Origin of the sequence: Marichromatium gracile, from assembly GCF_004343155.1 — a bacterium.
Taxonomy (GTDB): Bacteria; Pseudomonadota; Gammaproteobacteria; order Chromatiales; family Chromatiaceae; genus Marichromatium; species Marichromatium gracile.
The window spans coordinates 164485-222034 of sequence record NZ_SMDC01000003.1; the positions used below are offsets into that span (position 1 = coordinate 164485).

At 67.0% G+C, this 57550-nt stretch carries 45 protein-coding genes, 2 tRNA genes and 1 pseudogene (1 of these 48 cut by a window edge); 27 read left to right on the forward strand and 21 right to left on the reverse strand.

Features of this window, described 5'->3' with window-relative positions:
- Window positions 1-858 precede the first annotated feature (858 nt).
- The 4 genes from EDC29_RS06380 to EDC29_RS06395 form a co-directional block, all read right to left on the reverse strand.
- Entirely contained in the window at window positions 859-2355 is a 1497-nt protein-coding gene (locus EDC29_RS06380) for an avidin/streptavidin family protein (protein WP_123142256.1), read from the reverse strand.
- Window positions 2352-3809: a sensor domain-containing diguanylate cyclase gene (locus EDC29_RS06385; protein ID WP_242466001.1), complete on the reverse strand. Its 1458-nt coding sequence runs from the start codon at window positions 3807-3809 to the stop codon at window positions 2352-2354. Before EDC29_RS06385 ends, EDC29_RS06380 begins: the two co-directional genes overlap by 4 nt.
- A gap of 306 nt (window positions 3810-4115) precedes the next feature.
- Window positions 4116-4191 (reverse strand) — tRNA-Ala (locus EDC29_RS06390).
- A 118-nt stretch (window positions 4192-4309) separates the two neighbouring features.
- Window positions 4310-5122 carry a cytochrome C assembly family protein gene (locus EDC29_RS06395; RefSeq protein WP_062275559.1) on the reverse strand — a complete coding sequence of 271 codons (813 nt, stop codon included), beginning with the start codon at window positions 5120-5122 and terminating at the stop codon, window positions 4310-4312.
- 466 nt (window positions 5123-5588) lie between these two features.
- Between EDC29_RS06395 and ffh the strand changes: the two genes are divergently transcribed.
- Window positions 5589-7001: a signal recognition particle protein gene (ffh, locus tag EDC29_RS06400; protein WP_123139455.1), complete on the forward strand. Its 1413-nt coding sequence runs from the start codon at window positions 5589-5591 to the stop codon at window positions 6999-7001.
- Window positions 7002-7100: 99 nt separating this feature from the next.
- Here ffh and EDC29_RS06405 read toward each other — a convergent pair.
- Window positions 7101-7175, reverse strand: a tRNA-Glu gene (locus EDC29_RS06405).
- 156 nt (window positions 7176-7331) lie between these two features.
- Here EDC29_RS06405 and pcnB point away from each other — a divergent pair.
- The 4 genes from pcnB to panD all read left to right on the forward strand — a co-directional run bounded on the left by pcnB (window position 7332) and on the right by panD (window position 11276).
- Window positions 7332-8708 (forward strand): polynucleotide adenylyltransferase PcnB, encoded by a 1377-nt coding sequence (gene pcnB, locus EDC29_RS06410; RefSeq protein ID WP_123139454.1) that lies wholly within the window; start codon window positions 7332-7334, stop codon window positions 8706-8708.
- A 54-nt stretch (window positions 8709-8762) separates the two neighbouring features.
- Window positions 8763-9566, forward strand: coding sequence for a 3-methyl-2-oxobutanoate hydroxymethyltransferase (gene panB, locus EDC29_RS06415; RefSeq protein ID WP_132229053.1), 804 nt, complete (start codon window positions 8763-8765; stop codon window positions 9564-9566).
- A gap of 317 nt (window positions 9567-9883) precedes the next feature.
- The gene (gene panC / locus EDC29_RS06420) at window positions 9884-10729 is read left to right on the forward strand and encodes a pantoate--beta-alanine ligase (RefSeq protein WP_123139452.1); all 846 of its coding nucleotides are present in this window, start codon (window positions 9884-9886) and stop codon (window positions 10727-10729) included.
- Between the two features lie 166 nt (window positions 10730-10895).
- Complete coding sequence (gene panD / locus EDC29_RS06425; RefSeq protein ID WP_062275550.1) at window positions 10896-11276, forward strand: aspartate 1-decarboxylase; 381 nt, start codon at window positions 10896-10898, stop codon at window positions 11274-11276.
- A 15-nt stretch (window positions 11277-11291) separates the two neighbouring features.
- Here the strand turns inward: panD and glgA are convergent, their stop codons facing one another.
- Entirely contained in the window at window positions 11292-12827 is a 1536-nt protein-coding gene (gene glgA, locus EDC29_RS06430; RefSeq protein WP_123139451.1) for a glycogen synthase GlgA, read from the reverse strand.
- 110 nt (window positions 12828-12937) lie between these two features.
- Between glgA and zwf the strand changes: the two genes are divergently transcribed.
- The 7 genes from zwf to EDC29_RS06470 all read left to right on the forward strand — a co-directional run bounded on the left by zwf (window position 12938) and on the right by EDC29_RS06470 (window position 24295).
- Window positions 12938-14407 (forward strand): glucose-6-phosphate dehydrogenase, encoded by a 1470-nt coding sequence (zwf, locus tag EDC29_RS06435; RefSeq protein WP_132229055.1) that lies wholly within the window; start codon window positions 12938-12940, stop codon window positions 14405-14407.
- 653 nt (window positions 14408-15060) lie between these two features.
- Complete coding sequence (gene pgi, locus EDC29_RS06445) at window positions 15061-16722, forward strand: glucose-6-phosphate isomerase (protein WP_123142252.1); 1662 nt, start codon at window positions 15061-15063, stop codon at window positions 16720-16722.
- Between the two features lie 469 nt (window positions 16723-17191).
- Window positions 17192-19114 carry a PrkA family serine protein kinase gene (locus EDC29_RS06450; RefSeq protein ID WP_123139448.1) on the forward strand — a complete coding sequence of 641 codons (1923 nt, stop codon included), beginning with the start codon at window positions 17192-17194 and terminating at the stop codon, window positions 19112-19114.
- A 103-nt stretch (window positions 19115-19217) separates the two neighbouring features.
- The gene (locus EDC29_RS06455) at window positions 19218-20489 is read left to right on the forward strand and encodes a YeaH/YhbH family protein (RefSeq protein WP_123139447.1); all 1272 of its coding nucleotides are present in this window, start codon (window positions 19218-19220) and stop codon (window positions 20487-20489) included.
- Window positions 20486-21979, forward strand: a complete 1494-nt coding sequence (locus tag EDC29_RS06460; RefSeq protein ID WP_123139446.1) for a SpoVR family protein — start codon at window positions 20486-20488, stop codon at window positions 21977-21979. Before EDC29_RS06455 ends, EDC29_RS06460 begins: the two co-directional genes overlap by 4 nt.
- 75 nt (window positions 21980-22054) lie before the next feature.
- A complete protein-coding gene (locus EDC29_RS06465) occupies window positions 22055-23680 on the forward strand; it encodes a L,D-transpeptidase family protein (protein ID WP_132229057.1) in 1626 nt (541 codons plus the stop codon).
- Window positions 23681-23893: 213 nt separating this feature from the next.
- Entirely contained in the window at window positions 23894-24295 is a 402-nt protein-coding gene (locus EDC29_RS06470; protein ID WP_223806946.1) for a septal ring lytic transglycosylase RlpA family protein, read from the forward strand.
- 46 nt (window positions 24296-24341) lie between these two features.
- Here the strand turns inward: EDC29_RS06470 and EDC29_RS06475 are convergent, their stop codons facing one another.
- From EDC29_RS06475 to EDC29_RS06485, 3 genes are all read right to left on the reverse strand, one after another.
- A complete protein-coding gene (locus EDC29_RS06475) occupies window positions 24342-25064 on the reverse strand; it encodes an anaerobic ribonucleoside-triphosphate reductase activating protein (RefSeq protein WP_123142248.1) in 723 nt (240 codons plus the stop codon).
- Between the two features lie 7 nt (window positions 25065-25071).
- Window positions 25072-25257 carry an anaerobic ribonucleoside-triphosphate reductase gene (gene nrdD / locus EDC29_RS06480; RefSeq protein WP_062273874.1) on the reverse strand — a complete coding sequence of 62 codons (186 nt, stop codon included), beginning with the start codon at window positions 25255-25257 and terminating at the stop codon, window positions 25072-25074.
- Window positions 25258-25375: 118 nt separating this feature from the next.
- The gene (locus tag EDC29_RS06485) at window positions 25376-27412 is read right to left on the reverse strand and encodes a ribonucleoside triphosphate reductase (RefSeq protein WP_123139441.1); all 2037 of its coding nucleotides are present in this window, start codon (window positions 27410-27412) and stop codon (window positions 25376-25378) included.
- Window positions 27413-27714: 302 nt separating this feature from the next.
- On the opposite strand from EDC29_RS06485, the gene miaB reads away from it, so the two are divergent.
- The 6 genes from miaB to EDC29_RS06515 all read left to right on the forward strand — a co-directional run bounded on the left by miaB (window position 27715) and on the right by EDC29_RS06515 (window position 33323).
- A complete protein-coding gene (gene miaB / locus EDC29_RS06490; RefSeq protein WP_123139440.1) occupies window positions 27715-29046 on the forward strand; it encodes a tRNA (N6-isopentenyl adenosine(37)-C2)-methylthiotransferase MiaB in 1332 nt (443 codons plus the stop codon).
- A 6-nt stretch (window positions 29047-29052) separates the two neighbouring features.
- Window positions 29053-30039 carry a PhoH family protein gene (locus EDC29_RS06495; protein ID WP_123143003.1) on the forward strand — a complete coding sequence of 329 codons (987 nt, stop codon included), beginning with the start codon at window positions 29053-29055 and terminating at the stop codon, window positions 30037-30039.
- 15 nt (window positions 30040-30054) lie between these two features.
- The gene (ybeY, locus tag EDC29_RS06500) at window positions 30055-30549 is read left to right on the forward strand and encodes an rRNA maturation RNase YbeY (RefSeq protein ID WP_123139438.1); all 495 of its coding nucleotides are present in this window, start codon (window positions 30055-30057) and stop codon (window positions 30547-30549) included.
- 6 nt (window positions 30550-30555) lie between these two features.
- Window positions 30556-31455, forward strand: coding sequence for an HlyC/CorC family transporter (locus EDC29_RS06505; protein WP_123139437.1), 900 nt, complete (start codon window positions 30556-30558; stop codon window positions 31453-31455).
- Between the two features lie 419 nt (window positions 31456-31874).
- Window positions 31875-32765 (forward strand): phosphoribulokinase, encoded by an 891-nt coding sequence (locus EDC29_RS06510; RefSeq protein WP_123139436.1) that lies wholly within the window; start codon window positions 31875-31877, stop codon window positions 32763-32765.
- Between the two features lie 117 nt (window positions 32766-32882).
- On the forward strand, window positions 32883-33323 hold the full coding sequence (locus EDC29_RS06515) for a DUF2721 domain-containing protein (RefSeq protein WP_132229059.1): 441 nt from the start codon (window positions 32883-32885) through the stop codon (window positions 33321-33323).
- 7 nt (window positions 33324-33330) lie between these two features.
- Here EDC29_RS06515 and cydC read toward each other — a convergent pair whose 3' ends face one another.
- Both cydC and cydD read right to left on the reverse strand, forming a co-directional pair.
- Entirely contained in the window at window positions 33331-35067 is a 1737-nt protein-coding gene (gene cydC / locus EDC29_RS06520) for a thiol reductant ABC exporter subunit CydC (protein ID WP_132229061.1), read from the reverse strand.
- A 7-nt stretch (window positions 35068-35074) separates the two neighbouring features.
- Complete coding sequence (gene cydD, locus EDC29_RS06525; protein ID WP_132229063.1) at window positions 35075-36859, reverse strand: thiol reductant ABC exporter subunit CydD; 1785 nt, start codon at window positions 36857-36859, stop codon at window positions 35075-35077.
- 172 nt (window positions 36860-37031) lie between these two features.
- On the opposite strand from cydD, the gene EDC29_RS06530 reads away from it, so the two are divergent.
- Entirely contained in the window at window positions 37032-38513 is a 1482-nt protein-coding gene (locus EDC29_RS06530) for a BCCT family transporter (RefSeq protein WP_123143000.1), read from the forward strand.
- 97 nt (window positions 38514-38610) lie between these two features.
- Here EDC29_RS06530 and EDC29_RS06535 read toward each other — a convergent pair whose 3' ends face one another.
- The 3 genes from EDC29_RS06535 to EDC29_RS06545 are packed head-to-tail and all read right to left on the reverse strand — an operon-like array spanning window position 38611 to window position 40579.
- On the reverse strand, window positions 38611-39156 hold the full coding sequence (locus tag EDC29_RS06535; RefSeq protein ID WP_123139431.1) for a lipocalin family protein: 546 nt from the start codon (window positions 39154-39156) through the stop codon (window positions 38611-38613).
- Window positions 39157-39201: 45 nt separating this feature from the next.
- Window positions 39202-40002, reverse strand: a complete 801-nt coding sequence (locus EDC29_RS06540; RefSeq protein ID WP_132229065.1) for a DUF1295 domain-containing protein — start codon at window positions 40000-40002, stop codon at window positions 39202-39204.
- Window positions 39995-40579 (reverse strand): DUF2878 domain-containing protein, encoded by a 585-nt coding sequence (locus EDC29_RS06545; protein ID WP_123139429.1) that lies wholly within the window; start codon window positions 40577-40579, stop codon window positions 39995-39997. The genes EDC29_RS06540 and EDC29_RS06545 overlap by 8 nt, the downstream gene beginning before the upstream one ends.
- A gap of 165 nt (window positions 40580-40744) precedes the next feature.
- On the opposite strand from EDC29_RS06545, the gene EDC29_RS06550 reads away from it, so the two are divergent.
- A complete protein-coding gene (locus tag EDC29_RS06550; protein WP_132229067.1) occupies window positions 40745-41428 on the forward strand; it encodes a YiaD family glycine zipper/OmpA-like lipoprotein in 684 nt (227 codons plus the stop codon).
- Window positions 41429-41452: 24 nt separating this feature from the next.
- On the opposite strand, the gene cydX is transcribed toward EDC29_RS06550, so the two are convergent.
- The 5 genes and pseudogenes from cydX to EDC29_RS06580 form a co-directional block, all read right to left on the reverse strand.
- Window positions 41453-41563: a cytochrome bd-I oxidase subunit CydX gene (gene cydX, locus EDC29_RS06555; protein ID WP_082806015.1), complete on the reverse strand. Its 111-nt coding sequence runs from the start codon at window positions 41561-41563 to the stop codon at window positions 41453-41455.
- Between the two features lie 87 nt (window positions 41564-41650).
- Window positions 41651-42793 carry a cytochrome d ubiquinol oxidase subunit II gene (gene cydB, locus EDC29_RS06560; RefSeq protein WP_123139427.1) on the reverse strand — a complete coding sequence of 381 codons (1143 nt, stop codon included), beginning with the start codon at window positions 42791-42793 and terminating at the stop codon, window positions 41651-41653.
- 14 nt (window positions 42794-42807) lie between these two features.
- Window positions 42808-44412: a cytochrome ubiquinol oxidase subunit I gene (locus EDC29_RS06565; protein WP_123139426.1), complete on the reverse strand. Its 1605-nt coding sequence runs from the start codon at window positions 44410-44412 to the stop codon at window positions 42808-42810.
- A 799-nt stretch (window positions 44413-45211) separates the two neighbouring features.
- Window positions 45212-45595 (reverse strand): annotated as a pseudogene (locus EDC29_RS06575) (DUF6858 family protein); the annotation flags it as partial.
- 213 nt (window positions 45596-45808) lie between these two features.
- Window positions 45809-46516, reverse strand: coding sequence for a Crp/Fnr family transcriptional regulator (locus EDC29_RS06580; protein ID WP_123139425.1), 708 nt, complete (start codon window positions 46514-46516; stop codon window positions 45809-45811).
- 207 nt (window positions 46517-46723) lie between these two features.
- On the opposite strand from EDC29_RS06580, the gene EDC29_RS06585 reads away from it, so the two are divergent.
- The 7 genes from EDC29_RS06585 (at window position 46724) to soeC (ending at window position 56576) form a co-directional block, all read left to right on the forward strand.
- Window positions 46724-48628, forward strand: a complete 1905-nt coding sequence (locus EDC29_RS06585; RefSeq protein ID WP_132229069.1) for an ATP-binding cassette domain-containing protein — start codon at window positions 46724-46726, stop codon at window positions 48626-48628.
- A 129-nt stretch (window positions 48629-48757) separates the two neighbouring features.
- The gene (locus EDC29_RS06590) at window positions 48758-49612 is read left to right on the forward strand and encodes a hypothetical protein (protein ID WP_062273910.1); all 855 of its coding nucleotides are present in this window, start codon (window positions 48758-48760) and stop codon (window positions 49610-49612) included.
- 23 nt (window positions 49613-49635) lie between these two features.
- Entirely contained in the window at window positions 49636-50730 is a 1095-nt protein-coding gene (gene metA, locus EDC29_RS06595; RefSeq protein ID WP_123139422.1) for a homoserine O-succinyltransferase MetA, read from the forward strand.
- 569 nt (window positions 50731-51299) lie between these two features.
- Complete coding sequence (locus EDC29_RS06600) at window positions 51300-51569, forward strand: hypothetical protein (RefSeq protein WP_005224002.1); 270 nt, start codon at window positions 51300-51302, stop codon at window positions 51567-51569.
- A gap of 288 nt (window positions 51570-51857) precedes the next feature.
- Window positions 51858-54755 (forward strand): sulfite dehydrogenase subunit SoeA, encoded by a 2898-nt coding sequence (gene soeA, locus EDC29_RS06605; RefSeq protein WP_132229071.1) that lies wholly within the window; start codon window positions 51858-51860, stop codon window positions 54753-54755.
- Window positions 54756-54842: 87 nt separating this feature from the next.
- Window positions 54843-55565 carry a sulfite dehydrogenase subunit SoeB gene (gene soeB / locus EDC29_RS06610; protein WP_132229073.1) on the forward strand — a complete coding sequence of 241 codons (723 nt, stop codon included), beginning with the start codon at window positions 54843-54845 and terminating at the stop codon, window positions 55563-55565.
- Between the two features lie 36 nt (window positions 55566-55601).
- The gene (soeC, locus tag EDC29_RS06615) at window positions 55602-56576 is read left to right on the forward strand and encodes a sulfite dehydrogenase subunit SoeC (RefSeq protein ID WP_132229075.1); all 975 of its coding nucleotides are present in this window, start codon (window positions 55602-55604) and stop codon (window positions 56574-56576) included.
- Window positions 56577-56749: 173 nt separating this feature from the next.
- Here soeC and EDC29_RS06620 read toward each other — a convergent pair whose 3' ends face one another.
- On the reverse strand, window positions 56750-57499 hold the full coding sequence (locus EDC29_RS06620) for an ABC transporter ATP-binding protein (protein WP_123142997.1): 750 nt from the start codon (window positions 57497-57499) through the stop codon (window positions 56750-56752).
- Between the two features lie 2 nt (window positions 57500-57501).
- Window positions 57502-57550, reverse strand: the final stretch of a protein-coding gene (locus EDC29_RS06625) for a FecCD family ABC transporter permease (RefSeq protein WP_123142996.1). The gene runs 1031 nt beyond the window's last position; 49 of the gene's 1080 nt are visible here — the last part of the coding sequence; its start codon lies beyond the right edge, outside the window — the gene reads right to left on this strand; the stop codon is at window positions 57502-57504.

The following is a 57550-nucleotide window of genomic DNA, read 5'->3' on the forward strand; positions in this document are numbered from 1 at the left end:
GTTGGTGCGCGACGGCCGGACCCGGTGCGGAGCTGAGGCCGCCGGTCCAGCCGTCATGGCGGTGACTGTGATGCATCGAGACGGCTTGCCCCGGTCGCCAGCGACGGCCGAGGTCTGGGGGACGGCGAGTGCCCGGTGCCGGAATCAGTAAGCCCGGCTCGACCTCGGCCGCCGGTGCGGGCATCGGGCCGATCAGGTCTCGTCTGGTGGCATTATGAATGGACAGTCCGCGGACAGGGTGGCCGCGTGGATGACCTCGGCGCGGACGCGGGAGGCCGGGTCGTCTCGAAGGGCGGGCATTATACGGAGCCTGTTGCGATGCAACAAGCGGGCGAGGCCCAAGCTACCAGCTACCAGCTACCAGCTACCAGCTACCAGCTACCAAGAGGATTGAACCGCAAAGCAGCGAAGAACGCGAAGAATGCGAAGAGAAGGACGGCTTTGCGTGCGGAGAGCTGGCTTGTTTCGTACCGCCGCTGTTTTGCTGGCCTGACTTGAGCCCGTTTGCTGAAGGCTGGGCTGGCGCCCATGACCTGAAGGCCGCGAGTTGTACCTTGTCGTAACGGCGGGAGAAGCCGGCCTACTGGTGGCTGACGGCTGACGGCTGACGGCTGACGGCTGACGGCTGACGGCTGATCGCCCTTTTCCGCGAATCAGCCGCCAGTGGGGAGTGGTGCCGCTGCCGGGACCTCGTCTCCATCACGTCTTCTTTGCGGCCTTCGCGGCTTTGCGGTTCGAATCAGCTTCCAGCGATCAGCCTCCAGCCTCCAGCAGGGGAGGCTGGTGTGCATGATCGACGGTTGACGGGCAAGACGGTATCTCGCGGCTTTGCGGTTCAAACTTCCTGGCGGCTGGCGGCTAGTCGCTGACGCGCTTGAAGGTCGAGGGATAGACGGCGGTGGCCATCCACTCCGGCATCTCCGGGGTGATGTCGCGCTGCAGCAGATAGCTGGTGGCGAGGGTCTCGACACCGTCGCGCAGCTGGACCGTGCCGACGAAGCCCGAGACCCAGTGCCAGGACGGATCGGGTTCGCCCTCGAGGCTGCGCCAGCTCACCGAGAAGGCGCAGCTGATCGAGTCGCCGGTGGGCTCCGGGTCGGCCACCCCGACTACCGGATAGACGCCGCTGGCGCCGGTGTCGGAGCGGTACTGGCCGCGAAAGGTGCCGTCGGCGGCGATGGTGCCGATCTCCAGGGTGGAGCCGAATTCGTTGCGCCAGATCCCGCTCGCGCTGAGCGAGGCGCGGCGTGGCTGGGCGAGTGCGACCATGCGCTGACCGGCGGGGTTGGGATCGAACACGAAGACGCTGTAGAGGCGGTCGAGGAACAGCGATCCGGCCACCAGCAGCTCGTCGGGGAGTCCTTCGAGGTACTGCACCCCGACCTCCCAGCCGCCGTTGAGCGGCATGAAGTAGTCCGCGGGCGCGAGCCGGTAGTTGGTGTCGCCGAGCTGCAGTCGTAGCTCCGGATAGTCGGCGAGCGCTGCCGGATCGCTGACCCGCAAGGGGCGGCGACCGCGATCGGTGATCGCCGAGAGCATCCGCGCGATGATGGCCCGTCCACCCTTGATGCAGGACGAGCCGGTGTCGAGTGCCAGCGGCAGTGCGCCGCCCAGGGTCTCGCCGCCGACCTGCAGCTGGTCCAGACGTACCGTCCAGAGATAGTGCAGCTCGCCACTGATCGGGATCACCGGCAGGAGTTCGAGCGTGTCGGGATCGAAACGATCGGGTTCGACCGCGCCCATCAGGCAGCGTCCCTCGCCGCGCTCCGGGTCGAACCGGAAGGCAGCGATGGCGTGGTCGATCAATCCCTGTTTGCGCAACTGCTCGAGCAGCGCGCTCGGGGTGTCGCAGGGTACCGCAGGGATGCCGAGCCCGCCGTCGCAGGCCAGTCCGGCGAACTGTGCGCCGTCGTAGCTGACGCTGAGATAGATCCGCATCGCCTCGTCGAGTGCGCACAGCCGGGTCTCACCCGAGCAGGTGCGCTCGAGGTGGCAGATGTCCTCGCCGAGTACCACGCCCATCGATCCCCAGGGGCCGAAGGGCACGGAGGCCGGTGGCTCGGCGCAGGCGCGGTAGCTGGTCGAGTGCTCGGGATCGAAGGACCGATGGGCCTGGCAGGCGTCGCTGGCGCAGCAGCTGGCGGTGATCCAGGTGTTGAGGGTGCCGGTGTCGAGCATGAAGCGCAGTGGTTGCGGCGGGGTGCCGAGGCCGAGGGTGGCGTACCACGGGGTCGCGCCATTGTCGGTCAGGGTGCCGCGCCGCAGTGCGAAGTCGATATGTGGCATCTGTCGGGCGGCGTGCGCGTCCATCCAGTCCGGCGCCGTGGCCGGGGTGAGTTCGAGGTGCTCGGTCATGCGGGAGACTCCGGGGGATGACAATCATTGGTCGGCGCGGGGGTGGCCAGGAGGACCCGATTGCGCCCCTGCTGCTTGGCGGCGTACATCGCCTGGTCGACCGCCTGGAACAGCGCCTTGGTCGTGGCTGCATGAGTGGGGTAGGTGGCCACGCCGACGCTGATGGTGATATTGATCGGGGTATGCTCGGGAATCTGCATCGGGGTTCGGGCCACCGTGTCGCAGAGTCGCTCGGCCATCTGCAGTGCCTCCTGGGTATCGCTCTCGGGTAGCACGATCGCCAGCTCTTCGCCGCCGTACCGGGCGATATAGTCGGCCGTCCGCACCTGCTCCTGGAGCAGGCTGGAGAGCTGGCGCAGCACCGCGTCGCCGGCAAGGTGTCCGAAACGGTCGTTGACCGACTTGAAGTGATCGACATCGATCCAGAGCAGGCCGACGGTGTGTTGGTAGCGGCGGGCGGTAACCAGTTCGGCGTCGAGCTGCTGCTCGAGTTCGCGTCTGTTGTAGAGCCCGGTGAGCGGGTCGCGGATAGCCATCTGCTCGAGCGTCTGCTCCATGCGCTTGCGCTCGCTGATGTCGATGAGGATACCTTCGAGGAAGTGGGTGCCGTCGATCTCGGCCGCCTGCCCTTGCTCCCAGACCCAGACATCGTGCCCGTCCTGGTGACGGATGCGGTACTCGATCGCGAAGGGGCGGCCTTCGGCCTGCGCGAGTGCGACCTCGCTGGCAACCTGCTCGCGATCATCGTCGTGGATGATGGCGGCGAAGGAGAGACATCGGTTGTTGATGAATTCCTCGGGGTCATAGCCGGTGAGTCGACGACACCCTTGGGAGACGAACGCCATCGTCCAGAGTGGCTCGTCATGACAGCGATAGGCCATGCCGGGGAGGTTCGCCATCAGGGTGGCCAGCTGGCGCTCGCGTTCGACCAGTGCCTTCTCGGCGCGCTTGTGTTCGGTGATGTCTCGACCGATGGCGATCAGGCCATTGATCTTGCCCTGCTCGTCGTACAGGCGCCCAGAGTTCCAGGTAATGATCTTGAAGGTACCATCCTTGGCGCGAATACGACTCTCGAAGCCGCTGACCACCTGGTCACGGGCCAGCATGTCGTCGACCTTCGAGTAGACCTGGGCGCGATAGCCCGGGTCGGGATAGAGCCACTCCCAGATCTTGTGGTGGTTCAGCACCTCATCGCGACCGTAGCCGGTGATGCGTTCGGCGGCCTGGTTCCAGACGGTCACACGACCGTGTTCGTCAAGCACGTTGATCCAGACGTGTGCGGTGTCGATGATGCTTTCGCGGAACTGGCTGAGCATGCGCAGCTCGGTGCGCTGGGCGGTGTCCTGGAGGAGGTACTCGGTGTGGCGCTGGTGATTGTGGCGCAGCAGCATGAAGAGCGCGAGCGCGGTGGCAAGGACGAAGATCAAGTCCTTGCCGAGCTGAGCGTGACGCAACAGTTCGGAGTCCTGAAGCCAGGCTCCCAATGCCATGTCCGAGCAAAGGATCCAAGTCGCGCCGGCGATCGCATAGAGCAGCGCGGCTGTGGATGCCTTGCAGTATCCGGCCTCCGGCCCTTGCGGTTGTGCCATCCCGTTTCCCTGCACAATAAAGGCGATCCGTTAACGATAACGGGATCCTGGGCGCCGGCGCTACCGCGTTTGTAGAGTCAAAGTGTGGACGACAGCACAGCTGAGGGGAATGAATGAGTGCTGTGCGATTGGCCTGTCCCCAGGAAAGGGGTCGCGCCGTCGAGAGGAGGATGGTGGAGCCGAGGGGGATCGAACCCCTGACCTTCGCATTGCGAACGCGACGCTCTCCCAGCTGAGCTACGGCCCCGGAACGGTCGTCGATCGCACCATCGCGGGACGACCGACTAACGTACTCATTGTGCGCTCGATCCTGGGGCAAGGCAAGCCCCAGCGGGTGGGGCCTGCCTGTCACAGTGGAGACCGGCTCAGGACTGGAGGACCATCAGCTCGAGGACCGCCTTGCTGCCGAAGTAGGCAAGGATCAGCAGGGCGAAACCGCCCAGCGTCCAGACGATCGCGGTACGCCCCCGCCAGCCCTTGAGGAAGCGTCCGATCAGCAGGCCGCCGAACAGCAACCAGGCGAGCACCGAGAGCACCGTCTTGTGCACCAGGTGCTGGGCGAACATGTCCTCGAGGAAGGCGAAGCCGCTGAGCAGCGCCAGGGTGAGCAGCACGAAGCCGGCGCTGATCATCTCGAACAGCAGGCTCTCCATGGTCTGCAGCGGCGGCAGGGTGCGGACGAAGCCGCCGGGCTGACGGCGGTGCAGGTGACGGTCCTGGATGGCGAGCAGGATCGCCTGGCCGGCGGCCAGGGTCAGCAGGCTGTAGGCGAGCATCGACAGCAGCACGTGGATCTTCAACGACCAGGAGGCGGTCGGGTGCATGAAGCTGACGTCGGTGAAGATTGCCGAGAGCATCAGGGTCAGGGCGGCCACCGGCAGCAGGATCAGTCCCAGGTTGTCGACCGGCTTGGTCAGGCTCGAGACCAGCAGCAGCGCGATCACGGTCCAGGAGGTGAGCGCCAGGGCATTGTAGAAACCGAGGTTGAGTCCGGCATGGCTGAAGATGGTCTCCCACAGCAGCCAGGCATGCAGTGCCGAGCCGAGGAAGCCGATGCCGAGCGCGAGCGCCCGTTGCGGGATCCAGCCATCCTTCGACTTGAACAGACGCAGCCCGATGAAGGCGGCGGCGACCAGGTAGCAGAGGGTGGCGGCGACGGAAAGAAGGGGATGGCTCATAGGTGGTACATTCGCAGAAGGCGTTGGGACGAATACGGCGCAGCTGGTGACATCCTTGCCGGCCTGTTAGATGGGCGGTTGCCGGGGTGCCTGGCGCTGGTCCTGGGCATGGCGGCAACCTGTCGGGCGCGGCGCGCGCGAGGGTGGCGCGTCACGGAGGCCGGGGCCGCCGTTGCGCCGATCGGCGCTCGAATCTTTCGGCACGATGATGTGTTGCATGGCCCAATCATGCCCTCGTGATGGGGCGCTTGACAACGACGCGGACCGCCTCGGCCGCCGCCGGTGCGGCGCGAGCAACGGGGGCGGCGAGCCTTGCGGGGCGCCGCGCGCGGCGGGTCGGTCGCGGCGCTGGGCTGTAGAGTCCGCTGCAAACGCTGCATTATACTCGCAGGTTAAGCTGTAAGCCGTGGTGGCACGGGACTTTTCATCACCCGCGCCTGGCGCGGCAAAGACTTCGAGGCAGAGCATGTTCGAGAATCTCCAGGACCGGTTCGCCGGCGTCCTGAATAACCTGCGTGGTCAGGGGCGACTGACCGAGGACAACATCAAGGACGCGGTGCGCGAGGTGCGCATGGCCCTGCTCGAGGCGGACGTGGCCCTGCCGGTGGTACGTCGTTTCGTCGAGGAGGTGCGCGAGAAGGCGCTGGGCGAGACCGTATCAAAGAGTCTGACCCCTGGTCAGGTGCTGATCAAGATCGTCAACGACGAGTTGGTCTCGCTGATGGGCGAGGCCAACGAGTCGCTCGATCTCTCGGCGCAGCCGCCGGCGGTGGTGCTGATGGCCGGCCTGCAGGGCGCGGGCAAGACCACCAGTGTCGGCAAGCTCGCGCGCTGGTTGCAGGAGAAGCAGAAGAAGTCGGTGATGGTGGTCAGCTGTGACGTCTACCGCCCGGCGGCCATCGACCAGCTCGAGACCGTTGCCGGAGAGGTCGGCGCCGAGTTCTTCCCCAGCAGCGGCGAGCAGGATCCGGTCGAGATCGCCACTGCCGCGCTCGCCCAGGCGCGCAAGCGTTTCAAGGACGTGCTGATCGTCGACACCGCCGGTCGACTCCACGTCGACCCGGCGATGATGGACGAGATCAAGGCCGTCCACGCCGCGCTCGATCCGGTCGAGACCCTGTTCGTGGTCGACGCCATGACCGGTCAGGACGCGGCCAATACCGCCAAGGCCTTCGATGAGGCGTTGCCGCTGACCGGCGTGGTGCTGACCAAGACCGATGGTGATGCGCGCGGTGGCGCGGCGCTGTCGATCCGCCAGATCACCGGCAAGCCGATCAAGTTCCTCGGCACTGGCGAGCGCTCGACCGCGCTCGAGCCCTTCCATCCCGACCGCGTCGCCTCGCGCATCCTCGGCATGGGCGACGTGGTCTCGCTGGTCGAGGAGGTGCAGTCCAAGGTCGATCAGGATCAGGCCGAGAAGCTGGTGCGCAAGCTCAAGAAGGGCAAGGACTTCGACCTCGCCGACTTCAAGGAGCAGCTCGACCAGATGGTCAAGATGGGCGGCATGATGGGGCTGATGGACAAGCTGCCGGGGATGAACCAGGTCCCCGATCACCTCAAGGACAAGGCCAGCGACAAGGAGTTGGGCAAGCTGATCGCCATCATCAACTCGATGACCCCGCACGAGCGTCGTTTCCCGGCGCTGATCAAGGGTTCGCGCAAGCGGCGCATCGCTGCCGGTTCGGGGACCCAGGTGCAGGATGTGAACAAGCTGCTCAAGCAGTTCACCCAGATGCAGAAGATGATGAAGAAGATGAAGGGCGGCGGCATGGCCAAGATGATGCGCGCCATGCAGGGCAAGATGCCCGGCGGCTTCCCCGGTGGCGGCGGTGGTTTCCCGCCCGGCGGCATGCCCCCGGGGGGCGGTTTCCCGATGTAGCCGCTGTCGACCGGGGCGATGGGCATTGCCCCGGTTCGAGCCAGAAGGCGGGCATGAAAAAAGGGGTCTTGCGAAGGCAAGACCCCTTTTTCGTAAAGGTGGCGCTCCCTAGGGGATTCGAACCCCTGTTACCGGCGTGAGAGGCCGACGTCCTAACCACTAGACGAAGGGAGCGGCGCAGCAAAGAAGCGCGTATTATACCGGGATCAGGTAAGAGTACAAGCGTCTGTTACCATTCTTCTTCCAACCGGCGGCGTCGCGCCCCGAAGTCCCGTCCGGGACCGTCACGCGGACCCCGCCCAGCGCCCAAGGAATGCGCCCATAACGGTGATGCAGGAATCCGATAACGACATCACGCGGACCCCGTCCGCGACGACGCCCCTGATTGTGCCGCGTCCCGAGCACGGGATCTCGCGCGCCAACATCAGCGCCAATGCTCTCAAGGTGCTGTACCGGCTCAAGCAGGAGAACTTTCAGGCCCATCTCGTCGGCGGCGGGGTGCGCGACCTGTTGCTCGGTCACGAGCCCAAGGACTTCGACGTGGCCACCGACGCCACGCCCGAGCAGGTCCGCCAGGTCTTTCGCAACTGTCGGCTGATCGGGCGCCGCTTCCGTCTCGCCCATGTGCACTTCGGTCGCGAGATCATCGAGGTCGCCACCTTCCGCGGCAACGGTGAGGGTGAGGCGGAGGAGGGCGAGCGCTGTGTCGAGAACGGCATGATCGTTCGCGACAACGCCTATGGCACCATCGCCGAGGATGCACTGCGGCGCGACTTCACCATCAACGCGCTCTACTACAACATCCAGGACTTCTCGCTGATCGACTATGCCGATGGCCTGGCCGACCTGCGCGCCGGCAAGCTGCGTCTGATCGGCGATCCGCAACAGCGCTATCGCGAGGATCCGGTGCGGATGCTGCGGGCGGTGCGCTTTGCCTGCAAGCTCGGCTTCAGCATCGAGGAGGCCACCGAGCGCCCGCTGTTCGAACTCGGTCATCTGCTCGACGGGGTGCCGGCGGCGCGGCTCTTCGACGAGCTGATCAAGCTCTTCCACGCCGGCTATGGACTCGACGTCTTCGAGAAGCTGCGTCATTATGGCCTCTTCGCGCTGCTCTTCCCGGATACCGAGGCGGCGCTCGCGTGCGAGGACCATGATTTCCCGATCACCCTGGTCAGCCGCGGTCTCGCCAACACCGATGCGCGCATCCAAGCGGGCAAGCCGGTCACCCCGGCCTTCCTGTTCGCCGTCCTGTTGTGGGAGCCGGTGCGCGCGGGGGTCGAGCGGATGGTCGCCGAGGGCATGCAGATCAACGAGGCGATGGTTCAGGTCAGCGCCGAGGTCTGTGTCCGTCAGCAGTCGCGGGTGGCGGTCCCCAAGCGCTTCTCGTTGCCGATGCGCGAGATCTGGGCACTGCAGCCGCGATTCGAGCAGCGCGAGGGCAAGCGCCCGTTCCGGCTGCTGACCCATCCGCGGTTCCGTGCCGCCTACGATTTCCTGCTGTTGCGTGCCGAGGCCGGCGAGGTCGATCGGGAGCTGGCCGAGTGGTGGACCCGCTTCCAGGATGCCAGTGGCCAGGAACGGGCGAGCATGGTCGAGGGTGGCGCGCGCCGTCGCCGGCCACGGCGGCGGCGTCGGCGCAAGTCGGGTGGCGCCAGCAGCAATGGTGGGGGCGAGTCGAGCGCCGGTGCGGCCAAGGGCGCGCAGTAACGCCGCCGCCCCGGCCTTTCCTTATTCCGAAGTACCTAGACCCCGGAGTCGCCGATGTCCGCTTCACCGACCACTGTCGCCTCCCTCGCCGCCATGAAGGCACGCGGCGAGCGGATCGCCGTCCTCACCTGCTATGACGCCACCTTCGCCCGTCTGCTCGACGAGGCCGGGGTCGAGGTGATGCTGGTGGGGGATTCGCTGGGGATGGTGCTGCAGGGGCACCCGACCACGGTTCCCGTGACCCTCGACCAGATGGTCTATCACACCGCTTGTGTTACCCGGGGATCGAGTCGTGCGCTGGTGGTCGCGGACCTGCCGTTCATGTCCTACGCCACGCCGGAGCGCGCCCTCGAGAGCGCCTCGCGCCTGATGCAGGAGGGCGGGGCGCAGATGGTCAAGCTCGAGGGCGGTGAGCCCTATCTCGATACCGTGCGCCAACTGGTCGCGCAGGGTGCGCCGGTGTGCGCCCATCTCGGGCTGCAGCCGCAATCGGTCAACCAGCTCGGAGGCTATCGCTTCCAGGGGCGCGACCATGCCTCGGCCGAGCGTATCCGCCACGACGCGCTGGCGATGCAGGACGCCGGCGCCTCGCTGCTGGTGCTCGAGTGCGTTCCCCAGGCGCTCGCCGGCGAGATCGCCCGCACCCTGACCATCCCGGTGATCGGCATCGGCGCCGGGGCCGAGTGCGACGGTCAGGTGCTGGTGCTGCAGGACATGCTCGGGCTCAACCCGGGGCGCGCGCCCCGCTTCAGTCGCGACTTCACGGTCGCCGGCGGTTCGGTGCGCGGTGCCGTCGACGCCTATGTCGTCGCGGTGCGCGAGGGCAGCTTCCCGAGCGCTCCCGAGATCGCCTACTAGGTCCACGTACTCGTGGACCCGGGGCGCGGGCGGAACCCGATCCGCTCGCCCCTCGCGCCGTCGTCCGGCCGCCGAGCAGCGGCGCCGGCCCCGGTCGCTTCCTGACCCCGACCTCTGCGTCGGGGCCGGCAGCCTTCAGTGCTGCGGGTGGACATCGCTCCGCGCGGTGTCCGTGTCGTCCAATGGACATTGCCGAATGTCGCGGCGAGCGCGGCGTCGATGACCGATCATTGCCCGATCGGTGCGGCGGCGTGTCGTGGCGTCTCGCGGGCCCGATCCCGGGTCCCGTACACCGATCTGAACCAACCGAGAGATCAATGGAGCGTATCGAGCATCTTCCCAATCTGCGCGCGCGTCTGGCCGAGTGGCGCGCCGCCGGTGAGCGCATCGCCCTGGTGCCGACCATGGGCAATCTGCACCAGGGCCATCTGACCCTGGTGCGCGCGGCGGCCGAGCGTGCCGACCGGGTGGTGGCGAGCATCTTCGTCAACCCGCTGCAGTTCGGTCCCGGCGAGGATCTCGATGCCTATCCGCGTACCCCGGAGGCCGATCGCGACAAGCTCGCCGCGGGCGGCTGCGATCTGCTCTTCGCGCCGGCGGTGGAGACCATCTATCCCAACGGCCAGACGGGGCAGACCCGGGTCGAGGTGCCGGGGATCTCGGCGCTGTTTTGTGGCGCCAGCCGTCCCGGTCACTTCGTCGGCGTGGCGACCATCGTCTGCAAGCTGTTCAACATGGTGCAGCCCGACGTGGCGGTGTTCGGCGAGAAGGACTTCCAGCAGCTGCTGGTGATCCGGCGCATGGTCGAGGACCTGTCGATCCCGGTGGCGATCCATGGTGTCGAGACCGTGCGCGAACCCGACGGGCTGGCGCGCAGCTCGCGCAATGCCTATCTCACCGCCGCCGAGCGTGAGCGCGCGCCGGCACTCAACCGGGTGCTCGACGAGGCCGCTGCGGCAGTGCGCGCCGGTCGTCCGTTCGTCGAACTCGAGCTGGCAGCCTGCCGGGCGCTCGAGGCCGAGGGCTTTGCGCCCGAGTACTTCAAGGTCTGTCGTGCCGCCGATCTCGCGCCGCCGGAGAGCGACGAGCGCGACCTGGTGATCCTCGCCGCCGCACGGCTGGGACGGGCGCGACTGATCGACAATCGCCGGGTGCGTCGCTGATTCAATGCGCCCGGGGCGTTCGGTCAGGCCGTCTCCGGGCGCGGCGCGTGTCCGATGCTGCGTCGCAGCAGGGGACGCGCTAGACTAGCCTGGTCATCACATCGAATGTCCGCCGTCGGACGACGGCCGACCTGGTCCCGCTGGGGCCCATCAGAGGATTGGATACATGCATTTGACCTTGCTGAAGTGCAAGCTGCATCGCGCTTGCGTGACGCACTCGGAGTTGGACTACGAGGGCTCCTGCGCCATCGACGACGAGCTGCTGGCGCTGGCCGGGATCCGCGAGTACGAGCAGATCCAGATCTACAACGTCACCAACGGTGAGCGCTTCACCACCTATGCGATCCGTGCCGAGGCCGGTTCGCGGGTGATCTCGGTCAATGGTGCGGCGGCGCACAAGGCCGCGCCCGGTGATCGGGTGATCATCTGTGCCTTCGCCACCATGACCGAGGCCGAGGCCGACGCCCACAAGCCGGCGCTGGTCTATCTCGACGAGCGCAACCAGGTGCTGCGCACCGGCGATGCCATCCCCGCCCAGGCCGCCTGAGCCTGGACGCCCGGTTCAGGCCGACAGCACGTCGGCCTGAACCCCTCTCTCCTCCAGCGCCGCCTCGTAGAGTTGCAGATAGTGCTGCGCGCTGGCCTCCCAGCTGAAGTCCTGCATCATCCCGGTGGTGGCCAGTCTGCGCCATTGTTCCGGCTGTTCGCGATAGAGACGGCGGGCCTGATCGACCGCGGCGTGCAGCTCCTCGGGCCGCGAGCGCTCGAACAGGAAGCCGGTGGCGGTGCCCGCGGCGAGCGTCTCGGCATCGACCGGGGTGATGGTGTCGGCCAGACCGCCGGTGCAGTGGGCAATCGGCGGGGTGCCGTAGCGCAGGCTGTAGAGCTGGTTGAGCCCGCACGGCTCGAAGCGCGAGGGCATCAGGAAGGTGTCGCAGCCGGCTTCGATGCGGTGCGCGCGCATCTCGTCATAACCGATGAGCACGCCGACCTGGCGCGGATAGGTCCTGGCGACCTCGTGCAGCGCCTGTTCGGTGTGACGATCGCCGACGCCCTGCAGCACCACCTGCACGTTGGCGTCCTGCAGCAGGTCGGGCAGGATGGCGAGGATCAGGTCCACCCCCTTCTGTTCGACCAGTCGCCCGACATAGCCGAGCAGGAAGGCCTCCTCGTGACGCGGCAGGCCGAACTCGCGCTGTAGTTCGAGCTTGTTCTCGGTCTTCAGCCCGAAGTGTTCGGCATCGAACTGTTGCAGGATCATCGGATCGGTCTGCGGATCCCACACCCCATAGTCGATGCCGTTGAGGATGCCGCTGAAGCGTCCGCCGAGCTGGCGCAGCAGCCCGTCGAGGCCGCAGCCGAAGCGCGGCGTGCGGATCTCGTCGGCATAGGTCGGGCTGACGGTGTTGACCCGGTCGGAGAAGACGATGCCGCCCTTGATGAAGGACATGCGCTGATGGAACTCGATCCCGGCGACGTTCCACAGCGCCGCAGGCAGGCCGATGCGATCGAAGGTGGCGCGATCGAACAGCCCCTGGTAGGCGAGGTTGTGGATGGTGAAGACGGTGGCCGGGCGCTCGGGCAGGTCGTGCATCAGCGCCGGGGTGAGTCCGGTTTGCCAGTCGTTGGCATGCAGCACTTCGGGACGCCAGCCCACCGCCGGCAGCCCCATGGCCAGTTGTGCGAGGGTGCGGCAGAACAGCAGGAAGCGCTCGGGGTTGTCGCCCCAGTCGCGACCGCTGATATCGGTATAGGGGCTGCCCTCGCGGTGGAAGTAGTCCGGGGCGTCGACCAGATAGACGGGCAGACCGTGGTCCGGGTGCAGACCCTCGACGATGCGCACGCTGGTGCGCGCGCCGGGGATGCGCAGCTCGCAACGCGTCTTCGGCTCGAGCAGCTGACGCAGCGCGCTCGGATAGCCGGGCATGATCAGCCGCGCGTCGTGGCCGAGCTGGCGCAGCGCCGCCGGCAGGCTCGCAGCGACGTCGGCCAGGCCGCCGGTCTTGATCAGCGGGTGCGCCTCGCTGCTCGCCACGAGGATGCGCAGTCCGTCCGGGTCCGGCAGGGCAGGGGAGATCGGGGGAACGGGGAGTTCCATGAACGGTCCTTGGGCTACGGGCGTCGCGGCGGGAAGTGCCGGGCCCGGCTTGGCAATAGGGTGACAGCCTTCAAATTATCATATTTGTGCACCAGCGAGATAATCTGCCCATGATCGAACCCTGCATCCTGTTGATCTTCGGGGCCACCGGCAATCTGGTCGAGCACAAGCTGTTGCCCGCGCTCTATGGGCTGGAGGCGGCCGGGCGGCTGCATCCGGCGACCCGGGTGGTCGGCGTCGGTCGTCGTCCCTGGAGCGATCAGGCGTGGCGCGAGCGGGTCGGTGCCGCGCTGGCCGAGCGTCGGGTCTGTGAGGACCCGGTGGTGCAGCGTCTGCTCGGGCGACTGCATTTCGTCACCGGCGATCTCGAGCGCGCGGAGGACTTCGAGCGGCTGGCCGAGCGGTTGCGCGCCCTGCCCGAGGCCCCGGACAATCTGCTGAGCTATCTGGCGATCGCCCCCGAGTTCCACGCCGGGGTCGCTGCGCGGCTCGCCGCCGCCGGGCTCGCCAGTCGTGCCGGCGGCTGGTCGCGACTGGTGGTGGAGAAGCCCTTCGGGCTCGATCTGGAGGGCGCGCGGTTGCTCGAACGGCGGTTGCGCGAGGCCTTCCCGGGCGAGGAGATCTATCGCATCGATCACTACCTGGGCAAGAGCACGGTGCAGAACGTGCTCGTGTTCCGCTTCGCCAATCTGCTGCTCGAGCCGCTGTGGAATCGCAACTATATCGACCATGTGCAGATCTCCCACGCCGAGTCCCAGGGGATCGGCGCGCGCGCCGGTTTCTACGACGGGGTCGGCGCGCTGCGCGACATGATCCAGAGCCATCTGCTGCAGCTGCTCACCCTGGTGGCGATGGAGCCGCCGGCGAGCCTCGATGCCGATGCGCTGCGCGACGAGAAGGTGAAGGTGCTGCGCTCGATCCGGCCGATCGCCCGCGAGGCCGTCCACGCCCACGCGCTGCGCGCCCAGTATGGCGCGGGACGGGTCGGCGAGACGACGGTGCCGGGCTATCGCGACGAGCCCGGGGTGGCGGCTGAGAGCACCACCGAGACCTATGCCGCGCTCAAGCTCTATATCGACAACTGGCGCTGGCGCAACGTGCCCTTCTTCCTGCGTACCGGCAAGCGGATGGAGAGCAGCGAGTCGCTGATCGCCATCCGCTTCAAGCACCCGCCCCAGCAGCTCTTCCAGCACACCGCGATCGAGCGGCTGCGGCCGAACTGGCTGCTGCTCGGCATCCAGCCGCACGAGTGCATGCGCATCGAGCTGCAGGTCAAGCGCCCGGGACTGGAGCTGCGTACCCAGACCGAGCGGCTCGACGCCAGCAGCTGCGGCCTGCCGCCGGATCATATCGACGCCTACGAGGCGCTGATCCTCGATGCCATCAGCGGCGATCGTACCCACTTCCTGCGCGCCGACGAGGTCGAGTGGGCGTGGCGGGTGATCGATCCGGTGCTCAAGCGCTGGGCGGTCGAGCGCGACTTCATCCATACCTATGCCGCCGGCTCCTGGGGCCCGCCCGAGGCCAGCCGTCTGTTCGACCGCGACGACCAGGACTGGCGCAATGCGCTTGCCGGGTGAGGGCGGGGGTCTCAGCTACCAGCCGCCAGCCGCCAGCCGCCAGCCGCCAGCCGCCAGCCACCAGCGGTCAGCCACCAGCGGTCACCCACCAGCCGCCAGCCACCAGCGGTCAGCCACCAGCAGCCAGCCGCCAGCCGCCAGCCACCAGCGGTCAGCCACCAGCGGTCAGCCACCAGCGGTCAGCCGCCAGCGGTCAGCCGCCAGCAGTCAGCCACCAGCCGCCAGCCGCCAGCCGCCAGCCGCCAGCCGCCAGCCGCCAGCAGCCACCAGCAGCCAGCCACTCGCGATCAGCTGCCAGTCATGAGCCACCCGCGCCAGCCATCGGCCAACGGTCGCCAGCGGGGTCAGCCGCGGCGGTGTCCGCACCCCCATCCGGCGACCCACCGACGGGCGTGCGTTCTGGACGCCCGTGGTTGAGGATAGGCTGCGACTGGAGGCTGGAGGCTGGAGGCTGGAGGCTGATCGCTGGACGCTTCTCCCCCTTCGCGGCTTTGCGGTTCAATCTCCTGGCCGCTGGCCGCTGGCCGCTGGCCGCTGGCCGCCCGACATCGGGTCGTCATCGCGATCCGAGTATGCTGTCGCGGTGTGGTCGCCGGGGCGCGTGGTGTCGCTGCGGTCGACCGTCCATTCTCACGTTCGCAAGGAGAGTCTGCATGTCGATGATCAGTCACACCCCGCAATGGCAGGCGTTGCAGCAGCACTGGGAGGAGATGCGCGAGCACCATCTGCGCACCCTGTTCGCGCGCGATCCCGGCCGCGCCGAGCGGATGCGGCTGTCGGTCGCCGGCCTGCACCTGGACTATTCCAAGAACCTGCTCACCGACGAGACCCTGCGTCTGTTGCTGGAGCTGGCGCGCGCGGCCGACCTGCCCGGCTGGCAGGCGCGTCTCTACGGCGGCGAGCCGATCAATGTCACCGAGCATCGCGCGGTGCTGCACATGGCGCTGCGCAACCGCAGCAACCGGCCGATGGTGGTCGATGGCGAGGACGTGATGCCGCTGGTCAACGGCGTGCTCGCGCGTATCGAGCGCTTCGTCGGCGAGGTGCGCTCGGGGGGCTGGACCGGGCATACCGGGCGGCGCATCAGCGATGTGGTCAATATCGGCATCGGCGGCTCCAACCTCGGGCCGAAGATGGTGTGCGCCGCGCTCTCGCCCTATTGCAGCGATCAGCTGCGGGTGCACTTCGTCTCCAACGTCGATGCCACCCATCTGGTCGAGACGCTGCGCGGGCTCGATCCGGAGACGACGCTGTTCGTGATCGCCTCCAAGACCTTCTCCACCCAGGAGACCATGACCAACGCGTCGAGCGCGCGCGACTGGTTGCTTGCGGCGCTCGGCGATTCGGGCGCGGTGGCGCGCCATTTCGTCGCCGTCTCCACCAACGCCGAGCGGGTATCGGCCTTCGGCATCGATACCGCCAACATGTTCGAGTTCTGGGACTGGGTCGGCGGGCGCTATTCGCTGTGGTCGGCGATCGGGCTGCCGATCGCGCTGGCGGTCGGCTTCGAGCGCTTCGTCGAGTTGCTCGAGGGCGCGCACGCGATCGACGAGCACCATCGCACCGCACCGCTCGAGCGCAACATGCCGGTGCTGCTCGGACTGATCGGGGTGTGGTATGCCAACTTCGCCGGGGCGCGCACCCACGCGGTGCTGCCCTACGATCAGTCGCTGCGGCTGCTGCCGGCCTATCTCCAGCAGGGCGACATGGAGAGCAACGGCAAGCGGGTCGGGCGCGACGGCGAGACCCTCGAGTACACCACCGGTCCGGTGGTCTGGGGCGAGCCCGGCACCGATGGCCAGCATGCCTTCTACCAGCTCATCCACCAGGGCACCCAGCTGATCCCGGCCGACTTCATCGGCGCCGCGCGCAGCCATCACGAGCTCGGCGATCATCACGACAAGCTGATGGCCAACTGCTTCGCCCAGACCGAGGCGCTGATGCGCGGGCGGACCCTGGATGAGGCGCGCGCCGAGCTGCGCGCCGCCGGGCTCTCCGACGAGCGGGTCGAGGCGCTCGCCCCGCATCGCGTCTTCCCCGGCAACCGCCCGACCAACACCCTGCTGATGGAGCGGCTGACGCCCTTCACCCTGGGCGCGCTGATTGCCCTCTACGAGCACCGCATCTTCACCCAGGGGGCGATCTGGGGGATCAACTCCTTCGATCAGTGGGGGGTCGAGCTGGGCAAGCAGCTCGCCGGGGTGATCCTCGGCGAGCTCAAGGACGGGGGCGCGGGCGAGGGGCATGACGCCTCGACCCGTGCACTACTCGAGACCTATCTGCACTTGCGCGGTGCAGTCGAGAGGGGGCGCTGAGGGATCGCCGGGGGTGAGCGATCGGGCGCCGGCGCGTTGAATCGCGCTGGGTGTCGCCCAACCTTCTCCTCTGAGGTGGTGGTCGCGGGGCGTTCGGTGGCGGGGCCTTGGCCTTCGCCCCGGTTGCGATCACCCCGACCGGCGCCCGTCGTGTCCGGCCCGGTCGCCGCCTGACTGGCGTGGCGTATCCGTCGAGACGGACGCGGGGCATGTTCCGCTCCATGCACCGAACAGATGCAGCGATCGAACCCGGATCCATCACCTGGGTCTCAGGCCTTGATCGCCGCTGTCATTGATGGCCCGGTTCTCACAGGTCGTCCCAGGTGCTCCAGCAACGGACGCTGGTTGATGGCCTGAATCTTGCGCTCCACCTGGAGGCTCTTGTGTTCCGTCCTGCCCGCCCCGAGCCTCCGGCAGAGCCGGAGCCGGATCGAGCAGGCACACTCAGGTTCCGAGGAGAGGTAAGTCTATGTCGATCTTCGAACGCTACCAGGCGCGCTACGAGGCCTCCCGCGAGGAGGTGCTCACCCTGGACGAATACCTGGCACTGTGCAAGACCGACCCCAGTGCCTATGCCAGTGCGCCCGAACGGCTGCTGCAGGCCATCGGTGAGCCGGAGCTGGTCAACACCAGCGACGACCCGCGGCTGAGCCGGATCTTCCAGAATAAGGTGATCAAGCGCTACCCGGCCTTCTCCGAGTTCTATGGCATGGAGGAGTCGATCGAGCACCTGGTCTCCTATCTCAAGCACGCCGCCCAGGGGCTCGAGGAGAAGAAGCAGATCCTCTATCTGCTCGGCCCGGTCGGCGGCGGCAAGTCCTCGCTGGCCGAGAAGCTCAAGGAGCTGATGGAGCTGGTGCCCTTCTACGCCATCCAGGGCTCGCCGGTGTTCGAGTCGCCGCTGGGGCTGTTCTCGCCCGATGAGGACGGTCAGATCCTCGAGGACGACTACGGCATCCCCAGGCGCTATCTGCGCACCATCATGTCGCCCTGGGCGGTGAAGCGGCTGCAGGAGTATCACGGCGACATCACCCGCTTCCGGGTGGTCAAGGTCTATCCCTCGGTACTCGAGCAGATCGCCATCGCCAAGACCGAGCCGGGCGACGAGAACAACCAGGACATCTCCTCGCTGGTCGGCAAGGTCGACATCCGTCAGCTCGAGCGCTTCGCCCAGCACGATGCCGATGCCTACAGCTATTCCGGTGCGCTGTGCCGCGCCAACCAGGGCATCATGGAGTTCGTCGAGATGTTCAAGGCGCCGATCAAGGTGCTGCACCCACTGCTCACCGCCACCCAGGAGGGCAACTACAACGGCACCGAGGGGCTCTCGGCGCTGCCTTTCCAGGGCATCATCCTCGCCCACTCCAACGAGTCGGAGTGGCAGAGCTTCCGCAACAACAAGAACAACGAGGCCTTCCTCGATCGCGTCTATATCGTCAAGGTGCCCTACTGCCTGCGCGTCGACGAGGAGGTCTGCATCTACGACAAGCTGCTCGCCAACAGCTCGCTGTCGCACGCGCCCTGCGCCCCGGGCACCCTGGAGATGATGGCGCAGTTCTCGGTGCTGACCCGGCTCAAGGAGCCGGAGAACTCCAACATCTACTCGAAGATGCGGATCTACAACGGCGAGAACCTCAAGGACACCGATCCCAAGGCCAAGTCGGTGCAGGAGTATCACGACTATGCCGGGGTCGATGAGGGGATGAGCGGGATCTCCACCCGCTTCGCCTTCAAGATCCTCTCCCAGGTGTTCAACTTCGATCATGCCGAGGTGGCCGCCAACCCGGTGCACCTGCTCTATGTGCTCGAGCGCCAGATCGCTCGCGAGCAGCTCCCGCCCGAGGTGCAGGAACGTTATCTCGGCTTCATCAAGCAGTATCTGTCGCCGCGTTACGCCGAGTTCATCGGCAAGGAGCTGCAGACGGCCTATCTCGAGTCCTATGCCGAGTACGGCCAGAACATCTTCGACCGCTATGTCACCTTCGCCGACTACTGGATCCAGGATCAGGAGTATCGCGATCCCGATACCGGCGAGATGCTCGATCGCGCCTCGCTCAACGAGGAGCTGGAGAAGATCGAGAAGCCGGCGGGGATCTCCAACCCCAAGGACTTCCGCAACGAGATCGTCAACTTCGTGCTGCGCGCGCGCGCCAACAATGGTGGAGCCAACCCGCGCTGGACCAGCTACGAGAAGCTGCGCCTGGTGATCGAGAAGAAGATGTTCTCCAACACCGAGGAGCTGCTGCCGGTGATCTCCTTCAACGCCAAGGCCTCGGCCGACGAGCAGAAGAAGCACGACCAGTTCGTCGACCGCATGACCGAGAAGGGCTACACCCCGAAGCAGGTGCGGTTGCTCTCGGAGTGGTATCTGCGGGTACGCAAGGCGCACTGATCCGCGTCCAGGTGACGGGCGCCCGCCCGGTGTGGGCGCACCCCGACCAGCCTCGGGCCGCGTGCCCGGGGTGGTCCTCAGCAACGGTGAGCGAAGCGGTCCTATGTCACACTTCATCGACCGCCGTCTGAACGGCAGGAACAAGAGCGCGGTCAATCGGCAGCGCTTCATCCGGCGCTACAAGAGTCAGCTCAAGCGCTCCGTGGCCGAGGCGGTCAACAAGCGCAGCATCACCGACGTCGACTCGGGCGAGCGCGTCGGCATCCCCGCGCGCGACATCTCCGAGCCGCTGCTCCACCACGGCAGCGGCGGTACCCGCGACCAGGTCTATCCCGGCAACCGCGAGTTCGAGACCGGCGATCGCATCCGTCGGCCCCCGGGCGGTGGCGGTCAGGGCGGCGGTCAGGGCAAGGCGAGCAAGGACGGTCGCGGCGAGGACGACTTCGTCTTCGAGCTCTCGCGCGAGGAGTTCATGGACCTGCTGTTCGAGGACCTCGCGCTGCCCAACCTGGTGCGCAACCAGCTCATGGGCACCACTGAGTTCAAGAACGTGCGCGCCGGCTATGCCACCGACGGCTCGCCCTCGAACATCGACGTGGTGCGCTCGCTCAAGGGGGCGATCGCGCGGCGTACCGCGCTCGGCGCACCGTCGCGGGCGCGTATCCGCGAGCTCGAGGAGGAGCTGGCGGCATTGCTCGCCGGCGGCGCTGGCGAGCGTGACGCGCGGGTGGTGGCGTTGCGCGAGGAGATCGACGCGCTCAAGACGCGGGTCGCCGCGCTGCCCTTCATCGACAGCTTCGATCTGCGCTACCAGAGCTTCACCAAGCAGCCCGAGCCCACCAGCAAGGCGGTGATGCTCTGCATCATGGATGTCTCCGGCTCCATGGATCAGGTGCGCAAGAACCTCGCCAAGCGCTTCTTCATCCTGCTCTATCTGTTCCTGCAGCGGAACTACGATCAGATCGACCTGGTGTTCATTCGTCATCACACCATCGCCCAAGAGGTCGACGAGCAGGACTTCTTCTACTCGCGCGAGACCGGCGGCACCGTGGTCTCGAGTGCGCTCAACCTCGCCCACGAGATCCTCCGCGAGCGCTACGACCCGAGCGTCTGGAACATCTATGCCGCTCAGGCCTCGGACGGCGACAACTGGGACTCCGACTCCAACATCTGTCGCGACATCCTCGTCGACAAGCTGATGCCGCTGATGCGCTACTTCGCCTATGTCGAGATCACCCCGCGCCAGCACCAGAGCCTGTGGTACGCCTATCAGGAGGTGATGGCGCTGCACCCGCACTTCGCGATGCAGGAGATCGACGGCGCCGACGACATCTTCCCGGTGTTCCGCGAGCTGTTCAGGAGGGAGCCGGCATGAGCTCACGCATCATCTCCGAGTCGCTGGAATGGACCTTCCCGCTACTCGAACGCTTCGACCGCGAGATCGGGCGCATCGCCCACGACGTCTACGGGCTCGACACCTATGCCAACCAGATCGAGGTCATCACCTCGGAGCAGATGATCGACGCCTACTCCTCGGTGGGGCTGCCGATCAACTATCAGCACTGGTCGTTCGGCAAGCAGTTCGTCGCCACCGAGCAGACCTATCGGCGTGGTCAGATGGGACTGGCCTACGAGATCGTGATCAACTCCGATCCCTGCATCGCCTATCTGATGGAGGAGAACACCCTGCCGATGCAGGCGCTGGTGATCGCCCACGCCAGCTACGGACACAACAGCTTCTTCAAGGGCAACTATCTGTTCCGCACCTGGACCAGCGCCGATGCCATCATCGACTATCTGGTGTTCGCGCGGCGCTTCATCGCCGAGTGCGAGGAACGCCACGGCGAGGAGGCCGTCGAGCTGCTGCTCGACTCCTGTCACGCGCTGATGAACCAGGGGGTCGACCGCTACAAGCGTCCCTCGCCGCTGAGCCTGGCCGAGGAGCAGCGGCGTCAGGAGGAACGCGCGGCCTATCTGCAGTCGCAGGTCAACGACCTCTGGCGCACCCTGCCGCCGGGTCCCGAGGTCGGTGATGAGCAACGCGAAGAGCGCTGGCCGGAGGAGCCGCAGGAGAACCTGCTCTATTTCATCGAGAAGAACGCCCCGCTGCTCGAGCCCTGGCAGCGCGAGATCGTGCGCATCGTGCGCCGGATCGCCCAGTACTTCTACCCGCAGCGCCAGACCCAGGTGATGAACGAGGGCTGGGCGACCTTCTGGCACTACACCCTGATGAACCACCTCTACGACGAGGGGCTGGTGGGCGACGGCTTCATGATGGAGTTCCTGCAGTCGCACACCGGGGTGATCTATCAGCCGGAGTTCGACAAGCCCTACTTCAACGGCATCAACCCCTATGCGCTGGGTTTCGCGATGATGCGCGACATCCGTCGCATCTGCGAGGCGCCGACCGACGAGGACCGCGAGTGGTTCCCCGACATCGCCGGTGGCGACTGGCTGCAGGTGCTCGACTTCGCCATGCGCAACTTCAAGGACGAGAGCTTCATCGCCCAGTACCTGTCACCGCGGTTGATGCGCGAGTTCCATCTCTTCGCGGTGCGTGACGACGACCGTGAGGAGCAGCTCGAGGTCACCGCGATCCACGAGGAGCAGGGCTATCGGGCGCTGCGCCAGGCCCTCGCCGAGCAGTACAACCTCGGCAGTCGCGAACCCAATGTGCAGGTCTATCACGTCGACCGGCGCGGTGATCGCTCGCTGACCCTGCGTCACTTCCGGCACAACCGTCGCCCGCTCGACGAATCGGCCGAAGAGGTGCTGCGTCACGTGCATCGGCTCTGGGGCTTCAAGGTCAGGCTCGAGTCGGTCGACGAGCAGGGGCGGGTACAGCTCGTCGGCGAGTGCCCCTGAGCGCTGCATGACTGGGGGCGGGCGGCCTGGATGGACGTCCGCGCAAGGACGTTCGATCCGTTTCGCAGGTATCCGATGGCGCGCTGGCGCATCCTCCCATTCGGGCTGTTGCTCTTCCTCCTCCACGCCTCGCCGCTGGCCGCTGGGTCCTGGCCGGCGCTCGATGCCGCCCTGGCCGAGACCTCGCCCCTGCCCGAGGGGCGCCGGATGTATGCCCCCAGACTGCTCGCCGTCTTCTATGCCGCGCGTGACCATCGTCCGGTGTGGACCTCGCGGGCGCGGGTCGGCTCGCTCGCCCGGCTGCTCGCCGGGGTCGAGCGCGAGGGCTTCTCGCCGGAAGACTTCCATCTCGCGACGCTCGCCCGTCTGACCGTTGCGCCGCCGCGTGACGAACGGGCGCGGGTCGGGCTGGAGCTGTTGCTGAGCGATGCGCTGCTGCGCTATGTCCATCACACCCGCTACGGCAAGCTCGACCCGGTACAGGTCGCGCCCGGGCACAATGATCGCGCGCCGGTCGCGGCGGCGCAGATCCTCGCCGACATGCGCCTGGCGCTCGTCGCCGAGGACATGGCCGAGGCCCTGGCCGGACGCTTCTCGCTGCCCTTCTGGTATCGCGATCTGCGCCGCGCCCTGCGCGACTATGTCGCCCAGGACCACCTGCTCGACCTGCCTCCACTGCCCGCCGGTCCGCCGCTCGGCCTCGGCAGCCGCGGCGAGCGGGTCGTCGGGGTGCGCGAGCGGGTCCGTCTGATCGCCGGCGAGTCGCTGCCGGCGGCGGGCGACGAGACGGCACGACGCTTCGATGCCGGGCTCCGCGAGGCGGTGCGCGAGTTGCAGCGGCGCTACGGGCTGGTCGACGACGGTGTGGTGGGGCCCCGGACCCTGGCGGTCCTCAACCGCCCGATCGATGCCGCGCGGATCGAGCGCGCGCTGATCAATCTGGAGCGGATGCGCTGGCTGTATGCCGAGCTGCCGCCGGACCATCTGTTCGTCGACCTGGCCGGTTATCGGGTGGTGCTGGTGCGCGGCGGCGAGGCCGTCTGGCAGACCCGGGCGATCGTCGGCAGCGTCGAGGATCAGACGCCGATGTTTCGCGATCGCATGGACCATCTGGTGATCAACCCGACCTGGACGGTGCCGGTGTCGATCCAGAAGGGGATGGGCTGGGTCTCGCAGGACTATCTGCTGGTCGATCGTCGTAGCGGGGCGGTACGACGGGGGGGCGACGCCAGCAACTATCGGCGCTATCAGCTGGTGCAGAAACCCGGCGCCGACAATGCCCTGGGGCGGGTCAAGTTCATGTTCCCCAACCGCCATGCGATCTATCTCCACGACACCCCGAGCCGCTGGCTGTTCTCGCGACGGCAGCGGACCTTCAGTCACGGCTGTATCCGGGTCGACGAGCCGCTCGAGCTGGCCACGGCGTTGCTCGAGGGGAGCGCCTGGAGCCGCGAGCGGATCGAGCGCCAGATCGCTCGCGGTCGCACCCGTCACATCCATCTCGAACGCCCCCTGCCGGTGCTGCTCTATTACCTGACGGTAAGCGCCGATGCGGCAGGCCGGCTGGTCTTTCGCGACGATGTCTATGATCGCGACCCGGCGCTGCGCGAGGCCTTCTTTGCGCCGGTGCGTGGCAGTCGTATCGACTTCGAGGGTGTCGAGGACCCGCTGCGGCTCGGCCAGGCCGGAGACGGGAGCTGAGTCCGGAGAGCCCTGCTGCGCTCCGGGGTCCCTTCGTCTTTCCTCTGTGCGCGGTTAGAATCCGGTCATATTTCGAATCCATGCCTCCCCGCTCATCGCCGCGCCCCCGATGGTCGTCGGTCACGGCGCGCCCGTGCGTGTCCGCGATGGTCCGGGTGGGGCGAGACAGCAGGCGGAGGAAGGCTTTTGAACAGCAGATGGATTGGCGCGTTGGTGGCGCTGCCCCTGGCGTGCGCCGGGGCGCTGGTCGAGGCGAGCGTGAGCGAGGGGGTTGCGTCCTATTATGCCGATCGTTTCAACGGCCGGCTCACCGCGAGTGGGGTGCGGTTCGACATGCATGCCTTGACCGCGGCACATCGGACCCTGCCGTTCGGTACCCGGGTGCGGGTCAAGAACAAGGACAATGGTCGGTCGGTGGTGGTCACCATCAATGATCGGGGACCCTATATCGATGGGCGGTCGATCGATCTGTCGAAGGGCGCGGCCAAGGCGCTCGGCATGCTGCACACCGGACTGGCGCGGGTCGAGCTGCGGATCCTCGATGTCGACGAACCGGTCACGCCCTCGGGACAGACGGTGGCCGAGGCGCAGGCGGTGCTGATGGCGCTGTTCTGATCGAGCCGCTGCGACGCCTCCCGGCGGCGCCGGGGCGGCGTCGCGATCAGTATCCCGCGCCGCGCAGCTCGAAGCGCTCGAAGCGCTCGGTGGGGAGTTCGGTGACGAGCTGGCGCAGGGCGGTGGCGGGCAGTTCGCGCAGCCCCGGGTCGAGGCTCAGGGTCGCGTCGCAGCGCTGCAGACAGTAGTCGCGCACGCCGGCCTCGGCGAGTGCCGTGACCAGGGGGGCGAGTTGCTCCAGCCCCCAGCCCGGCGGGACCGTGGTGCGGACCTCCAGTGCCACCTCGGAGGCGAGCAGCAGTGCGAGACTCTCCCACGCCGGTTCGCCCGAGCCGATCACCCCGGTGAGCGCCGGGTAGTCGTCGGCGAGCGCCTTGATGTCGAGCGCGACCCAGTCGACCAGCGGCAGGATCCGCCGCAGTCGTTGCGGGTAGGCGCCGCCGGTGTGCAGCCCGACCTTGAAGCCGAGCGCGCGTGCGGCGCGCATCGCCGCGCCGAGCGCGCCCTGCACGGTCGGCTCGCCGCCGCTGAACACCACCGCGTCGAGCAGTCCTCGGCGATCCTCCAGGAAGTCCATCACCTGATCCCAGGCAATCGTCTCCCCGTCGCCCGCGTCCTGCTCGAGCAGGTGGCCGTTGTGACAGTAGCGACAGCGCCAGGGGCAGCCCTGACAGTAGATCACCGCAGCCAGCTCACCCGGGTAGTCGATGGTGGTCAGCGGGGTCAGGCCGCCGACGCGCAGCGCGTCGGCTTCGGCTCGGTCGTGCATGCCGGGGTCAGGCCGCGGCGCGCTCGGCGTCCTTGCGATCGGTGGGGTTCTCGGTGAAGTAGCGACGCTGGGCGTGCTCGGCGCGCTTGCCGCCGTTGAACGCCGAGACCGGACGGTGATAGCCCATCACGCGGGTCCAGACCTCGCACTGAGTGCGCTCTTCGGGCTTGAGTTCGATGTTGGTGTCGGTCATTGCGTGGCTCCTTGGTCGATGCGGTTGCAAGTGGCCCTTGCGGGCTTGTTCGGGTCGATGCCGCGCCCCCGCGGGGGCGCGGCGTCCGCCGTGAGGCGGGGATGAGCTGAGCGGCGGCTTAGCAGCTGCAGGCCTGGCTGGCGCGCTTGTGGGCGATCAGCTCCTCGTCGCACAGCGGGCAGAACTCGTGCTCGCCGGAGATGTAGCCGTGCTTGGGGCAGATCGAGAACACCGGGGTGATGGTGATGTAGGGCAGACGGAAGTTCTCCAGCGCGCGGCGCACCAGACGCTTGCAGGCGTCGGTCGAGGAGATCTGCTCGGCCATGTAGAGGTGCAGCACGGTGCCGCCGGTGTACTTGCTCTGCAGCGCTTCCTGCTTGTCCAGTGCCTCGAAGGGATCGTCGGTGTAGCCGACCGGCAGCTGCGAGCTGTTGGTGTAGTAGGGCGTCTCCTCGGTGCCGGCCTGGATGATCGCCGGGTAGCGCTTCTTGTCCTCGCGGGCGAAGCGATAGGTGGTGCCCTCGGCCGGCGTCGCCTCGAGGTTGTACATGCTGCCGGTGCTCTCCTGGAACTCGACCATGCGGGCGCGCACGTGGTCGATGAGACGGCAGGCGAGGGCATGACCCTGCGGCGTGGTGATGTCCTCGGCGTCCTTGGTGAAGTTGCGCACCATCTCGTTGATGCCGTTCACGCCGATGGTGGAGAAGTGATTGCGCAGGGTGCCGAGATAGCGCTTGGTGTAGGGGAAGAGCCCGGCGTCCATGTGACGCTGGATCACCTTGCGCTTGATCTCGAGGCTGTTGCGGGCGATCTCGAGCAGCTCGTCGAGACGTGCGAGCAGGCCCTGCTCGTCACCCTGATGGGTGTGACCGAGCCGCGCGCAGTTGATGGTGACGACGCCGAGCGAGCCGGTCTGCTCGGCCGAGCCGAACAGGCCGTTGCCGCGCTTGAGCAGTTCGCGCAGGTCGAGCTGCAGACGGCAGCACATCGAGCGCACCATGTTCGGCGAGAGCTCGGAGTTGATGAAGTTCTGGAAGTAGGGCAGGCCGTACTTCGCGGTCATCTCGAACAGTCGCTCGGCGTTCTCGCTCTCCCACGGGAAGTCCGGGGTGATGTTGTAGGTCGGGATCGGGAAGGTGAAGATCCGGCCCTTGGCATCGCCCTCGGTCATGACCTCGATGTAGGCACGATTGATCATGTCCATCTCGGTCTGCAGCTCACCGTAGGTGAACGGCTGCTCCTCGCCGCCGATCACCGGCACCTGCTCGCGCAGGTCCTCGGGGCACACCCAGTCGAAGGTGAGGTTGGTGAAGGGCGTCTGGGTGCCCCAGCGCGAGGGCACGTTGAGGTTGTAGATCAGTTCCTGGATGTACTGACGCACCTGCGCGTAATCGAGCCCGTCGACCCGCACATAGGGGGCCATGTAGGTGTCGAAGCTGGAGAACGCCTGGGCGCCGGCCCACTCGTTCTGCAGGGTGCCGAGGAAGTTGACGATCTGGCCGATGGCGCTCGACATGTGCTTGGGCGGCGCCGCCTCGACCCGGCCGGGCACGCCGTTGAGGCCCTCGGTGAGCAGGGTGCGCAGCGACCAGCCGGCGCAGTAGCCCGAGAGCATGTCGAGGTCGTGGATGTGCAGGTCGCCGTCGCGGTGGGCCTGGCCGATCTCGGGCGGGTAGACGTGGTTGAGCCAATAGTTGGCGATCATCTTGCCCGAGGTGTTGAGGATCAGCCCGCCGAGCGAGTAGCCCTGGTTGGCGTTGGCCGAGACGCGCCAGTCGGAGCGGTCGAGATATTCGTTGATCGAGCTGCCGACGTCGACCAGGGTGCGGCTGTCGTCGCGTAGCTTCTTGTGCTGCTCGCGATAGACGATGTAGGCACGCGCGGTCTCGAAGTGGTTGGCGCTGATCAGGGTCTGCTCGATGATGTCCTGGATGCCCTCGATATCGGGGCTGCGACCGTCGTTGCTGCGGTGTGCCAGCACCTTGATCACCTGAGCGGTGAGCAGCCGCGCCTCGGCGGCGTCGAACTCGCCACTGGCCTGGCCGGCGCGCAGGATCGCCGACTCGATCTTGGACACATCGAAACGCACCTCCGTGCCGTCACGCTTGAGCGCGCGGGTAGGGATCGAGGGGAGGTCGGTCTGCGTCGTGTCCATGAAAAGCGGTCTCTCTGGTGGTTGGCACAAGATATTGTGGCGCGAACTATAGCGCCAACAAGATGATGTGTATAGCTCTCTTGTCGTTTTTGTTTTTGTTGATTTACATCAATATTTTTGGGTTGCTTTTCTGACGGCTTTTGACAATTGGACAGTCTCTGTTCAGTGTTGCTTGCTTGACAGCTGTGCCCTTAATGCGCACAGTTCTTGGTTTCCTGTCATTTTCGGCCCAAGGTCCGGAGTCTCGTTTCCGGTCCATGTCGTCGCCGCGTTCGCGGCCCCGGCGCAACCCACAGACGGCCATGCATCGCAAGCTCTACATACAGACCTACGGCTGCCAGATGAACGAGCACGACTCCGCGCGCATCGCGGATCTGCTGCGTGTCTCCGCTGGCATGGAGCTCGTCGAGCGTCCCGAGGACGCCGATGTGCTGCTGCTCAACACCTGCTCGATCCGCGAGAAGGCGCAGGAGAAGGTCTTCTCCCAGCTCGGACGCTGGCGCCCCTGGAAGACGCGACGCCCCGAGCTGGTGATCGGCGTCGGTGGCTGCGTGGCCAGCCAGGAGGGCGAGGCGCTGCGTGAGCGTGCGCCCTTCGTCGACCTGGTGTTCGGCCCCCAGACCCTGCACCGGTTGCCGCAGATGCTGCGCGCGCTGGACGCGGGTGAGCCGCCCCAGGTCGATGTCTCCTTCCCCGAGATCGAGAAGTTCGACCGCCTGCCGGCGCCGAGCGTCTCCGGGCCGAGCGCCTTCGTCTCGGTGATGGAGGGGTGCTCGAAGTACTGTACCTATTGCGTGGTGCCCTACACCCGCGGCGAGGAGATCAGTCGTCCGTTCGACGACGTGATCGCCGAGGTCGCCGGGCTGGCCGAGCGTGGGGTGCGCGAGGTCAATCTGCTGGGGCAGAACGTCAACGCCTATCAGGGACCGATGCACGAGCCGGCCGGTGAGTGCGCCGACCTGGCGCTGCTGGTCCATTATGTGGCGGCGATCGATGGCATCGAGCGCATCCGCTTCACCACCAGCCACCCGCTGGCCTTCTCCGATGCGCTGATCGAGGCCTTCGCCGAGGTGCCGCAGCTGGTCGATTTCCTCCACCTGCCGGTGCAATCGGGCTCCGATCGGGTGCTCGAGGCGATGAAGCGCGGCCATACCGCGAGCGAGTATCGCGACAAGATCGCGCGGCTGCGCGCGGTGCGCCCGGACATCTGCATCTCCTCGGACTTCATCGTCGGCTTCCCCGGCGAGACCGAGGCGGACTTCGACGCGACCCTGGCGCTGGTCGACGAGATCGGCTTCGACCACAGCTACAGCTTCATCTACAGCCGGCGGCCCGGGACGCCGGCGGCCGACTACCCGGACGATGTCCCGCTGGAGGTCAAGAAACACCGCCTGGAGCGCCTCCAGCGGCGCATCGACACCAATGCCCAGCGCATCAGCCGACAGATGGTCGGCACGGTGCAGCGGGTGCTGGTCGAGGGACCCTCGCGCAAGGATCCCTTCCAGCTCGCCGGCCGTACCGAGAACAATCGGGTGGTCAACTTCACCGGGGACCCGGCGCTGATCGGCGACTTCGTCGACCTGATCATCACCGAGGCCCTGCCCAATTCACTGCGTGGGCGTCTGGACGTCTAGGATCGCTTGTCTACTCAACCCGAAACTCTCGATCTGGAACTCGAACCCGAGGATAACCTCCGTCTGGCCAACCTCTGCGGTCAGTTCGACCAGCACCTGCGTCAGCTCGAGCGGCGCCTCGGCATCGAGATCGGCAACCGTGGCACGAGCTTCCGCCTGATCGGCGAGCGCGATGCCGTGCGCCTCGCCGAGCAATTGTTGCAGGCGCTCTACCGCGAGGCCGCCGAGACCACGCTGACCCCGGAGTCGATCCATCTCGCGCTCCAGCAATCGGGCGCCGATGCCCTGCTCGAACAGGCCGGGGCGCGGCTGCCCGAGGTGGTGATCCGCACCAAGCGCGGGCTGATCAAGGGGCGCGGTCCCAGCCAACAGGCCTATCTGCACGCCATCCTCAACCACGACATCAACTTCGGCGTGGGACCGGCCGGTACCGGCAAGACCTATCTGGCGGTGGCCTGCGCGGTCGAGGCGCTGGAGTCCGACCGGGTGCGCCGGGTGCTGCTGGTGCGCCCCGCGGTCGAGGCCGGCGAGCGTCTGGGGTTTCTCCCCGGCGATCTGGCGCAGAAGATCGATCCCTATCTGCGCCCGCTCTATGACGCGCTGTTCGAGATGCTCGGCTTCGAGAAGGTCAACAAGCTGATCGAGCGCAACGTCATCGAGGTCGCGCCGCTGGCCTATATGCGCGGGCGCACCCTCAACGAGTCCTTCATCATCCTCGATGAGGCGCAGAACACCACGCCCGAACAGATGAAGATGTTCCTCACCCGCATCGGCTTCGGTTCCACCGCGGTGATCACCGGCGACATGACCCAGGTCGATCTGCCGCGTGGCCAGCTCTCCGGGCTGCGCCAGGCCGTCGAGATCCTCAAGGACGTCGACGGCATCAGCTTCAGCTTCTTCAGCGCGCGCGATGTGGTGCGTCATGCCCTGGTGCAGCGCATCGTCGGTGCCTACGACGCCTTCGAGAGCGCCGGTTCGCGCTCGGGGGCCTGAACGGAGTCTCCCTCCATGTCACTCGAACTGGATCTGGACCTGCAGGTCGCCACGACCGCAGCGGGATTGCCCGCGCACGCCGATTTCGCGCACTGGGTGGAGGCGGCGGTGGCCGATCGCCGTGCCCGCTGCGAACTCACCATCCGTCTGGTCGATGCCGCCGAGTCGCAAGCGCTCAATGCCCAATATCGTGGTGTCGATCGTTCGACCAACGTACTCTCGTTTCCCTTCGAGCTGCCGCCCGGGGTCGATTCCACCGACCCGCTGGCCGACTACATCGGTGATCTGGTGATCTGTCCCGAGGTGGTGCAGCGCGAGGCCCTGGAGCAGGGCAAGCAGGCAATCGCCCACTGGGCGCACATGGTGGTCCATGGCGTCTTGCATCTGTTTGATTACGATCATATTACCGATGAGCAAGCGGCGGAGATGGAAGGTCTGGAAACGACTATCCTGAGCAGGTTAGGATTTCCGCCGCCCTATGAAGACGACCCCCCAACGGAGGATCCATAACCCCCCATGACGAGCGATCGATCTACCGAGGGTTCGCATTCGCGCAGCTGGTTCGAGAAGATTGGCCAGCTGTTCGGGAGCGAACCACAAGACAAGGAACAACTCGTCGAGTTGCTCAAGGATGCGCGTCAGCGCGAGCTGCTGGACACGGACGCCCTGAACATGATCGAAGGGGTATTGCAGGTCTCCGACCTGCGGGTCCGCGACATCATGATTCCACGCGCGGAGATGGTCTATCTGCGCCGTGACGATCCCCTGGAACAGATCCTCAAGGTGGCGGTCAAATCCGCCCACTCACGCTTCCCGGTCATCGGTGAAGACAAGGGCGAGGTGGTCGGCATCCTGCTGGCCAAGGATCTGCTCTCCTTCTGTCTCGATTCCGGCCATCGCCGGGCCTTCAACATCCGTGACCTGTTGCGTTCGGCGGTCTTCGTCCCCGAGAGCAAACGGCTCAACGTCTTGCTCAAGGAGTTCCGCACCAGTCGCAACCACATGGCGATCGTGGTCGACGAGTACGGTAGCGCCGCCGGTCTGGTGACCATCGAGGACGTGCTCGAGCAGATCGTCGGCGAGATCGACGACGAGCACGACTTCGACGAAGGCTTCGGCATCTTCCGCCGCAGCCACAACGAGTTCAGCGCCAAGGCGCGCACCCCCATCGAGGACTTCAACGAGTACTTCGGCTGTGCGCTCCCCGACGACGAGTTCGACACCATCGGTGGGCTGGTGGTCAACGCCCTGGGGCACCTGCCCAAGCGTGGTGAGTCGGCGCGTATCGACGATTTCCGCTTCACCGTGATGCGTGCCGACAGCCGTCGTGTCCATCTGCTCAGCGTCGAGCGGATCGATCCGGATGCCCCCGAGGTCCCCGGATCCGCCCCCCAGTCTCCCGACGAGCCACACTGAAGGCACGACCGTCCCCGTCCCGTTCCTGGTCGCGGCGGTGCAGCCAGCACCGCCGCCGGATTCCGGGGTCAACGATTGGTGTGTCGATCTTGCGCCGGACGTGTTGTGCCACCATTGAAAAATCAGGGCGGCAGTGATCGCGCGTCCATCCGTGTTGCCGTGACCTGTCCGGCGTTCTATTCGGCTCGAGTCGAATGATCGTGTGTGGTGGCGATACGCCGCTCATTTCGAATCGGGTCGCGGCCCAACCCTGAAAAACTCCGTGTTTCTCTCGGATTCCCTTTTTGTTTCATCATCTTGATGATTGTTGAAGGGGTGTCTCTGGACGGTGGTATATTAGAGGATCATTTCACACTCATCGCGGCGGGAGCAGCGGGCGAAGTGCGAAAGAGACATTAAAAGAGAACGAGGAGATCAGCATGTCGAAGAAACACCCGATCATTGCCGTGACCGGTTCCTCGGGGGCGGGGACCACCACGGTCAAGCGTGCCTTCGAACACATCTTCTATCGCGACGGCATCAGCGCCGCGGTGATCGAGGGCGACAGCTTCCACCGTTACGACCGCACCACGATGAAGGCGGAGATGGCGCGCGCCTCCGAGCAGGGGCGCAACCTTAGTCACTTCGGTCCCGAGGCCAACCGTTTCGACCTGCTCGAGGAGCTGTTCCGCGACTATGGCGAGAGCGGCACCGGCAACAAGCGTTATTACATTCACAGCGAGGAAGAGGCCGAGTTCCACAACACCCGGCTCACCACTCAGCTGCGCCCGGGCGAGTTCACCCCCTGGGAGCCGGTGCCGGAGAAGACCGACCTGCTGTTCTATGAAGGTTTGCACGGGCTGGTGGTGACCGAGGACGTCAATGTCGCCCAGCACGTCGATCTCGGTGTGGCGGTGGTGCCGATCGTCAATCTGGAGTGGATCCAGAAGATCCATCGCGACAATCTCGAGCGCGGCTACTCGGCCGAGGCCATCGTCGACACCATCCTGCGGCGGATGCCCGATTACATCAATTACATCACCCCGCAGTTCACCCTCACCGACATCAACTTCCAGCGGGTGCCGACGGTCGATACCTCCAACCCCTTCATCGCCCGCGACATCCCCACCCCCGACGAGAGCTTCGTGATCATCCGCTTCAAGGACCCGGAGAAGCTCGAGGTTGACTTCCCCTATCTGCTGTCGATGATCCACGACTCCTTCATGTCGCGGCGCAACAGCATGGTGGTGCCGGGCGGCAAGATGGGGATGGCGATGGAGGTGATCCTGCAGCCGATCATCGAGCGCATGATGGAGGCGCGCAAGGTGTGAGGCGGGGCCGGGCGGGTGCCTTGTCGCGCCCGCCCGGTCCGGCTGGAGAGGTCCGTCCCGGCCGGTCGTCAGCGACCGGCCGGTTGCGTTCCCGCCCCCTGAGCCGGCTTCCAGAAGATGCTTGAAACCTCCTCGATCACCACCGTCGCCCATGTCATCGAGCTGGCCGTGGCGCCGGTGTTCCTGCTCTCGGGCATCGGTGCCATGCTGGCGGTGATGACCAACCGGCTCTCGCGCATCGTCGATCGCGCCCGCCGGGTCGAGGCCAGGCTCGGTGGCGATGGCGCCGACGAACCGGCCATCCGCGCCGAGCTGCGCGTGCTGGTGCGCCGCGCCCGGCTGATCAGCCTGTCGATCGGGCTCTGCACCTCGACCGCGCTGTTGATCTCCGGGGTGATCGTCAGCCTCTTTCTCAGCGCCTTCCTGCGCTTCGACGCTGCCTTGCTGGTCTCGCTGCTGTTCATCGCCGCGATGCTCGCCTTCATCGTCGCGCTGCTGTGCTTCCTGCGCGAGGTGCTGTTGGCGACCGCCGGGCTGCGCTTCGGTCGTCCCGGCTGAGTGCCAATCAGTCGCCGTGTCGCACCGGCGCGCGCTCGAGCAGCGCCGCAGCGGTGGCCTCGGGGATCACCGAGGCGTCGCCACGGGCGCGCTCGCGGCCCTGGTCGAGCACCAGGATCTGATCGACCCAGTCGAGCCCGGCCGGGCGGTGGGTGATCAGCAACACGGTACGACCCTGCATCAGTCGGTCGAGCGCGGCCATCAGGCTGCGCTCGGTCGCGGCGTCGAGTCCCTCGGTGGGCTCGTCGAGCAGCAGGATGGGCGCATCCTTGAGCAGCGCGCGCGCGACCGCGATACGCCGTCCCTGGCCGCCCGAGAGCCGCACCCCGGTCTCGCCGACCCAGGTGTCGTAGCCCTCCGGCAGCCCGGCGATGAAGTCATGGATCTGCGCTACCCGACAGGCCTGCTCGAGTTCGGTCTGGGTGGCGCCGGGACGGGCGACGAGCAGGTTCTCGCGGATGGTGGCGTCGAACAGATGGGTGTGCTGGCTGACCACGGCGATCTGACGGCGCAGGGTCTCGCTGTCGATGTCGCGGATGTCGTGGCCGCCGACACGGATGTTGCCGCAGTCGGTCGACCAGAAGCGCAGCAGCAGGTTGAACAGGGTGCTCTTGCCCGAGCCGGTGGCGCCGACCACCGCGGCGCGGGTGCCCTCTGGGACCCGCAGGTCGATGTCGGCGAGCGCCGCGCGTTCGGCGTCGGGATAGCTGAAACCAACCCCTTCGAAAACGATGTCGAACTGTTCCAGGCGCGGCGACGGACCGTCCGGCTCGCGGATCGCCGGCACGGTGTCGACGATGGCGAACAGCCGTCGTGCCGCGGCCAGCGAGCGCCCGAGCAGCTGGAAGGCGTGGGGCAGGGGGGCGACGGCCTCGAAGCTCGCGAGGGTGAAGAGCGCGAGCATCGCCAGTTCGGGCGGCGGCAGCTCGCCCGCGCGCACCAGCGGGATCGCCAGCCACAGCAGCAGCCAGAGGTTGAGGTTGGCGCACAACCCGATCGCCGCCTGGGTCAGCCCCTGGTCGCTGTTGATCCGCGCCTGATCGGCGATCAACTGCTCGCTCAAGCCCTCGATGCGTTGCGCCTGACGCTCGGTGGCGCCGTAGACGGTGAGTTCGGCCATGCCCTGTACGCCGTCGATCACCGCGGCGCGCAGCGCGCCCTCCTGCTCGGCCAGTCGCTGCCCGGGCGCGCGCCCGCGCAGCTCGGCCCACCACGGCAGCCCGACCCCGGCGAGCAGCAGGAAGATGAGCCCGAGCAGCGCCAGGGCGGGGTCGTGGAGGGCGAGGAAGACGACGAACAGGGTGACGCTGATCAGCGCCACCACCACCGGTACCAGGACCCGGACATAGAGGTTGTCGAGCGCATCGATGTCGGCGCGGATCCGGCTGAGGATGTCGCCGCTGTGATACTGCTGCAGCCGCGCCGGGGCGAGCGGTTCGAGATGACGGTAGAACCACACCCGCAGGCTGGCGATCAGGCGGAAGGTCGCCTCGTGATTGACCAGACGCTCGCCGTAGCGCCCGGCGGTGCGGACCATCGCGCTGCCGCGGATCAGCGCCGCCGGGGCGAAGTAGTTCATCGCCACCCCGGCGGCGCCGGCGCTCGCCATCGCAGCGATGAACCAGCCCGAGGCGGCCATCAGGGTGACGTTGGCAAGCAGGGTCAGCACCGCGGCCAGGGTGCCGAGCAGCATCCAGGCGCGATAGGGCCGGAACAGCCTCCACAGTCTCAGCAGTTCGCGCATCCGCGCCTCACTCCTCTGTCGTGACGCCGGCGTGCGCCGGCGCGTCTCCGTAGGCGGCGGTCATCCGCGCATAGAGCCCGTTGGCGGCGATCAGCTGTCGGTGATCGCCCTGCTCGACGATACGTCCCTGGTCGAGTACCAGGATACGGTCGGCCCGGCGTACCGTGGCCAGGCGGTGGGCGACCACCAACAGGGTGCGGTCGCGGGCGAGGTCGTCGATGCCCTGCTGCACCAGCCGCTCGCTCTCGGGGTCGAGGTTGGCGGTGGCCTCGTCGAGGATCACCAGCGGCGCGTCGCGCAGGAAGGCGCGCGCCAGGGCAATACGCTGGATCTGGCCGCCGGAGAGCCCGGCGCCGCGCTCCCCGACCGGGTGGTCGTAGCCGCGGGGCAGGGCCTCGATGAAGTCCGCGGCGCGCGCCCGCTGCGCCGCCCGGCGTATCGCCTCGTGATCGGCCTCGGGGAGACCGAGGCGGATGTTGTCGGCGATGCTCCCCTGGAACAACCGCGGCTGCTGCGGCACCCAGGCGAGATGGGCGTGCCAGTGCGCCGGATCGATGGTGGCGAGATCGGTGTCGCCGATGAGGATCCGTCCGCGGGTCGGCTGGAGGAAGCCGAGCAGCAGGTTGATCACCGTGGTCTTGCCCGCACCGCTGGTGCCGACCAGGGCGACGCGCGCCCCGGGCGGGATCTCGAGATCGATCGCGCGCAGCGCCTCGCGCTCGGGCTCGTAGGCGAAACCGACCTGCTCGAAGCGGACCCCGAGCGGCGCGGGCAGCGCCGGGCGGGCGGTGCCCGGGGTGATCGCCGGCGGGGTGTCGAGCACCTCGATGAGTTGCTCGGCGGCGGCGACCGCGGCCATGCGGGCGTGGTACTGGGTGCCCATGTTGCGCAGCGGGGCGTAGAACTCGGGGGCGAGCATGAGCACGAACAGCCCCTGGAGGAAACCGATGTCGGGCACGCTCAGCCAGTGCGGCACCGGCAGCGCGAGGTCGTAGAGCCGGAAGCCGATGAAGACCGCGACGATGGCGATGCCGACGGTGGCGAAGAACTCCAGCACCGAGGAGGAGAGGAAGGCGATGCGCAGCACCTGCATGGTGCTGACGCGGTAGTCGTCGGAGATGCGTCCGATCACCTCGACCTCGCGACGGCTGGCGCCGAACAGCTTGAGCGTGGTCAGGCCCTGGATGACATCGAGGAAGTGCGCGCTCATCCGCGCCAGCTGCTTCCACTGGCGCTGGTTGCGCGCCTCGGCCCCGGAGCCGATGAGGATCATGAAGACCGGGATCATCGGCGCGGTGACCAGCATCACCACCGCCGAGAGCCAGTCCATCGGCAGCACCACCATCAGCAGCGCCAGCGGCAGCACCATGGTCAGGGTCATCGCCGGGAGGAAGCGGGCGTAATAGCCTTCCAGGTCGTCGATGCCCCTGGTCAGGGTCTCGACCAGGGTGCCGCTGCGGGTGCCGGAGAGATAGGCCGGACCGAGCCGTTGCAGATGACGGTAGACCTGGTCACGCAGCCCGGCACGCACCCGTGCCGCGGCGGTGAAGGCGGCGCGCTCGGAGAGCCAGGTGATGAGCGCGCGCAGCGCCAGCAGCGCGAGCAGCCAGCCGAGCCAGCCGCCGACCTCGGTGAGTCCGGCGCCGCCGAAGATGACCGCGTCGAGGATCAGGGCGAGGAACCAGGCCTGGGCGACGGCCAGCAGGGCATGGATCAGGCTCAGCACGATCGCCCCCTTGAGGGCAGGGCCGGCGAGCGGACGCTGGGACTTGAGCCAGTCGTTGACGGACATGGTGCGAGCTTCCGGGTAGTCTGTCTGGTATTGGCGTCGGGAGGACGAGGATACGGAAGCAGCCAGGGAGGCGGCAACGGAAATTCACAAGCCGCGATCGCTCGATGCCGCGCCCCGATGGTTCGACGCCGGGGTCGTGGTGGCCGGTCGAGGCCATCGATTGGGGGAGAGGATGCTGCGCAATCCATTGCTGCTCGCCGCGCTCGGGCTGACCTCGGTGGTCGCGCTCTGGGGGGTGTTCGACACCGAGAGCTTGGCGCGGCTGGCGCAGGCGCAGGTGGCGCAGCAGTTTCGCAGTCGCGCCTGGTTCATCATGCTGATGACCAGCCTGCTCGTGGTCACGGTGCTGGCCCTGGCGTTCTCGCGCTTCGGCACCATCCGGCTCGGGCGCGATGACGAGCGCCCGGAGTTCTCCACCCTCAGCTGGCTCACCATGCTGTTTGCCGCCGGCATGGGCGTGGGGCTGCTGTTCTATGGGGCCGCCGAGCCCTTGACCCATTACCAGTTGGTGAGGGGGCGCACCGAGTCCGACCTGGCGGCAAGCTATGCGCTGGTCACCACGATCTTCAACTGGGGGCTGCATGCCTGGTCGATCTATGCCATCACCGCGCTGGTGATCGCCTATTTCAGCTATCGCAAGGGCCGCCCGGGGCTGGTCAGCAGCCCGATCCGCTATACCTTCCGTCGCGGCCGCTGGGTCGGGCCGCTGGCCTGGGTCGCCGACCTGTTGGCGATCTATGCCATCGCCATCGGTCTGGCCGGGTCGCTGGCGATCGGGGTGTTCCAGGTCGAGGGCGGGTTGGGGCATCTGTTCGGGATCACCGGCGACTGGGTGAGATACCTGGTCTTCGGTCTGCTCTGTCTGGCCTTTCTGGCGCCGCTGACGCTCGACCTCGGTCGCGGCATGGCGCGGTTGTCGAACCTGGCGATGGCCATCGCCCTGGGGCTGATGGTCTATCTGCTGCTGGTCGGGCCGACCCACTATCTGATGAACGGGGTGGTCGACACCCTGGGCGCCTATCTCTCCGGGGTGGTGCAGCAGGGCTTCGCCACCTATCCGTTCTTCGGCAAGGCCTTCCAGGACTGGTTCCATGGCTGGACGCTGAATTACATGGTGTGGTGGATCGCCTGGGCGCCCTTCGTCGGGGTGTTCGTGGCGCGGATCTCGCGCGGGCGCACCATCCGCGAGTTCGTCCTCGGCGTGGTGCTGGTGCCGACGCTGTTCTCGCTGCTGTGGTTCGGGGTGTTCGGCGGCACCGGCTTCTACGCCCTGTTGCGCGAGGGCCTGCCGCTGCTCGAGGTGGTGCGCGAGCGCCCCGAGGACACCACCTTCTTCGTGCTCGAGGCGCTGCCGCTGGCGGGATTGACCGGCTCGGCGAGCATGATCGCCGCCTTTCTGTTCCTGGTCACCAGCGTGGTGAGCGCGGCCTATGTGCTGGCGATGTTCTCGACCAGCGGCGACGAGGACCCGCCGGTGCGGGTCAAGCTCGCCTGGGGGGTGCTGCTGGCGCTGCTCGGGCTGGCGATGCTGCTCGCCGATGATGTGGCGACGGTGCGCGCGATCATCGCGCTCGGTGCCATGGCCTTCGTCTTCATCCTGCCGCTGTTGGTGGTGGCCCTGCTCAAGACGCTGATGCGCGAGGAGCGGCGATGATCTGGGAGAACCTGCTCGACACCCTGCTCAATCTGGTCGTGTTCGCCTTCATCGGCGTGCTGGTCTGGCTCTATGTCCGCGACGAGGGCGATGGCAGCTAGCCCGCCGTCTCCCACTGCTGCGGCACTCGCTGGATGCGGTCGGTGTCGTAGCCGATACCGGCGAGGAAGGTGAGGATCTCACCATAGGTGGCGGGGGCGATCTCGGGCGCGCGCGCCATGATCCAGACATAGTCGCGCTTGGCTCGGCCGATCACGGTGACACTGTAGTCCGGGGCCAGCCAGATGATGCGGAAGTCACCCTTGAAGGGCCAGATGAACTGCATCCCCCAGTGTGCGTTGGTGGTGGTGTCGAGCACGAAGCCCTTGGGGTTGTAGGTCTTGAGCGGGCCGTCGAAGGCATCCTTGTGGAAGGTGAAGGTGGTGGCGATGGTGCCGTCGGGGTTGAGCGCGTAGGACTCGATGGCGTTGTGCGCGCCCTTCTCGACGAAGGTCGGGATGTTGGCGATGACGTACCAGTCGCCCATGAAGCGTTGCAGGTCGACCTGATCGACGGTGTCCATGGGACGGCCTCCGGTCTCGGTGCAGGCGTTGACGAGGAGCAGCGCGGCGAGCGCGGCCAGGGATTTGAGTGAGCGGTTCATGATGATGTATCCGCGGGGTTGGGGTGCGGTCCTCGGGTGCGGGTGTCAGCGCCCATCGCCACCCCCGCTGGGTACGCGGCGCGGCGGACCGGGGATGAAGGCGTTGGTGCGCGCGACATAGTCGCGGTAGCCGGGACGACGCTCGCCGATGTCGCGCTCGAGCAGGGTGACGCCGGAGACGCGCAGCAGCAGGAAGGTCATCAACAGCGGCGCGATCAGGGCCCACCAGGCCCCGGCGGCGAGGGCGAAGAGATAGAAGGCCCACCAGATGCAGGCCTCGCCGAAATAGTTGGGATGGCGGCTGTAGCGCCACAGCCCTCGGTCCATCACCTGCCCGGCGTTCTCGGGGCGGGCCTTGAAGGCGGCGAGCTGGCGGTCGGCCAGCGCCTCGAAGGCGAAGCCCAGGCACCACAGCGCCAGCGCCAGGGCGTCGAGCCAGCCGAGTGAGGCGGGCAGCGCCATGGCGCCGAGCAGCGGCAGCGAGATCACCCAGGCGAGGATCGCCTGCAGGCCGAACACCAGATAGAGGCTCTTCCACCAGAACCCGGGGTCGTTGTCGGCGCGGATGGCCTGATAGCGCCGGTCCTCGCCCTGGCCCTGGTTGCGACGGCTGATGTGCAGGCTCAGTCGCACCGCCCACAGCGTCAGCAGCACGAAGACCAGCAGCGCGCGCGGCCCGGTCTCGGGGATGAGCAGCATGTAGACCAGCCCCATCAGCAGGAAGAACAGTGACCAGAGCGCGTCGACGATGCTGACGTCGCGCGCGATCACGCTCGCCCCCCAGCCGCAGATGCCGAGCACCAGCGCGGCGGCCAACCCCGAACTATAGACGAAGAGATCAGGCATCGGCGCCCTCGCTGTTGATGGGTCCCTCGGGTGTGTCGCGCTCGGCGGCGGTGCGGGCGAAGCGCGCGGCGATTGCCAGGCTCGCCGGCATCAGCAACGACCAGCCGCCGCCGAGGACCGCCAGTGCCACCAGCGGGTCGGGAAAGTGCACGCCGCCGAGCTTGGCGCCGGCGTAATAGGCCAGTGGTGCGCCCAGGGCGCCGATGGTGAAGGCCAGGTACCAGCGGCCCTGGAGCCAGGCGAGCGAGACGTTGAGGGTGGTGGCGAAGGCCACCCAGATGGCGATGATCCACACCGGGGCGAGCCAGGGCAGCAGCATCCCCGAGGGATAGACGAGAAAGCCGAAGCGCGCCAGCAGCCCGTCCCACAGCGCACCCATGACCGCGATCAGCACCAGCAGCCGGGCCTCGCTGCCGCGGTTGGGCGTGGTCGTCAGGTGCAGTGCGGCGACCAGCGCCACCACGCCGACGCCGAGCCAGGGCAGTTGGTGCGCGGCGCCGAGCACGCAGGCGAACCAGCCGGCCTGAAAGGCGGCGAGGTTGATGAGGATGCGGGGGAGCGACGGGGTTGCTGACATGGACTGGACTCGATCTGTGGGTTCGCGGAAACGAGACCGGCTTGAGATTCAGGTGATGCCGGCCGGGAGGGTTACAAGGGGCGGTTGAGGCCCGTGCGTATCGGCGCTGCTATGATCTGCATCCCCGGCCGCATCGGCCGATCGTCGCAACACGCAGGAGTTTTGATGAAGCATACAGCGCTTACCAAGGGTACCGCGGTCGCCGCCGTGGTGGCGGTCCTGATCTCCGGCTGCGCCGCCGATGGCTCGGGGATGACCGAGACCGGCCAGGGGGCGGCGATCGGCACCGCCACGGGGGCCGCGGCCGGGGCGATCATCGGCTCGTTCGGTGGCAACGCCGGACGTGGCGCACTGATCGGCGCCGTCGGTGGCGCGCTCGCCGGCGGCATGGTCGGTGCCTACATGGAGGAGCAGCGGCGTGACTTCGAGCGCGCGCTGGCCGACGAGATCGCGCGCGGCGTGATTCGGGTGCAACTGCTGCCCGGCGATCAGCTGGTGGTGGGGATGACCGGTGCGACCACCTTCGAGGTCGACTCCGATCGCATCAAGCCCGGCTTCTACAGCACCATGGACAAGATCGCGGCGATCGTGCGTCGCTACGGCAAGACCGAGCTGCGGGTCGCCGGTCACACCGACAGCACCGGCTTGGCGAGCTATAACCAGACGCTCTCGGAGCGTCGGGCCGTCGCCGTGGAGGGGTATCTGGAGCGTAGCGGTGTGATGCCGCAGCGCATCTTTGCGCGGGGGTATGGTCAGGACCGGCCGATCGCGAGCAACGCGAGCGAGGCGGGACGCCGGCTCAACCGGCGGGTGGAGATCACCATCGTGCCGATCCAGGCGCGGGGCTGAACGCACCGCGCCCGGGCGGCGAGATCAGTCGTCGTCGGCCGGGCCGCGGAACTGCTCGGACTCGTACCACATCACGTTGATGACCCCGAAGGCGAGCGCGAGCAGCACGCCGAGGATCCAGGAAAAGTACCACATGGATGCGATCCTCCCAGTATGACCCCGCCCGGCATCGGTGGGCGGGGTCGGCTGTAACGTGCGCGCGGTCGGACCGCGCGCGGTTGCTCAGTAGGCCAGGTGGTCCTGTGCCTCGATCTCCTCGACCGTCACCCGTCGCCACATCTTGGCGTAGGTCCAGGTGGTGTACATCAGGATCAGCGGGACGAAGATCACCGCCGCCCAGAACATCACCGTCAGGGTGAGGTGGCTGGAGACCGCGTCCCAGACGATCAGGCTGCTGTCGGGGTTGGTGCTCGAGGGCATGATGAAGGGGAACATCGCCGCACCGGCGGTGACGATGATCCCGGTCAGCCCCAGGCTGCTGGCCACCAGACCGAGCCCCGGCCGGTCACGCAACGACAGCAGCACCGCCAGCCCCAGTCCGGCGAACCCGAGTACCGGGAAGGCCAGCGTCCAGGGGTGGGCGCCATAGTTGGCCAGCCAGGCGTAGGGGACGATCTCGACATCCTTGGTCAGCGGATTGGGGGTGGCGTCGAGCGCCGGCATCGCGCTCACCCGATAGCCGTCGACCCCCAGCGTCAGCCACAGCCCGGCGAGGGCGAAGGCGATGATGGTGAACAGCCCGGCGAGCTTGACCATCCGCTTGGCGCGCCCGGCGATCGGCTCGGCGGTGCGCAGCTGCAGCCAGACCGCCCCGTGCATCACCAGCATCCCCAGGCTCACCAGTCCGGCGAGCAGGGCAAAGGGGTTGAGCAGGCCGAAGAAGCTGCCGGTGTAGTAGGGGCGCAGCAGGTTGTCGAGATGGAAGGGTACGCCCTGGAGCAGGTTGCCGAAGGCGATGCCGAACACCAGCGCCGGGACCGCGCCGCCGATGAACAACCCCCAGTCCCAGGCGTTGCGCCAGTGGGGGTTGGCGATCTTGCTGCGGTAGTCGAAGCCGACCGGGCGGAAGAACAGCGCGAACAGCGCCAGCAGCATGGCGAAGTAGAACCCCGAGAAGGCGGTCGCATAGACCAGCGGCCAGGCGGCGAAGATCGCGCCGCCGGCGGTGATCAGCCACACCTGGTTGCCGTCCCAGTGCGGGCCGACGGTGTTGATGATCACCCGCCGCTCGCTGTCGTTCTTGCCGAGGAAGGGCAGCAGGGCGCCGACGCCCATGTCCATGCCGTCGGTGACGGCAAAGCCGATGAACAGCACACCGACCAGCACCCACCAGATGAATTTCAGGACTTCGTAATCGAGAATCATGTCTGACCTCCGTCTCAGTCGCTCTGTTTCTGCGGGGCGGTGGCCGGCGTCATGCCCGCGCTCGGGTTGGCAAGACGTTCGTGGTGATAGCGCCCGGTGTGCAGCGAGCTCGGGCCGAGTCGCGCGAACTTGAACATCAGGAACATCTCGATCATGAACAGCAGGGTGTAGAACAGGATGAAGCCGGTGAGGCTGATCACCAGGTCGTTGACCGTCAGGCTTGAGGCGGCGATGCTGGTCGGCAGCACCTCACCGATGGCCCAGGGCTGACGACCGAACTCGGCGACGAACCAGCCGGTCTCGGCGGCGATCCAGGGCACCGGGATGCTATAGAGGAACAGCCGCAGCAGCCAGCGCTTCTCCTGGATCACCCGCTTGGCGTTGAAGTAGAAGCCGAGCACCAGCAGCAACAGCATCCACACCCCGGCCCCGACCATGACGCGGAAGCTCCAGAACAGCGGTGCGACCTCGGGGATCGAGTCCTTGACCGCGAGCTGGATCTGCGCCTCGGTGGCCTCGGCGGGGTTGTCGGTATAGGGCTTGAGCAGCAGTCCGTAGCCGAGATCGTCCTTGTGTTCCTCGAACACCGCGCGGTTGGCCGGGGTGTCCTCGCCGCCGCGCAGTCGTTCGAGGTACTCGTAGGCGATCATGCCGCTGCGGATGCGCACCTCGTGCTCGTGCATCAGGTCCTTGAGCCCCTCGACCTCCTGGTCGAGCGAGCGGGTGGCGATCAGCCCGAGCAGCCAGGGGATCTTCACCGCGTCGTGCGTCTCCTCGTCCTCGTTGCTCGGTCGACCGTAGAGGGTGAAGGCCGCCGGGGCCTCCTCGGTGTGCCACTCGGCCTCGATCGCCGCGAGCTTGACCTTCTGCACGTCGCCGACCTCGTAGCCCGACTCGTCACCGAGCAGGATCACCGACAGGATCGAGGCCAGGCCGAAGCCGACCGCGACCGAGAAGGAGCGCTTGGCGAAGGCCAGGTCGCGACCCTTGAGCATGTACCAGGCACTGATCCCGAGCACGAACATCGAGGCGGTGACATAGCCGGCGGCGACGGTGTGCACGAACTTGACCTGGGCGACCGGGTTGAGCACCACGTCCATGAAGTTGGTCATCTCCATGCGCATGGTCTCGTAGCTGAACTCGGCGCCGACCGGGTTCTGCATCCAGCCGTTGGCCACCAGGATCCACAGCGCCGAGAGGTTGGAGCCGAGCGCGGTGAGGAAGGTCACGGTGAGGTGCTGGCGCTTGGAGAGTCGCTCCCAGCCGAGGAAGAACAGGCCGATGAAGGTCGACTCGAGGAAGAAGGCCATCAGCCCCTCGATCGCCAGCGGTGCGCCGAAGACGTCGCCGACATAGTGGCTGTAGTAGGCCCAGTTGGTCCCGAACTGGAACTCCATGGTCAGACCGGTGGTGACGCCGAGGGCGAAGTTGATACCGAACAACTTGCCCCAGAACTTGGTCATGTCGCGATAGATCTCGCGACCGGTCATCACATAGACGCTCTCCATGATCACCAGGATCCAGGACAGACCCAGGGTCAGGGGGACGAACAGGAAGTGATACATCGCGGTGCTGGCGAACTGCCACCGCGAGAGTTCGATCATGGTACTGTCGAGCATAGGCGGGTCTCCAGAGGGAGCCGAAACATAGGGTGAAGCGACGACGTCGCTGCGCTGGATCGATGACGTGCCACCCTGATGGCGGCGGTGGCGCGCAAAATCCAGCGCCGGTGGCGCCTGAGGCCACAGGTTAGTGCGGGGAATATGCGAGAGGAATGACCTGCGGCAAGATCGAAGGGCAGGCGGATGTTAGCCGTTGGCTGCTTCAGTGGGGGCGGAGCGCTGCGTGAAGGGGTGTCTGGAGAGGTCTGCAGACTTCTTCATGCACTTGCTTTCGAAGGCTTTTTTGGTTGTTTTCGAAGTCTTCTAATGGGGTGTGCTCTGTCATCCAAGAGGGCGGTCGGCGGTCTTCCCCTCGTTTTCTTCATGGGATTGATGCCGCCCCGGTGCGGGGCGGCCGGGCGTGGTCGGCTCAGTGCTCGTGCGGGTGTGCCGCCGGGAGCAGCTTGCCGGCTGCGAGCATGGTCGCAGCTTCGATCGGGTCGGTGGCGCTGGTGGTGTGGACCACCACTCCCTGGCGCGACATGCGCTGCACGAAACCCTGTCCGGCGCCCTGGGTGAGCAGCGCATCGAGTCCGAGCGCGAACAGTGGGTGATCGTCGCCGTGGTAGTCGTGCAGCGACATGCCCGCGGGCAGATCGAGTCGCTCGACCTCGGTGGCACCCTCGGCGTTGGCCTCGAGGATGAGGAAGCGGCGGGTCTTGCCGGCGTGTCCGGTGATGGTGCGGAAGTTCTGGCTGGTGACGGCGATGCGCATGGTTCGGCTCCGATTGCAGGTCGTGGGCTGGGGGGCCTTGTCGCAGAGTCCACAGGCCCAGTCCTCCATGGCGGCGTTGGCCACCGGCATCGGCGCCTCCATGAAGGTGATGACGAAGCCCGCCTCGGTCTCGGCGATACCGATCGAGCGCGGGCGAACCGCCAGCACCTGCACGTCCGGCAACGAGATGCCGAAGCAGAAGATCAGGTTCTTGGCCGCGAGGATGCCCTCGCCGACATGGCCCTCGGGCAGTGCGCTGGTGTGGGCGTGGTGGTCGAACTCGGCGATGAAGCGCGCCGAGTCGTAGCGCTCGATACAGGCGCGAAAGTAGTCGCAGATGGCCTCGACCGAGTCGTAGCTGGTCTCTTCGCGACCGATCTCGAGACAATAGACCGGATACCGTTCCTGGTACAGGCTCTGTTTCATGCGCTCAAAAACTCCGTCGGTGGTCGCGCGCGTGTCTGGCCCTGCATCCGTGCGCGTCCGCCGGCGGGCAGCCGGCCCCGGTTGCGGGGAGCTCGGGCCGCGAGAGCGGAGGCTGTGGGTGTCGTGGCGCTCGGCTTCCAGAGCGGGCAGGGTAGGGCGCGGCCCCCGAGGGGGCATTGAAATCGGTCAACCGCGAGCCGGGGCGGACTCGGCTCAGTCCTCGGCGATACGGCGCAGGTTGGGGATGTCGAGCAGGAAGGTGTTGGGCGCGCTCTCGACCAGCAGGCTCTGACGCTTGAACTCGGCGATGGTGCGGCTGGCCGTCTCGGTGGTGACGCCGAGCATGGCACCCATGTCCTCGCGGCTGAACAGCTGGCACTCGCTGGTCTTGCGGTCACGTACCAGCCGCAGCAGCAGGCGCGAGACGCGCTGTCGGGCCGATCCGGTCGAGAGCTCGGTGAGCCAGGCGTCGGCCTCGCTCAGGGCGTGCTGCCAGCGCGCCATCAGCTCGCGGTGCAGCGCCGGGTTCTCGATCCCCAGCTCGCGCACCGCGCGCGCCGGGAAGCGGCAGACCTCGGTCGGCTGCAGGGCGACGGCGTCGTGGTGATAGCTCTCCTCGAGCAGCGCCTCGAGTCCGAGCACGTCGGTGGTGCGCACGATGCGCACGATGCGCTGGCTGCCGTCGGGGAGATACTGCACCAGCTTGAGCGCCCCGCTGCGGACCGTGAACATGAATCCGGCGCCGTCGCCGGCCTGATAGAGTGCGGTGCCTGGTTTCAGCGTGAACTGGTCGATCGGGTCGTGGATGCGCTCGAAGTCCGTCTCCTCGAGCCCGGCGAACAGTACCGAGGCTCGCAGCGAGCAGTTCAGGCAGTTTGCCTCTCCGGACCAGGCATCCCGAAGTGTGACGCTCTTCACCATCGGATCGGTATCAACTCCAGGGTGGGGCGCGGGTCGCGCGTGCGAATCAGGGATGAGAGTGTACCCCGTTTTCGTCTCGTGGGCGCAGCCTCACGCCCTGGTGGCTGCGGTGTCGGCTGTTGCGCGCCTTGTCCGCCCTCTCTAACCTCGGGGGTCTTCGATCGGCCGTGCCGACGCTCCCTTCCCGCAATCGCACCAGGATACCCGATGAGCCTACTCAGTCTCGATGATGTTTCCCTCTCCTATGGTCTGCCGCCGTTGCTCGACGGTGTCTCCTTCACCATCGAGCGGGGCGAGCGTGTCTGTCTGATCGGCCGCAATGGCGCCGGCAAGTCGACGCTGATGCGGATCGTCGCCGGCGAGGTCCAGCCCGATGGCGGTCAGCGCCGGGTGGGGCAGGGCATGCGCATCGCCAAGCTCGACCAGGAGCTGCCGGTCGGTCATGAGGCGAGCGTGTTCGAGGTGGTCGCCGGCGGGCTCGGCGAGCTCGGCGAGCTGGTGCGCGAGTACTTCACCTGTTCGCACGCCCTCGGCGCCGATGCCGGCGAGGACGAGCTGGCGCGCCTGGCACGGCTGCAGCAGCGGCTCGACGACGAGGGTGGCTGGGAGATCGAGCAGCGCACCGAGCGGGTCATCTCGCGTCTCGGGCTCGATCCGCAGGGGCGTTTCGAGGCGCTCTCCGGCGGTCAGCAGCGCCGCGTGCTGCTGGCCCGCGCCCTGGTTACCGAGCCCGACCTGTTGCTGCTCGACGAGCCGACCAACCATCTCGACATCGACTCGATCGACTGGCTCGAGTCCTTCCTCGTCGACTTCCAGGGGGCGTTGCTGTTCATCACCCACGACCGCCGCTTCCTGCAGCGTCTCGCCACCCGCATCCTCGAGCTCGATCGCGGCAAGCTCACCGACTGGCCGGGCGACTACGACAACTATCTGCGCCGGCGCGAGGAGCGGCTCCACGCCGAGGCCCAGGCCGCGGCCCAGTTCGATCGCCGGCTCGCCGAGGAGGAGCGCTGGATCCGTCAGGGCATCAAGGCCCGGCGCACCCGCAACGAGGGCCGGGTGCGCGCGCTCGAGGCGATGCGCGAGGCGCGCCGGGCGCGGCGCGAGCAGCAGGGGCAGGCGCGCATCCGCGTCGACGCCGGCGAGCGTTCGGGCAAGTTGGTGGTCGAGGCCGAGGGGCTCACCCACACCTGGGGCGAGAAGACGGTGATCCGCGACTTCTCCACCCTGATCCTGCGTGGCGACAAGGTCGGGGTGATCGGTCCCAACGGTGCCGGCAAGAGCACCCTGCTCAAGCTGCTGCTCGGCGCGCTCGAACCGCAGCAGGGGCGGGTGCGGCTGGGCACCAACCTTGAGGTCGCCTATTTCGATCAGCTGCGCGCCCAGCTCGACCCCGAGCGCAGCGTCCAGGACAACGTCGCCGAGGGCAGCGATCAGATCGAGGTCGAGGGCCGCAGCCTGCACGTACTCTCCTATCTCAAGGACTTCCTGTTCACCCCGGAGCGGGCGCGCCAGCCGGTCAAGGCGCTCTCCGGCGGCGAGCGCAATCGCCTGCTGCTGGCCAAGCTGTTCACCCGACCGGCCAACCTGCTGGTGCTCGACGAGCCGACCAACGATCTCGACGCCGAGACCCTGGAGCTGCTCGATGAGTTGCTGGTGAACTTCCAGGGCACCCTGCTGCTGGTCAGCCACGACCGCGCGCTGCTCGACAACGTGGTCACCAGCACCCTGGTGTTCGAGGGTGATGGGCGGATCGGCGAGTATGTCGGCGGTTATACCGACTGGCAGCGTCAGCAGGCGCGTCGCGAGGCCGAGGCGGCCGCCGCCGAGCGCGAACGCGCCCGCCCGGCCAAGACGGCGCCGGCGCCGCGGCCCAAGCGCGAGGGGGGCAAGCTCGGCTACAAGGAGACCCGCGAGCTGGCCGAGTTGCCGGCGCGGATCGAGTCGCTCGAGCAGGCCCAGGCCGAGCTGCACGCGCGCATGGCCGATCCCGCGTTCTATCGCGAAGCGGGCGAGGCGGTGGCGACGACACGCGCCGAACTCGAGGCGGTGGAGCGCGAGCTGGAGCAGGCCTTCGCCCGCTGGGAGGCGCTCGAGGCGCGGCGTGGTTGACGCCGACGCTGGTCAGCGCTGGACGGACTGACTACCATCGGGTGCAGATCCCGGTCGCCGCCGCCGGGCGCGAGGTTCGCCTCGCCGGCGCGCGGTGATCGTCCATCGCAGCATCCAGGAGCATTGTCCTTGAAGTTCACGGTCGAAGAATTCCGCGCTTGGCCCCACAAGTGCGTCACCCTGCTCGGCATGTCCGGTGTCGGCAAGACCCATCTGTCGGCGATGCTGCGCCGGCAGGACTGGTTCCACTATTCCGGCGACTATCGCATCGGCACCCGCTATCTCGACGAGCCGATCCTCGATCTGGTCAAGGCGCATGCGATGCGCGATCCCTTCCTGCGCGAGCTGCTGCGGCGCGACTGGATCTCGATGCGCAACAACATCAAGGTCACCGACCTGGGGCCGGTGATGAGCTTCGTCGGCAAGCTCGGCAACCCCGAGCGCGGCGGGCTCGGACTCGAGGAGTTCAGCCGCCGCCAGACGCTCTATCGTCAGGCCGAGATCGCCGCCATGCTCGATCTGCCCGAGTTCGTGCGCAAGGCGCAGGACATCTACAACTATCCCCATCTGGTCAACGATGTCGGCGGCAGCCTGTGCGAGCTCGACGAGCCGCGGGTGATCGATCTGCTGGCCGCGCACAGTCTGATCCTCTATATCCGTGTCCCCGAGGTCGACGAGATCAAGCTGATCGAGCGCGCCCAGGCCGACCCCAAGCCGCTCTATTACCGTCCCGACTTCCTCCGCGAGGCGGTCTCCGACTATCTCGCCGAGCGCGGTCTCGACTATGTCGCCGAGATCGAACCCGATGACTTCACCCGCTGGGTGTTCCCGCGTCTGTTCCACTCGCGGGTGCCGCGCTACGAGGCCATCGCTCGTCCCCACGGCTATACGGTCTCCTCGGAGGACGTCGCCCAGGTGCGCGACGAGCAAGACTTTCTGCAGTTGGTCGAATCGGCGATCGCCGCCCAGGCGGTGGCCGCCTGACCGAGAGGAGCCCTGATACGTCCATGCCCATCGTCGCCCACAACGATCTGCCCACCTTCAGCCGGTTGCGCGAGGAGGGGCAGACCATCCTCGAACCCAACCGCGCCTTGCAGCAGGACATCCGCGAGCTGCATATCGGGCTGTTGAACATGATGCCTGACCCGGCGCTGGCGGCCACCGAGCGGCAGTTCTTCCGGCTGATCGGTCAGAGCAACCAGATCGCCCAGTTCTACATCCATCCATTCACCCTCGACGGGCTCAGACGCAGCGACGAGGCCCGCGCCTATATCGAGCGCTATTACGAGTCGTTCGAGACCATTCGCGCCGAGGGGCTGGATGCGCTGATCATCACCGGCGCCAACGTCACCGGCCCGGAACTGGCCGACGAGCCGTTCTGGGAGCCGCTGATCGAGGTGGTGGAGTGGGCCAGCGAGTATGTCTGCTCGACCCTGTTCTCCTGTCTGGCGACCCATGCGGTGCTGCAGTTCGCCTATGGCCAGCGTCGTCGGCGTCTGGCGGAGAAGCGCTGGGGGGTCTATCCGCACCGGGTGTTCGATCGCTCCCACCCCCTGGTGAGCAACGTCAACACCTGTTTCGACGTGCCGCACTCGCGCTACAACGAGGTTTCGCGCGCCCAGTTCGAGGCCGCCGGCCTGCACGTGCTCGCCGAGAGCGCGGCCGGGGTGCATCTGGCGGTGAGCGCCGATGGGCTGCGTCAGGTCTTCTTCCAGGGCCATCCGGAGTACGACACCATCTCGCTGCTCAAGGAGTACAAGCGCGAGGTGCGTCTGTTCTTCGCCGCTCAGCGCGAGGAGTATCCGCCCTTCCCCGAGGCCTACTTCGGGCTGCAGGCGCGGGCCATCCTCGACGAGTATCGCGGTCGAGTGATCGCGGCCCGGGAGCGGGGGGAGGCGCTGCCGCCCTTCCCCGAGGCGCGAATCGTCGCCGGGCTCGACAACACCTGGCACGACACCGCCGAGGGCGTGCTCGGCAACTGGATGGGCCTGATCTATCAGGTCACCAACAGTGACCGCAAGCTCCCTTTCATGCCACATGTCGACCCGCACGACCCGCTCGCGCTGAGTTGGCATCGCGATGAGGCGACGCATCCGGGCTGATCCGGTCTCGCGCTCGGCGTCGTCGGCAGCCTTGTCGTCGGCGTCGTCGTCGTATCGTGTGTAGTGCGCGCGGCGTCACGCATCGCCGTCTTCATCGTTTCCCTGCTTCCCACGCTTCCCTTCACCCCCTCCCGCATCCTTCGCCATGACTGACGATGGTCGAGATGCTGCGCTTTCAAGTGGCTGTTTTGATTGGGTCGAGGCCGGCCTGCGCGGCCCTGTTCGTGTTGTCTTTGCCCCCTGAGTGTCGTGTTTTGTTGCGCCGAAGTTACACAAAAGGTCTTCGTGTTGTGAAAAATCCACGACTGCGGCAGGGGGATTGCTTGGGTGGTCTCTGTGCCGGGTTTTGTGAAGACAGCATCAGTTTTCAGGTTTATGGACATTTTGGCTCGATTGTGCTTGTTGACTGTTGCTTTTTTGTACTAGACTGAAGGTGTGAGATGGCGTTGATGATGCAGCACGGATGGTTTGTTGCTTATTTGCATCATTCCTGTCCTTACCAGGCCACAGGTACCGCGTCTCCCCTCGATCGCCCGCCCCTCAAATGCTCAACCGGACCAGGCCCGACAATGTTTGACGAAACTGAAAACAGCATCCGTTACAAGTGGAATCCACGCACCCAGACCGGCTACAAGCTGCGCTTCGATGCCGAGGGTGCCGCCAAGGGTGGTCACTGCTGCTATCACGTCGAAGACTGGAACTGCCACACCGTCACCAACGAGTGGCCGTGCGAGAACCTCGACGAGGCGCTGCAGGTGCTCAACCACTTCTTCTCGCTCGACCTCGAGCGCGAGCGCGAGCGACTCAGCTCCTGGCTGCCTCGCTACAACGCCGCCTGATCACAACCTGATGCCTGCCGGCGACGCATGGATGCGTCGTCGCCCCTTGCGGACGCCTCCGGCGTCCGTTTTCGTCTCCGCTTCCCCGCTTCCCCGCTTCCCCGCTTCCCCGCTTCAGCGTTTCCGTCTTCCTATCAGTGCCGACCATCAGGGCAGTGTTCATTTATATAAACAAAATGAATGGGCCAATCATTTAATAAAGTTTTTCATCGGCATCTTTGGGTTTGAAAGATAGACGACCGCAATATTAGAATGCGGTAAAACAAATCATCCCCCAAGGGTGTGCCGATGCAAGATCATCCCAGTCATTCGGATAGCGCGATCGGTCGGGTCGAGGTCAAGGAGACCACCTGCTATATGTGCGCCTGCCGTTGCGGTATTCGCGTGCACCTGCGTGATGGTGAGGTCCGCTATATCGACGGCAACCCGCGTCATCCGCTCAACAAGGGGGTGATCTGCGCCAAGGGCAGCTCGGGGATCATGAAGCAGTACTCCCCGGCGCGCCTGACCCGCCCGTTGCGCCGCAGACCCGGGGCCGAGCGTGGCGAGAGCGACTTCGAGGAGATCTCCTGGGACGAGGCGCTGGAGCTGCTCGAGACCCGCCTGCGCCGGCTGCGCGCCGAGGACCCCAAGCGCTTCGCGCTGTTCACCGGGCGCGACCAGATGCAGGCGCTCACCGGGATGTTCGCCAAGCAGTTCGGCACCCCCAACTATGCCGCCCACGGCGGCTTCTGCTCGGTCAACATGGCCGCCGGGCTGATCTACAGCATCGGTGGATCGTTCTGGGAGTTCGGCGGTCCGGACCTCGATCGCGCCAAGCTGTTCGTGATGATCGGCACCGCCGAGGATCATCACTCCAACCCGCTCAAGATCGCGATCTCCGAATTCAAGCGGCGTGGCGGTCGCTTCATCTCGATCAATCCGATCCGCACCGGTTATTCGGCGATCGCCGATGAATGGGTGCCGATCCGCCCGGGGACCGATGGCGCGCTGCTGCTCGCGATCAATCACGAGATCCTCGCGCGCGGGCTGTTCGATCGCGACTTCCTCATTCAATACACCAATGCCGCCGAGCTGGTGGTGAGCGACGAGGCGCACGACGAGGCCGGGCTGTTCTATCGCGTCGAGACCGAGGCCGCGCCCGACTGTTTCGATCCGCAGGACCGGTTGTGGTGGGATCGCGCGAGCGATGCCGCGGTGCGCGCCCGCACCCCCGGCGTCGAGCCGCGGCTGCTCGGTGCCTATACCCTGGAGGACGGCACCGCGGTCAAGCCCGCCTTCCAGCTGCTCAAGGACCGACTCGCCGACTACACCCCGGAGTGGGCCGCCGAGGTCACCGGCCTCCCCGCCGCAACCATCCGCCGGCTCGCCCACGAGATGGGCGTGACCGCGCGCGATCACCAGATCGAGCTGCCGATCCCCTGGACCGATTGCTGGGATCGCGAACACGCCTCGGTCACCGGCAACCCGGTGGCCTTCCACGCCATGCGCGGCATGGCGGCGCACTCCAACGGTTTCCAGGGCATCCGCGCGCTCGGCGTGCTGATGAGCCTGCTCGGCACCATCGACCGCCCCGGCGGCTTCCGTCACAAGGCGCCCTTCCCGCGCCCGATCCCGCCCTGTCCCAAGCCGCCGAACGACCCCGCGGCGGTGCGCCCGGATACCCCGCTCGACGGTCTGCCGCTGGGCTGGCCGGCCGACCCGGACGACCTCTTCGTCGATGACGAGGGCGAGGCGGTCCGGCTCGACAAGGCCTTCTCCTGGGAGTACCCGCTGGCGGTGCACGGGCTGATGCACAACGTCATCACCAACGCCTGGCGCGGCGACCCCTATCCGATCGACACCCTGGTGCTGTTCATGGCCAACATGGCCTGGAACTCGACGATGAACACCAGCGAGGTGCGACGGATGCTCGTCGACAAGGACGAGCAGGGCGATTACCGCATCCCCTTCCTGGCGGTCTGCGACACCTTCTCCTCCGAGACCGTCGCCTTCGCCGACCTGGTGCTGCCCGACACCAGCTATCTCGAGCGTCACGACGTGCTGTCGATGCTCGACCGGCCGATCTCCGAGTTCGACGGTCCGGTCGACGCGGTACGGGTGCCGGTGCTGCCGCCGAAGGGCGAGTGTCGCCCCTTCCAGGACGTGCTCATCGAGCTCGGCACCCGGCTCGGGCTGCCGGCCTTCGTCGACGGCGAGGGACGGCGCAAGTACCGCGACTACCCCGATTTCATCGTCAACTACGAGACCTCGCCCGGCTCCGGGATCGGCTTCCTCGCCGGCTGGCGCGGCGCCGAGGGCGATCAGGTGCTCAAGGGCGCGCCCAACCCCGAGCAGTGGGAGCGCTATGTCGAGCACGGCTGCGTCTTCCACCACCAGTTGCCGCCGAGCTACCAGTACATGCGCAACTGGAACAAGGGCTATCTGCACTGGGCGCGCGCCCACGGCATGATCCGCTATGCCGACCCGATCATCATCCATCTCTACTCCGAGGTGCTGCAGCGCTTCCGCCGCGCCGCCCAGGGCAAGGGCGAGGGGCGGCGTCCGCCGCCGCGGCTGCGCGAGCGCATCGCCACCTATTTCGATCCCTTGCCCTTCTACTACGCGCCGCTCGAGGACGGGCTGATCGACGCCGAGCGCTATCCGCTCAACGCCCTGACCCAGCGACCGATGGCGATGTACCACAGCTGGGACAGCCAGAACGCCTGGCTGCGCCAGATCCACAGCCACAACTATCTGTTCGTCAACCCACGGGTCGGCGCCGCCGAGGGTTTCGCCGACGGCGACTGGATCTGGGTGGAGTCGGCGCATGGTCGGGTGCGCTGCATGTGTCGCTTCTCCGAGGCCGTCGAGCCCGGCACGGTGTGGACCTGGAACGCCATCGGCAAGGCCGCCGGGGCCTGGGGCCTGGCGGCCAATGCCGACGAGTCGCGCAAGGGCTTTCTGCTCAACCACCTGATCGCCGAGGAGCTGCCCGAGCACGCCGCCGGGGCGCATCTCTCCAACGCCGATCCGGTGACCGGCCAGGCCGCCTGGTTCGATCTGCGGGTGCGGGTCTACAAGGCCGGTCCCAAGGAGCCTGCGATCACCGCGCCGCAGTTCGCGCCGATGCCGCGATTGCCCGGCCAGGAGCCGGGACGCGGTCGCTGGCAGGCCTATGTGGCCGGCATCTTCTCCAAGAAATGAGCCCCCGGCGACCGCATCGCGAGTGCCGGCGTCTGCGTCGCGCCGTCTCGTCGATCACTGGCCGCTGGTGGCAGGAGGCCCTCTGACATGCCCCAACTCGCCCTCGTCATCGATCTCAACGTCTGCGTCGGCTGTCATGCCTGTGTCACCTCCTGCAAGGAGTGGAACACCTCGGGCGCGGCCGGTCCGCTGGTCGACGAGCACCCCTACGACGGCTCGCCCACCGGTACCTTCTTCAACCGCGTCCAGACCTTCGAGGTCGGCACCTTCCCCGATACCGAGACCGTCCACTTCCCCAAGAGCTGTCTGCACTGCGAGGACCCGCCCTGCGTGCCGGTCTGCCCCACCGGGGCCTCCTACAAGCGCGCCGACAACGGTGTGGTGCTGGTCGACTACGACAAGTGCATCGGTTGCAAGTACTGCTCCTGGGCCTGCCCCTATGGCGCGCGCGAGCTCGACGCCCAGGAGCGGGTGATGAAGAAGTGCACCCTGTGCATCGACCGTATCACCGACGACAGCCTCCCCGAGCGCGATCGCCAGCCGGCCTGCGTGCTCGCCTGTCCGACCAGCGCGCGGCTGTTCGGCGACGTCCACGACCCCGACTCCGAGGTCTCGGTGGCAATCCGTGAGCGTGGCGGCTATGCGCTGATGGCCGAGTGGGGCACCAAGCCCGCCAACCACTACCTGCCACGCCACAAGACCCGGATGCACATCGCTCCCGAGGACCTCGAGCGGGTCGACAACCCGCTGCGTCGCGAGGATCTCACCGACTACACCGGCGAGGAGTCCGTCGACGACGTGGCCTGGTAAGGGCCGTTCCCGTCCACCGCAATCAGGAAGCCGCCCATGCATCCCGCCTTCTCCGTGATCCTGCTGACCACCCTGCTCGGCGCCGGCCAGGGGCTGTTCCTGGCGATGTTCACCGGACAGCTCTATGCCATCGCCCACTTCCTGCCGCTGCAGACCTCGGGCTTCTACGCCAGCGGCAGCCTGCTGGCGCTGTCGCTGCTGCTCGGCGGGTTGGCCGCCTCCTTCTTCCATCTCGGTCGTCCCGAACGCGCCTGGCGCGCGGCGAGCTGCTGGCGCACCTCCTGGCTCTCGCGCGAGGTGATCGTGCTGCCGCTGACCATGGGGCTGGTCGCGGCCTATGCGCTGACCCACCTGCTGGGCTGGACCGCGCCCTGGTTCCGGGTCGGCGCCCTGGCCGTCGACCTGTCGCTGATCCTCGGCGTGCTCGGCACCCTGGCGAGCCTGGCGCTGTTCGTCTGCACCGCGATGATCTATGCCGCGGTGCGCTTCCTCGAGGAGTGGCACTCGCCGTTGACGGTGAGCAACTTCCTGCTGCTCGGTAGCGCCTCGGGCTTCATGTTGGCGGCGGCCTATTCGGCCTGGCTCGGCAACCCGCTGGTCGGTTTCTTCGGCACCTGGGCGGTGATCCTCACCCTCGCCGCCGCGCTCTCGCGCGGCGCACACCTGTTGCGCAACGCCCGGCTCGAACACCGCAGCACGGTGCAGAGCGCCATCGGGGTACGTCACAGCGCCTTGCAGCAGAAGGCCCAGGGCGCCACCGGCGGCAGCTTCAACACCCGTGAGTTCTTCCACGGGCGCAGCGCCCGGACCCTGCGCTGGGTGCGTGCCTTCTTCCTGTTGACGGTGTTCCCGCTGCCGGTGGTGCTGATCGCCCTGGCCCATGCCGAGGTCTCGAGCACCCTGGCGCTGACGGCCTTCGCCGTCCAGTTCGTCGGGCTGCTGGCCGAACGCTGGTACTTCTTCGCCGAGGCCCGCCACCCGCAGAACCTCTACTACCAATCGGTGTCCTGACGGCTTGCGGGCAGCCGAGTCGTCAGCGACCAACTTCCAGTCGCCAGCGACTAGCCGCCAGCCGCCAGCCGCCAGCCGCCAGCCGCCAGCCGCCAGCCGCCGGTAGGACCTCTTACGCCCCGCTGACGCGCACACTAAGCCGCTACTGGTAGCTGGAGGCTGGAAGCTACCCGCTAGATCGGCACGAACAGTGGGTGTCCAGCCAGTTCGCCGCGGACCACCGGGACCCGGTAGGCCCGCTCGACCTGCTCCGGGGTGAGCGTCGCCATGTCGCCGGTGCGATGGCCGCCGTCGCCGTCGAGCAGCAGGAAGCGGTCGGCGAAGCGCAGCGCCAGGTTGAGGTCGTGGAGGACCACCAGGGTGACCAGATCACGTTCGCGCGCGGTGCGTCTGACCAGCGCCAGGACCTCCAGCCGGTTGGCGAGGTCGAGATGGTTGACCGGCTCGTCGAGCAGCAGCAGACGGGGGGCTTGCGCCAGGGCGCGCCCGATCAGCACCTTCTGCAGCTCGCCGCCACTGAGCTCGGTGCAGCGTCGGCCGGCGAGCGCGGCGAGCCCGAGGTGATCGAGGATGTCGTCGACCAGCGCGAGATCGCGCTCGCCGGTCTGCCAGCGCAGGTGCGGCACGCGCCCGAGCAGCACCGCCTCGTAGACGGTGACGGCGACCGGGCGCGACTGCTGGGGCAGATAGGCGATCTGGCGGGCGCGGGCGACGCGCTCGAGTCGGTCGAGCGGGGTGTCATCGAGCCGTACCCGCCCGCCCAGCGGCGGGTGGAGCTGGGCGAGGGTGCGGATCAGGGTCGACTTGCCGGCCCCGTTGGGCCCGAGTACCGCCAACAGCGCGCCGGCGGGTAGCTCCAGGTCGAGTCCCCGCAGCAGGGTGCGGCCGCCGTGGCCGATGCTGAGCGCCTCGATCCCGAGCATGGTCAGCGCTCCCCGCGGCGCAGCAACAGCGCCAGCAGCAAGGGTGCGCCG

Bases quoted from the DNA above. Each gene is read 5' to 3' on its own strand.
- EDC29_RS06475 (WP_123142248.1), bottom strand. From the start codon at position 25,064: ATGCACGACCGAGCCGAAGCCGACGCGCTGCGCGTCGGCGGCCTGACC.
- EDC29_RS06395 (WP_062275559.1), bottom strand. From the start codon at position 5,122: ATGAGCCATCCCCTTCTTTCCGTCGCCGCCACCCTCTGCTACCTGGTC.
- zwf (WP_132229055.1), top strand. From the start codon at position 12,938: ATGATCGAACCCTGCATCCTGTTGATCTTCGGGGCCACCGGCAATCTG.
- EDC29_RS06565 (WP_123139426.1), bottom strand. From the start codon at position 44,412: ATGCTCGACAGTACCATGATCGAACTCTCGCGGTGGCAGTTCGCCAGC.
- EDC29_RS06550 (WP_132229067.1), top strand. From the start codon at position 40,745: ATGAAGCATACAGCGCTTACCAAGGGTACCGCGGTCGCCGCCGTGGTG.
- metA (WP_123139422.1), top strand. From the start codon at position 49,636: ATGCCCATCGTCGCCCACAACGATCTGCCCACCTTCAGCCGGTTGCGC.
- EDC29_RS06580 (WP_123139425.1), bottom strand. From the start codon at position 46,516: ATGGTGAAGAGCGTCACACTTCGGGATGCCTGGTCCGGAGAGGCAAAC.
- pgi (WP_123142252.1), top strand. From the start codon at position 15,061: ATGTCGATGATCAGTCACACCCCGCAATGGCAGGCGTTGCAGCAGCAC.
- miaB (WP_123139440.1), top strand. From the start codon at position 27,715: ATGCATCGCAAGCTCTACATACAGACCTACGGCTGCCAGATGAACGAG.
- EDC29_RS06530 (WP_123143000.1), top strand. From the start codon at position 37,032: ATGCTGCGCAATCCATTGCTGCTCGCCGCGCTCGGGCTGACCTCGGTG.
- panC (WP_123139452.1), top strand. From the start codon at position 9,884: ATGGAGCGTATCGAGCATCTTCCCAATCTGCGCGCGCGTCTGGCCGAG.
- EDC29_RS06380 (WP_123142256.1), bottom strand. From the start codon at position 2,355: ATGACCGAGCACCTCGAACTCACCCCGGCCACGGCGCCGGACTGGATG.
- EDC29_RS06465 (WP_132229057.1), top strand. From the start codon at position 22,055: ATGGCGCGCTGGCGCATCCTCCCATTCGGGCTGTTGCTCTTCCTCCTC.
- ybeY (WP_123139438.1), top strand. From the start codon at position 30,055: ATGTCACTCGAACTGGATCTGGACCTGCAGGTCGCCACGACCGCAGCG.
- panD (WP_062275550.1), top strand. From the start codon at position 10,896: ATGCATTTGACCTTGCTGAAGTGCAAGCTGCATCGCGCTTGCGTGACG.
- EDC29_RS06450 (WP_123139448.1), top strand. From the start codon at position 17,192: ATGTCGATCTTCGAACGCTACCAGGCGCGCTACGAGGCCTCCCGCGAG.
- EDC29_RS06505 (WP_123139437.1), top strand. From the start codon at position 30,556: ATGACGAGCGATCGATCTACCGAGGGTTCGCATTCGCGCAGCTGGTTC.
- cydD (WP_132229063.1), bottom strand. From the start codon at position 36,859: ATGTCCGTCAACGACTGGCTCAAGTCCCAGCGTCCGCTCGCCGGCCCT.
- EDC29_RS06515 (WP_132229059.1), top strand. From the start codon at position 32,883: ATGCTTGAAACCTCCTCGATCACCACCGTCGCCCATGTCATCGAGCTG.
- EDC29_RS06485 (WP_123139441.1), bottom strand. From the start codon at position 27,412: ATGGACACGACGCAGACCGACCTCCCCTCGATCCCTACCCGCGCGCTC.
- EDC29_RS06535 (WP_123139431.1), bottom strand. From the start codon at position 39,156: ATGAACCGCTCACTCAAATCCCTGGCCGCGCTCGCCGCGCTGCTCCTC.
- EDC29_RS06545 (WP_123139429.1), bottom strand. From the start codon at position 40,579: ATGTCAGCAACCCCGTCGCTCCCCCGCATCCTCATCAACCTCGCCGCC.
- EDC29_RS06510 (WP_123139436.1), top strand. From the start codon at position 31,875: ATGTCGAAGAAACACCCGATCATTGCCGTGACCGGTTCCTCGGGGGCG.
- ffh (WP_123139455.1), top strand. From the start codon at position 5,589: ATGTTCGAGAATCTCCAGGACCGGTTCGCCGGCGTCCTGAATAACCTG.
- EDC29_RS06600 (WP_005224002.1), top strand. From the start codon at position 51,300: ATGTTTGACGAAACTGAAAACAGCATCCGTTACAAGTGGAATCCACGC.
- cydC (WP_132229061.1), bottom strand. From the start codon at position 35,067: ATGCGCGAACTGCTGAGACTGTGGAGGCTGTTCCGGCCCTATCGCGCC.
- EDC29_RS06620 (WP_123142997.1), bottom strand. From the start codon at position 57,499: ATGCTCGGGATCGAGGCGCTCAGCATCGGCCACGGCGGCCGCACCCTG.
- EDC29_RS06455 (WP_123139447.1), top strand. From the start codon at position 19,218: ATGTCACACTTCATCGACCGCCGTCTGAACGGCAGGAACAAGAGCGCG.
- cydB (WP_123139427.1), bottom strand. From the start codon at position 42,793: ATGATTCTCGATTACGAAGTCCTGAAATTCATCTGGTGGGTGCTGGTC.
- EDC29_RS06585 (WP_132229069.1), top strand. From the start codon at position 46,724: ATGAGCCTACTCAGTCTCGATGATGTTTCCCTCTCCTATGGTCTGCCG.
- glgA (WP_123139451.1), bottom strand. From the start codon at position 12,827: ATGGAACTCCCCGTTCCCCCGATCTCCCCTGCCCTGCCGGACCCGGAC.
- EDC29_RS06540 (WP_132229065.1), bottom strand. From the start codon at position 40,002: ATGCCTGATCTCTTCGTCTATAGTTCGGGGTTGGCCGCCGCGCTGGTG.
- nrdD (WP_062273874.1), bottom strand. From the start codon at position 25,257: ATGACCGACACCAACATCGAACTCAAGCCCGAAGAGCGCACTCAGTGC.
- cydX (WP_082806015.1), bottom strand. From the start codon at position 41,563: ATGTGGTACTTTTCCTGGATCCTCGGCGTGCTGCTCGCGCTCGCCTTC.
- panB (WP_132229053.1), top strand. From the start codon at position 8,763: ATGTCCGCTTCACCGACCACTGTCGCCTCCCTCGCCGCCATGAAGGCA.
- EDC29_RS06460 (WP_123139446.1), top strand. From the start codon at position 20,486: ATGAGCTCACGCATCATCTCCGAGTCGCTGGAATGGACCTTCCCGCTA.
- pcnB (WP_123139454.1), top strand. From the start codon at position 7,332: ATGCAGGAATCCGATAACGACATCACGCGGACCCCGTCCGCGACGACG.
- soeB (WP_132229073.1), top strand. From the start codon at position 54,843: ATGCCCCAACTCGCCCTCGTCATCGATCTCAACGTCTGCGTCGGCTGT.
- soeA (WP_132229071.1), top strand. From the start codon at position 51,858: ATGCAAGATCATCCCAGTCATTCGGATAGCGCGATCGGTCGGGTCGAG.
- soeC (WP_132229075.1), top strand. From the start codon at position 55,602: ATGCATCCCGCCTTCTCCGTGATCCTGCTGACCACCCTGCTCGGCGCC.